At 50.3% G+C, this 55184-nt stretch carries 57 protein-coding genes and 2 pseudogenes (2 of these 59 running past the window's edge); 29 read left to right on the forward strand and 30 right to left on the reverse strand.

All coding sequences use genetic code 11. The annotated features are described in order from the left end of the window. From rpoZ to rmuC, 6 genes are all read right to left on the reverse strand, one after another. A protein-coding gene (gene rpoZ, locus DB847_RS00850) for a DNA-directed RNA polymerase subunit omega (RefSeq protein ID WP_108649013.1) crosses the window boundary here: on the reverse strand, nt 1–114 show its 5' portion. The gene continues 162 nt to the left of window position 1, outside the view; the window shows 114 of its 276 coding nt (coding positions 1–114); its start codon is at nt 112–114; its stop codon lies off the left edge, out of view. A gap of 51 nt (nt 115–165) precedes the next feature. Further along, nucleotides 166–795: a guanylate kinase gene (gmk, locus tag DB847_RS00855; protein ID WP_108649014.1), complete on the reverse strand. Its 630-nt coding sequence runs from the start codon at nt 793–795 to the stop codon at nt 166–168. Between the two features lie 102 nt (nt 796–897). Continuing rightward, nucleotides 898–1515, reverse strand: coding sequence for a trimeric intracellular cation channel family protein (locus DB847_RS00860; protein WP_108649015.1), 618 nt, complete (start codon nt 1513–1515; stop codon nt 898–900). Between the two features lie 276 nt (nt 1516–1791). After that, nucleotides 1792–2556 (reverse strand): substrate-binding periplasmic protein, encoded by a 765-nt coding sequence (locus DB847_RS00865; RefSeq protein WP_159084310.1) that lies wholly within the window; start codon nt 2554–2556, stop codon nt 1792–1794. A 54-nt stretch (nt 2557–2610) separates the two neighbouring features. Then, complete coding sequence (locus DB847_RS00870) at nt 2611–3564, reverse strand: ABC transporter substrate-binding protein (protein WP_108649017.1); 954 nt, start codon at nt 3562–3564, stop codon at nt 2611–2613. A 101-nt stretch (nt 3565–3665) separates the two neighbouring features. Beyond that, nucleotides 3666–5279, reverse strand: a complete 1614-nt coding sequence (rmuC, locus tag DB847_RS00875; protein WP_199911678.1) for a DNA recombination protein RmuC — start codon at nt 5277–5279, stop codon at nt 3666–3668. A 208-nt stretch (nt 5280–5487) separates the two neighbouring features. Between rmuC and DB847_RS00880 the strand changes: the two genes are divergently transcribed. Further along, nucleotides 5488–6204 (forward strand): M48 family metallopeptidase, encoded by a 717-nt coding sequence (locus DB847_RS00880; protein WP_199911679.1) that lies wholly within the window; start codon nt 5488–5490, stop codon nt 6202–6204. A gap of 67 nt (nt 6205–6271) precedes the next feature. On the opposite strand, the gene DB847_RS00885 is transcribed toward DB847_RS00880, so the two are convergent. Both DB847_RS00885 and DB847_RS00890 read right to left on the reverse strand, forming a co-directional pair. Continuing rightward, the gene (locus tag DB847_RS00885) at nt 6272–6661 is read right to left on the reverse strand and encodes a MazG nucleotide pyrophosphohydrolase domain-containing protein (RefSeq protein WP_108649019.1); all 390 of its coding nucleotides are present in this window, start codon (nt 6659–6661) and stop codon (nt 6272–6274) included. A gap of 24 nt (nt 6662–6685) precedes the next feature. Next, nucleotides 6686–7225 (reverse strand): YaeQ family protein, encoded by a 540-nt coding sequence (locus DB847_RS00890; RefSeq protein WP_108649020.1) that lies wholly within the window; start codon nt 7223–7225, stop codon nt 6686–6688. A gap of 118 nt (nt 7226–7343) precedes the next feature. Between DB847_RS00890 and ylqF the strand changes: the two genes are divergently transcribed. Further along, nucleotides 7344–8288 (forward strand): ribosome biogenesis GTPase YlqF, encoded by a 945-nt coding sequence (gene ylqF / locus DB847_RS00895; protein WP_108652876.1) that lies wholly within the window; start codon nt 7344–7346, stop codon nt 8286–8288. 82 nt (nt 8289–8370) lie between these two features. Here the strand turns inward: ylqF and DB847_RS00900 are convergent, their stop codons facing one another. The 4 genes from DB847_RS00900 to DB847_RS00915 all read right to left on the reverse strand — a co-directional run bounded on the left by DB847_RS00900 (nt 8371) and on the right by DB847_RS00915 (nt 13453). After that, nucleotides 8371–9822 carry a hypothetical protein gene (locus DB847_RS00900; protein ID WP_159084311.1) on the reverse strand — a complete coding sequence of 484 codons (1452 nt, stop codon included), beginning with the start codon at nt 9820–9822 and terminating at the stop codon, nt 8371–8373. A gap of 607 nt (nt 9823–10429) precedes the next feature. Next, the gene (locus tag DB847_RS00905; protein WP_108649022.1) at nt 10430–10951 is read right to left on the reverse strand and encodes a hypothetical protein; all 522 of its coding nucleotides are present in this window, start codon (nt 10949–10951) and stop codon (nt 10430–10432) included. Between the two features lie 152 nt (nt 10952–11103). Beyond that, nucleotides 11104–11841, reverse strand: a complete 738-nt coding sequence (locus tag DB847_RS00910; protein WP_108649023.1) for a hypothetical protein — start codon at nt 11839–11841, stop codon at nt 11104–11106. Nucleotides 11842–12160: 319 nt separating this feature from the next. Continuing rightward, on the reverse strand, nt 12161–13453 hold the full coding sequence (locus DB847_RS00915; protein ID WP_108649024.1) for a hypothetical protein: 1293 nt from the start codon (nt 13451–13453) through the stop codon (nt 12161–12163). A 392-nt stretch (nt 13454–13845) separates the two neighbouring features. Between DB847_RS00915 and DB847_RS00920 the strand changes: the two genes are divergently transcribed. Continuing rightward, nucleotides 13846–14145 carry a DUF6482 family protein gene (locus tag DB847_RS00920; RefSeq protein WP_108649025.1) on the forward strand — a complete coding sequence of 100 codons (300 nt, stop codon included), beginning with the start codon at nt 13846–13848 and terminating at the stop codon, nt 14143–14145. Nucleotides 14146–14281: 136 nt separating this feature from the next. Here DB847_RS00920 and DB847_RS00925 read toward each other — a convergent pair whose 3' ends face one another. The 3 genes from DB847_RS00925 to DB847_RS00935 form a co-directional block, all read right to left on the reverse strand. Next, entirely contained in the window at nt 14282–15550 is a 1269-nt protein-coding gene (locus DB847_RS00925) for a 2-hydroxycarboxylate transporter family protein (protein WP_108649026.1), read from the reverse strand. A 269-nt stretch (nt 15551–15819) separates the two neighbouring features. Beyond that, nucleotides 15820–16209 carry a VOC family protein gene (locus tag DB847_RS00930; RefSeq protein WP_108649027.1) on the reverse strand — a complete coding sequence of 130 codons (390 nt, stop codon included), beginning with the start codon at nt 16207–16209 and terminating at the stop codon, nt 15820–15822. A 93-nt stretch (nt 16210–16302) separates the two neighbouring features. Further along, nucleotides 16303–17166: a YicC/YloC family endoribonuclease gene (locus tag DB847_RS00935; protein ID WP_108649028.1), complete on the reverse strand. Its 864-nt coding sequence runs from the start codon at nt 17164–17166 to the stop codon at nt 16303–16305. Between the two features lie 121 nt (nt 17167–17287). Here DB847_RS00935 and rph point away from each other — a divergent pair, with 121 nt between their 5' ends. The 3 genes from rph (at nt 17288) to pyrE (ending at nt 19666) form a co-directional block, all read left to right on the forward strand. Further along, on the forward strand, nt 17288–18001 hold the full coding sequence (gene rph / locus DB847_RS00940) for a ribonuclease PH (RefSeq protein ID WP_108649029.1): 714 nt from the start codon (nt 17288–17290) through the stop codon (nt 17999–18001). A gap of 50 nt (nt 18002–18051) precedes the next feature. Then, nucleotides 18052–18945 carry an NAD(P)-dependent oxidoreductase gene (locus tag DB847_RS00945; protein ID WP_108649030.1) on the forward strand — a complete coding sequence of 298 codons (894 nt, stop codon included), beginning with the start codon at nt 18052–18054 and terminating at the stop codon, nt 18943–18945. 79 nt (nt 18946–19024) lie between these two features. Further along, entirely contained in the window at nt 19025–19666 is a 642-nt protein-coding gene (gene pyrE, locus DB847_RS00950) for an orotate phosphoribosyltransferase (RefSeq protein WP_108649031.1), read from the forward strand. Nucleotides 19667–20027: 361 nt separating this feature from the next. Here the strand turns inward: pyrE and DB847_RS00955 are convergent, their stop codons facing one another. After that, a complete protein-coding gene (locus DB847_RS00955) occupies nt 20028–20276 on the reverse strand; it encodes a hypothetical protein (RefSeq protein WP_108649032.1) in 249 nt (82 codons plus the stop codon). 197 nt (nt 20277–20473) lie between these two features. After that, nucleotides 20474–20929 (reverse strand): bacteriohemerythrin, encoded by a 456-nt coding sequence (locus DB847_RS00960; protein ID WP_108649033.1) that lies wholly within the window; start codon nt 20927–20929, stop codon nt 20474–20476. 164 nt (nt 20930–21093) lie between these two features. Between DB847_RS00960 and DB847_RS00965 the strand changes: the two genes are divergently transcribed. Continuing rightward, the gene (locus DB847_RS00965; RefSeq protein ID WP_159084312.1) at nt 21094–21879 is read left to right on the forward strand and encodes a substrate-binding periplasmic protein; all 786 of its coding nucleotides are present in this window, start codon (nt 21094–21096) and stop codon (nt 21877–21879) included. Nucleotides 21880–21957: 78 nt separating this feature from the next. Here DB847_RS00965 and slmA read toward each other — a convergent pair whose 3' ends face one another. From slmA to DB847_RS00985, 4 genes are read right to left on the reverse strand one after another with little or no spacing between them, the layout of a single operon-like run. After that, the gene (gene slmA / locus DB847_RS00970; protein ID WP_108649035.1) at nt 21958–22569 is read right to left on the reverse strand and encodes a nucleoid occlusion factor SlmA; all 612 of its coding nucleotides are present in this window, start codon (nt 22567–22569) and stop codon (nt 21958–21960) included. Nucleotides 22570–22610: 41 nt separating this feature from the next. After that, entirely contained in the window at nt 22611–23066 is a 456-nt protein-coding gene (gene dut / locus DB847_RS00975; protein WP_108649036.1) for a dUTP diphosphatase, read from the reverse strand. Further along, a complete protein-coding gene (gene coaBC, locus DB847_RS00980; RefSeq protein WP_108652877.1) occupies nt 23047–24255 on the reverse strand; it encodes a bifunctional phosphopantothenoylcysteine decarboxylase/phosphopantothenate--cysteine ligase CoaBC in 1209 nt (402 codons plus the stop codon). Before coaBC ends, dut begins: the two co-directional genes overlap by 20 nt. Nucleotides 24256–24305: 50 nt before the next feature. After that, nucleotides 24306–24692, reverse strand: coding sequence for an acetyl-CoA sensor PanZ family protein (locus DB847_RS00985; RefSeq protein WP_108649037.1), 387 nt, complete (start codon nt 24690–24692; stop codon nt 24306–24308). A gap of 101 nt (nt 24693–24793) precedes the next feature. Here DB847_RS00985 and DB847_RS24135 point away from each other — a divergent pair, with 101 nt between their 5' ends. Continuing rightward, nucleotides 24794–25048, forward strand: coding sequence for a YkgJ family cysteine cluster protein (locus DB847_RS24135; protein ID WP_159084313.1), 255 nt, complete (start codon nt 24794–24796; stop codon nt 25046–25048). A gap of 3 nt (nt 25049–25051) precedes the next feature. On the opposite strand, the gene DB847_RS00990 is transcribed toward DB847_RS24135, so the two are convergent. Together DB847_RS00990 and gpmM are read right to left on the reverse strand one after the other, a co-directional pair. After that, a complete protein-coding gene (locus tag DB847_RS00990) occupies nt 25052–26125 on the reverse strand; it encodes a murein hydrolase activator EnvC family protein (protein WP_159084314.1) in 1074 nt (357 codons plus the stop codon). Between the two features lie 99 nt (nt 26126–26224). Then, nucleotides 26225–27760 carry a 2,3-bisphosphoglycerate-independent phosphoglycerate mutase gene (gpmM, locus tag DB847_RS00995; RefSeq protein WP_108649039.1) on the reverse strand — a complete coding sequence of 512 codons (1536 nt, stop codon included), beginning with the start codon at nt 27758–27760 and terminating at the stop codon, nt 26225–26227. A gap of 226 nt (nt 27761–27986) precedes the next feature. Here gpmM and DB847_RS01000 point away from each other — a divergent pair, with 226 nt between their 5' ends. The 3 genes from DB847_RS01000 to gpsA are packed head-to-tail and all read left to right on the forward strand — an operon-like array spanning nt 27987 to nt 29958. Next, complete coding sequence (locus DB847_RS01000) at nt 27987–28421, forward strand: rhodanese-like domain-containing protein (RefSeq protein WP_108649040.1); 435 nt, start codon at nt 27987–27989, stop codon at nt 28419–28421. A 52-nt stretch (nt 28422–28473) separates the two neighbouring features. After that, nucleotides 28474–28953, forward strand: a complete 480-nt coding sequence (secB, locus tag DB847_RS01005; RefSeq protein WP_108649041.1) for a protein-export chaperone SecB — start codon at nt 28474–28476, stop codon at nt 28951–28953. Between the two features lie 9 nt (nt 28954–28962). Beyond that, complete coding sequence (gene gpsA / locus DB847_RS01010; protein ID WP_108649042.1) at nt 28963–29958, forward strand: NAD(P)H-dependent glycerol-3-phosphate dehydrogenase; 996 nt, start codon at nt 28963–28965, stop codon at nt 29956–29958. Between the two features lie 89 nt (nt 29959–30047). Here the strand turns inward: gpsA and nfuA are convergent, their stop codons facing one another. Continuing rightward, a complete protein-coding gene (gene nfuA / locus DB847_RS01015; RefSeq protein ID WP_108649043.1) occupies nt 30048–30626 on the reverse strand; it encodes a Fe-S biogenesis protein NfuA in 579 nt (192 codons plus the stop codon). Nucleotides 30627–30699: 73 nt separating this feature from the next. Beyond that, complete coding sequence (locus DB847_RS01020) at nt 30700–31419, reverse strand: ComF family protein (protein WP_159084315.1); 720 nt, start codon at nt 31417–31419, stop codon at nt 30700–30702. A gap of 41 nt (nt 31420–31460) precedes the next feature. On the opposite strand from DB847_RS01020, the gene bioH reads away from it, so the two are divergent. From bioH to DB847_RS01035, 3 genes are all read left to right on the forward strand, one after another. Further along, entirely contained in the window at nt 31461–32234 is a 774-nt protein-coding gene (bioH, locus tag DB847_RS01025) for a pimeloyl-ACP methyl ester esterase BioH (RefSeq protein WP_108649045.1), read from the forward strand. A 67-nt stretch (nt 32235–32301) separates the two neighbouring features. After that, on the forward strand, nt 32302–32604 hold the full coding sequence (locus tag DB847_RS01030) for a hypothetical protein (RefSeq protein WP_108649046.1): 303 nt from the start codon (nt 32302–32304) through the stop codon (nt 32602–32604). Next, the gene (locus tag DB847_RS01035) at nt 32601–33590 is read left to right on the forward strand and encodes a putative metalloprotease CJM1_0395 family protein (RefSeq protein ID WP_199911680.1); all 990 of its coding nucleotides are present in this window, start codon (nt 32601–32603) and stop codon (nt 33588–33590) included. Before DB847_RS01030 ends, DB847_RS01035 begins: the two co-directional genes overlap by 4 nt. 82 nt (nt 33591–33672) lie before the next feature. Here the strand turns inward: DB847_RS01035 and DB847_RS01040 are convergent, their stop codons facing one another. The 3 genes from DB847_RS01040 to pckA all read right to left on the reverse strand — a co-directional run bounded on the left by DB847_RS01040 (nt 33673) and on the right by pckA (nt 38197). After that, on the reverse strand, nt 33673–35949 hold the full coding sequence (locus DB847_RS01040; protein WP_108649047.1) for a Tex family protein: 2277 nt from the start codon (nt 35947–35949) through the stop codon (nt 33673–33675). A 9-nt stretch (nt 35950–35958) separates the two neighbouring features. Further along, nucleotides 35959–36432, reverse strand: coding sequence for a transcription elongation factor GreB (gene greB / locus DB847_RS01045; RefSeq protein ID WP_108649048.1), 474 nt, complete (start codon nt 36430–36432; stop codon nt 35959–35961). Nucleotides 36433–36550: 118 nt separating this feature from the next. Further along, the gene (gene pckA, locus DB847_RS01050; protein WP_108649049.1) at nt 36551–38197 is read right to left on the reverse strand and encodes a phosphoenolpyruvate carboxykinase (ATP); all 1647 of its coding nucleotides are present in this window, start codon (nt 38195–38197) and stop codon (nt 36551–36553) included. A gap of 235 nt (nt 38198–38432) precedes the next feature. Between pckA and nanA the strand changes: the two genes are divergently transcribed. The 6 genes from nanA to nanR all read left to right on the forward strand — a co-directional run bounded on the left by nanA (nt 38433) and on the right by nanR (nt 44737). Further along, the gene (gene nanA, locus DB847_RS01055; RefSeq protein WP_108649050.1) at nt 38433–39332 is read left to right on the forward strand and encodes an N-acetylneuraminate lyase; all 900 of its coding nucleotides are present in this window, start codon (nt 38433–38435) and stop codon (nt 39330–39332) included. Nucleotides 39333–39368: 36 nt separating this feature from the next. After that, on the forward strand, nt 39369–40265 hold the full coding sequence (locus DB847_RS01060; RefSeq protein ID WP_108649051.1) for an ROK family protein: 897 nt from the start codon (nt 39369–39371) through the stop codon (nt 40263–40265). A 139-nt stretch (nt 40266–40404) separates the two neighbouring features. Further along, nucleotides 40405–41877, forward strand: a complete 1473-nt coding sequence (locus DB847_RS01065) for a sodium:solute symporter (protein WP_108649052.1) — start codon at nt 40405–40407, stop codon at nt 41875–41877. A 223-nt stretch (nt 41878–42100) separates the two neighbouring features. Further along, the gene (gene nanQ / locus DB847_RS01070) at nt 42101–42574 is read left to right on the forward strand and encodes an N-acetylneuraminate anomerase (RefSeq protein WP_108649053.1); all 474 of its coding nucleotides are present in this window, start codon (nt 42101–42103) and stop codon (nt 42572–42574) included. 191 nt (nt 42575–42765) lie between these two features. After that, a complete protein-coding gene (gene manA / locus DB847_RS01075; protein WP_199911681.1) occupies nt 42766–43977 on the forward strand; it encodes a mannose-6-phosphate isomerase, class I in 1212 nt (403 codons plus the stop codon). A 46-nt stretch (nt 43978–44023) separates the two neighbouring features. Next, nucleotides 44024–44737 carry a transcriptional regulator NanR gene (gene nanR, locus DB847_RS01080; RefSeq protein ID WP_108649054.1) on the forward strand — a complete coding sequence of 238 codons (714 nt, stop codon included), beginning with the start codon at nt 44024–44026 and terminating at the stop codon, nt 44735–44737. 71 nt (nt 44738–44808) lie between these two features. On the opposite strand, the gene hslO is transcribed toward nanR, so the two are convergent. Continuing rightward, complete coding sequence (hslO, locus tag DB847_RS01085; RefSeq protein WP_108649055.1) at nt 44809–45699, reverse strand: Hsp33 family molecular chaperone HslO; 891 nt, start codon at nt 45697–45699, stop codon at nt 44809–44811. Nucleotides 45700–45716: 17 nt separating this feature from the next. Beyond that, nucleotides 45717–46124 carry a ribosome-associated heat shock protein Hsp15 gene (hslR, locus tag DB847_RS01090; protein ID WP_108652879.1) on the reverse strand — a complete coding sequence of 136 codons (408 nt, stop codon included), beginning with the start codon at nt 46122–46124 and terminating at the stop codon, nt 45717–45719. A 489-nt stretch (nt 46125–46613) separates the two neighbouring features. Between hslR and gspC the strand changes: the two genes are divergently transcribed. The 9 genes and pseudogenes from gspC to gspK all read left to right on the forward strand — a co-directional run. Beyond that, entirely contained in the window at nt 46614–47516 is a 903-nt protein-coding gene (gene gspC / locus DB847_RS01100) for a type II secretion system protein GspC (protein WP_108649057.1), read from the forward strand. 1 nt (nt 47517) lies between these two features. Beyond that, a pseudogene (gene gspD / locus DB847_RS01105) lies at nt 47518–49637 on the forward strand (type II secretion system secretin GspD). 47 nt (nt 49638–49684) lie between these two features. After that, a pseudogene (gene gspE, locus DB847_RS01110) lies at nt 49685–51170 on the forward strand (type II secretion system ATPase GspE). A 1-nt stretch (nt 51171) separates the two neighbouring features. Then, nucleotides 51172–52404: a type II secretion system inner membrane protein GspF gene (gspF, locus tag DB847_RS01115; RefSeq protein ID WP_108649058.1), complete on the forward strand. Its 1233-nt coding sequence runs from the start codon at nt 51172–51174 to the stop codon at nt 52402–52404. Nucleotides 52405–52424: 20 nt separating this feature from the next. After that, on the forward strand, nt 52425–52859 hold the full coding sequence (gene gspG, locus DB847_RS01120) for a type II secretion system major pseudopilin GspG (protein WP_108649059.1): 435 nt from the start codon (nt 52425–52427) through the stop codon (nt 52857–52859). Nucleotides 52860–52862: 3 nt separating this feature from the next. After that, nucleotides 52863–53453, forward strand: coding sequence for a type II secretion system minor pseudopilin GspH (gene gspH / locus DB847_RS01125; protein WP_108649060.1), 591 nt, complete (start codon nt 52863–52865; stop codon nt 53451–53453). Next, entirely contained in the window at nt 53440–53817 is a 378-nt protein-coding gene (gspI, locus tag DB847_RS01130; RefSeq protein WP_108649061.1) for a type II secretion system minor pseudopilin GspI, read from the forward strand. The genes gspH and gspI overlap by 14 nt, the downstream gene beginning before the upstream one ends. Continuing rightward, entirely contained in the window at nt 53814–54470 is a 657-nt protein-coding gene (gspJ, locus tag DB847_RS01135; protein ID WP_108649062.1) for a type II secretion system minor pseudopilin GspJ, read from the forward strand. Before gspI ends, gspJ begins: the two co-directional genes overlap by 4 nt. Further along, a protein-coding gene (gene gspK / locus DB847_RS01140) for a type II secretion system minor pseudopilin GspK (RefSeq protein ID WP_108649063.1) crosses the window boundary here: on the forward strand, nt 54467–55184 show its 5' portion. 407 nt of this gene lie beyond the right edge of the window; the window shows 718 of its 1125 coding nt (coding positions 1–718); the start codon lies at nt 54467–54469; the stop codon falls past the right edge of the window. Before gspJ ends, gspK begins: the two co-directional genes overlap by 4 nt.

The raw sequence follows: 55184 nt of genomic DNA on the forward strand, positions 1-55184 counted from the left end.
CAACGGCTCTTTGCCCTGAACTGCGAGCTGGCGAGCGCGGCGCGCTGCCACCAGAACCAAGTCAAAGCGATTACCAACTTCTTTTACAGCATCTTCAACCGTAACGCGTGCCATGCAGAACTCCAGTGATTCTTAAAGTGACCAAAAATTATACTGAATAATAGCTTATTTCTCTAGTAGCTGTTGGATCAGAGGCTGATGCTTGATTTGTTGTGGCTTCGAACGAAGACGCTCGGCCTCAACTATGCTACAAAGCTGTTTAAAGGCTGTCTCAAAGTCATCATTGATGATGAGATAGTCATATTCATCATGGTGACTCATCTCTGAGACAGCTTGTGCCATGCGCCCGGCAATCACTTCATCACTATCCTGACCTCGTTGCTTGAGGCGCTTTTCGAGCTCCTGTTTACCCGGGGGCAGCAGGAAGATGCTTCGACACTCAGGAAAAGCTTCGCGGATCTGGCGGGCACCCTGCCAATCGATATCAAGAAAAACATCGATGCCGTTGGCTAAGGCTTCCTCAATGAGTGCGCGTGAGGTTCCGTAATAGTTACCGAACACCTCGGCCCACTCCAGAAAGGCATTGCGTTCAATTAACTCTTTGAAGGCATCAGATTCAACAAAGTGGTAATGCACACCATGCTGTTCACCCGGACGAATGGTGCGGGTGGTATGGGAAACTGACATCTGAACCGATTTTGGAGATGAGTAGTGGTCCAGCAGTTTAGACAATAAGCTGGACTTCCCGGCACCGCTAGGTGAAGAGATGATATAAAGTGTACCCGTTTGCATCATGATCCAAATAGAGTTAATTCAACAAAAACCCCTTCCATAGGCGGAAGGGGCTAAAGCTTACCAGAACTTGACTGATAAAAAAACCAGCATTATTTGCGGTGTTCAGTGGCCCGGATGCTGGTAGTGGAAGGTGGGCATCGACCACTTAAAGTAGATCGCCATCAGGCGCATCGTGATGCCGACCACCAGGGTCACGATTGCCGCCAGTGACTCTGCAACCCCAAGGTGCAGGAGACCGATGAAGATAAGGGCGACGACAAAGGAGACACTGGCGTAAAGCTCTTTACGAAAGATAAGTGGCACCTGCTGGCACAGCATATCCCGTAACACACCACCAAAGGCTCCGGTGACGACCGCCATGATGGCTGCGATCATCCAGCCATGGCCCATCGCCAGAGCTCTTTCCGCCCCAAAAATGCTGAATACCACCAGGCCGATCGCATCCAGCAGCAGGAACAATCGGGACAGGTAGCGCATCAAGGGAGCAAACAATACCGCGCCCATGGCCGCAGCAACCACGATCAGTGGGTAGCTCAGATGCTCAATCCATAACAGTGGGTAGTGTCCCAGCATGAGATCGCGGATGGTCCCGCCGCCCAGAGCGGTAGCACAGGCGATGATGGCGACACCAAACAGATCCATGCGCTGTCTTCCGGCGGCCAGGGCTCCTGTCATGCCTTCGGCGACTAATCCAACCAGAAAAAGTATATGTAACAGCATAATCAGATACTCTCGGGGCAGTAGTGAAATCAGGGCTGCTCATATTAATAGTTTTGAGTGAAGCAGACGAATGAGAATTCTTTACATTTAGCCATAAGCTTAACTAATCAAAAATATATCTATCACAGAGCGAGTTGAGCCGAATAATTGGTGGCTTATACCCGTATCCATAGGAGATATCGTGGTTTGCTAGCAAATTAATTTTGAAGTGCTCATCAGAGGTTTATGCGTTGTATCTATAGATTAGAATTGCTAATGATTATAGGCGTTCATGAATCAGTGGGAGCTATTTTGGTATTTCCGGATGATTTTGTTAAAAGTATCATTGCTTCTGGCTTGCTGCAGCGCCTGGTTGAACCTCTTAAGAAAAGCTTTATTCCCAGGCTTCTTAGCGAGCCCCAGATAGTTTGGATCCTCTTTGAAGGGCTGAGGGAGGACGGTAAATTTATCCTGATACTGTTCCAGGTAAGAGTCTCTTTGCAGGACCCGGTCCAGAGCCTCTCGTCCCGGACCTCCCATCAGTACCGCATCAATACGTCCCCGAATCAGCATCTTCAGTCGCTGGGAGGGGCTGGAGAGCTCGATGATCTTGAAAAGTCCGGAGTGAGTTGCCTCCTCGAATTCATCTCCATAGGATGCTCCACGAACAATGCCCAGGGTTTTTCCCTTCAGGTCGTTTACGTTGCCAAATGAGAAGGTGCGATCGGAGCGGGTCACCAGCACCAGGGTCTCGTAATACATCACATCCGAGTAATCAAAGACCTCCAGTCGTTCAGTGGTTTTGGACAGGCCGATGATAGCGCCCTCACCATTGGCTGCTTGATGGTAAGCGCGCTTCCATGGGTAGAGCACAATATGGAAGGTGCATCTGAGGGGCTTTTCCAGCTGGTACATCATCTCCACCAGGATCCCTTTTGGATGTCCTGAGTGATCATTGTAGTTTTTGGGTGGTTTACTGTTGTTCCCGAATACCACCATCTCACAGGAGAAGCTGGTTGTGCTGAAGAGGATTACAAAGAGAATAAGAGAGTGAGTCTTCATCCCGCTAACCTTGTACTTCATCTGCTTGAGAACTGAGAGTCTCTGTATTGATGGCTAATCTGTTTGAGTTGGCTTACAGCTTGTATCCAACCAGTCCTGCCAAGTGCTTTGATTTTGCTCGAGCCAGCGTTGTGCCGCTTTTTGTTCACTGAGCCCTTCGCGAACCACCCAATGACTGAGCTGTGAGATCTGGCTGTTGTTAAAGGTAATTTGTTTGATGAGTTCAACCGCGCAGGGGGAGCGTTCAATGAGTTTTTGATTAGCAACTTTTTTGAGCCAGGCATCCTTGGGGTTACCGCAATCGAAGCGCACCAGTTGGTTGACTCCCCACTTGGGATTTACTTCGCATTCACTATTCCACTCGGGAAATTCGACAAATTTTCCCTCGTATTTGTTTTCAACCCAGTTCGGGGTCCAGTTAAACAGAACGATCGGTTTTTTTTGAGAAATGGCAGTTTCCAGCTCACTCCACAACACATCTTCGGTGACCCGCTCAACTCTGAAGTTCATCTGCAGGGCTCGGATCCGGGCAGCATCTGGTTTTTCCCATGGGCCACCCAGATAGCGGCCAAAGGGCGAGGTATCCGGGTGAATAAACAGCTTCCAGCAGCGGGCGAGGGCTTGCCAGTCGGGAAGCCCCGGGCATTGCTCCTCAAGATAGAGGGGGTACCACCAATCTTCACGGGTTTTTGCCGGATGATCTCCGAGATCGACAGCCAGTCCGGCATCCTTTAGGACCTGGAATTTAGCGGCCATGGTGCCTTCCCAGACCTCCATCTGAACATCTGCCCGATCGAACTTGATCTGTCCCCATTGGTGGTTGGTCGAGGAGTGGATAAACAGAACCTGCTGTCCCTGCTTTTCCAGGAGCTCGGCTGTGATATAGCTCATCACCAGCTGACTGGCCCAGTCATTGAGAATGATCCGTACTGGTTGCTGCGCCTTTGCGTGAAGGCAAGTGCTCAGGGTTAGGCTAAAAAGAATCAGCACAGATAGCAGGGGGCGCATAAGTTTATCTCTACTCCGGCTTGTGACTTAGAGTATAGATAATGAAGCGCCAGGGATAGGGTACCGGCTCGATTGGATGGCGAGCCGGTTTGATTAAATGGTTATTTGCTCGCAGTGGCAGCTAAGGTTTCGGGCTCGGCGGCCGGGGACTTGGTTTCGGGAAGCACCATCTCCAGGCGTTGGTGTTCGAAGTCGGTGTGACGAGGCTCCAGCTCAGGCAGGGACTTAGTCACTTTGGCCGAGATCTTACTAAAGCGCTCAACTTTTCCGTGCAGCCCCTGACGACCAACCAGGGCTACAACCGCTTTATTGTAGTGGTTGCTGGCACTCCCCAGGGTGTTACCCAGTTTCTGTAGGTGCTCGGCCAGGGTACAAACCTGGTTGTAGATATCACCGGCCTTATCGCTGATCTCGCGAGCTTCGGTATTACTCTGCTCCAACATCCACAGGTTAGCTATGGTCCGCAAAATAGGCATCAGGGTGGTATGGGAGACCAGAATCACATTCTTTTGATAGCCGTAGTTAAACAGCTCCTTATTGTGCTTCATCGCCTCGATATAGGCAGGCTCGATCGGCATAAACATCAGTACGAAGCTGGGGCTGCGAATGCCGATGAGATTGCTGTAGTCTTTGGCCGACAATGAGTCGATGTGGTTACGCACCGCCTTGACATGAGCCTCCAGTGCCTGGTGTTGCTCCGCTTCATTGGCTGCGGCGATCGCCTTGTCATAATCGATGAGGGAGACCTTGCTATCCAGGATAATCTGTTTGTCATCGGGAAGTTTTACCACAAAGTCCGGGTAGTTTTTCTTGCCCTTACTATCGTTAAACAGCTCCTGTGCCTCATAATGAACGCCGCGCTCAAGCCCTGCCAGCTGCAGGGTCCGCTCAAGCTGGACCTCTCCCCAGTTGCCCGCGGTTTTCTTCTCGCCCTTTAGAGCCCGGGTTAGATTGTTTGCCTCACTGCTCATCTGGTTGCCGATATCCAGCACCCGCTTGAGCTCTGATTCCAGGTTGGCGTGCCCCTTGAGCGACTCAGAGTGAACCTCATTGACCCGGCTCTGGAAGCCTTCGATCTGTTGCTTGAGGGGCTTGAGCAGGGCTTCGATGGAGGTTTGATTGGTCTGGGCAAAGCTCTTGCCTTTTTCTTCGAGGATCTGGTTGGCCAGGGCCTGAAACTCGACCTTGAGCTGTTGCTGAGCATTCGCAAAACTACTTTTTTGCTCCTCCAGGCTTTGCTGCTTCGCATCAAGCTCACTGGTGAGTGAAGAGAGTTTTTTACTGAGCTCCAGATATTGCTGGTTAAGTTCGCTGTATTCGCGCTCTTTCTTGGCGAGCACATCCTGTTGCAGGCGAGCCTCTTTGCCCATCCACTCCTTATGCTCTCCCAGTCGCTGCTCCAGCGCGCGCTCTTTAGCACGGGCCTCTGCAAGCTCCAGTTCGCGGTTTTGATACTCTTTTGTGAGCTCTTCACGAGCCTTGATCTGTTTTGCCAGCTCACTGCTTTGCTCTTGCTGCCTGGTGGCCTGGTGTTCCAACTCGCTTTGCAGCAGGCTGAGCTGCTGGTTATTGTCTCTTAGCTTTCTGGCGTGGCGCCGTGTGCCTGCCCAAAGCAGTATCAGCAGAATCAAACATAGTGCCGATATCAGAATAAATAGCTCTGGGGAGGGGTTATAGTGTGCCAGCAGGTTCATCACAGTTATGCCTCTTTGCAATCGATTATTCCATCTCGTGTCATGGCGTGTGGTGAAGACGCCTTGGCTAATACTACTTCGAAAAAAAGATGTCGCCTAGCTCTGTAGAGTAAGGGGAACGTCATGGCGAATTCATGAAACAGGGGGCTGACTGCTATAAATAAATGTAGGAATATGTTCAGGGTGTGAGCTCTTTTCGTATCATATTTATACCCTGCAAGGGGGAGTGATGAACAGACTCTGGATCTACTATCTGCTGGGAGCGTGGCTGCTACTGGGATGTAGCACAGTCCCAATCACGGGTCGTCAGCAGATGACCCTGCTTCCTGAGTCGACCATGCTGGCGACCAGTTTTCAGCAGTATGATCAGTTTCTGCAGGAGAACCCTGTGAGTCACAATCGATCGCAGGCTCAGCGAGTAAAGCGGGTCGGTACCCGGATCCAGCATGCGGTTGAACGTTACTTCGCCCAGCGGGGGATGAGTCAGCGCCTGGCAAATTATGCCTGGGAGTTTAACCTGGTTCAGAGTAAAGAGATCAATGCCTGGTGTATGCCTGGGGGTAAGGTTGTGGTCTACAGTGGTATTTTGCCTGTGACCAAAGATGAGACCGGGCTGGCTGTGGTGATGGGTCATGAGGTAGCCCACGCGATAGCTCGCCATGGTAATGAGCGTATGAGTCAGGCTCTGCTGGCTCAGCAGGGGAGTATAGCCCTGGCAAGCGCCATGCAGAACTACCCTCAGGATACTCAGCAGCTTTGGATGTCTGTGTATGGGATGGGGGCCCAGTTTGGTTTGCTGTTACCCTACAGCAGGTTACAGGAACATGAGGCGGACAGGCTGGGGCTGATCTTTATGGCGATGGCTGGATACGATCCTCGACAGGCACCGGCTTTCTGGGAGCGGATGGCGGCTCAGAAAAAGGGCACACAACCCCCGAGTTTTTAAGTACCCACCCCTCGGACCGTGCGCGGATCCAAAATATTCGCACGCTTCTTCCTGAGGCGATGCAGTACTACAGCTCGGCCAGCCACTGATGAACCTGCTGGCTGCCGACAAACTCTTCATCAGCGTGAGAGTCACAGGGCTTAATCCACCGGCGGAGCTGATTTTTCTGCTCCTTGTCGCGAAACGCCTGCTCCAGGTCGATATTGCTACGGTTGGCGATAGCGCACAGGTAGATCAGGATATCGGCCAGCTCATCACTGATGCTACCGACCTGGGAGTTGGGATCCATCGCCAGCCCATTGGTCTTGCGAACCGCCTTAAACAGCTCTCCGACCTCTTCGCCCAGCAGCAGACATTTATCCTGAAGCGTTTGTTTGGCAAAATCTCGCTCCTGCTCCATCTTGCAGACATAGCGCTGTAGCTCACTGAGAGTTGGGTGTTCGGTAAGTGTTGGCATCTACTTCTCACAAATAGCGGGGGCTTAATGGCTGAGCCCGGTGGGTTCAATACAGAGGTTGTGATCCGCATCAGAGAGCCAGATCTGTCCATCCTGGATGGTTGCCTGCAGGTCCATGTTGCGCTGGGCCAGGGTTGCCATGGTTTCGGTTGACTCAGAGGGGAGAGAGAACACCTCAAGGTTATTAAGACGGGCAAGTTTGGCTGAATTTTTCTCCCACCAGATATCCTGGGCTCCCCGCCCATAGGTATACAGGCGCACCTTCCTGGCACGGCCACAGGCTTTTTTAAGGCGCTTCTCGTCGGGTAGGCCAAGTTCTATCCACTTTTCTATTTCGCCGCCCGGGCTTTTACTCCATAGCTCAGGTTCATCATCGACGCACAATCCCCGGGTGAATTCCAGATTTTCATCGGCATTCAGGGCGAACGCCAGCAGACGGATCATCAGCCGTTGCTCGGTTTCGGAAGGATGCTGGGCCAGGGTCAGGCTGAAGTTTTGGTAGAGGTGTCGGTCTAGATCACTCACCGAGAGTTGAACCTTGATAATGGTTGCTTTAAGCGCCACGGATACAGCCTTTGTTGAAAATAGGGACAGAATTTCGGGCAAGTATACCTTAATCGGGGTGACGGCGGTTGGGGTTGCCAGTTAAAATAGCCGCGATTATCAATATGAGGAATAGATGATGGCTATCCACTGGTTCCCGGGCCATATGAACAAGGCGCGCAATGAGATCAAAGAGATCATGCCGCAGATGGACGTGATTATCGAAGTGCTGGATGCCCGTATTCCCTACAGCAGTGATAACCCCATGGTCGCGGAGCTGCGTGGTGAAAAGCCGGTGATCAAAATTCTGAATAAGGCCGATCTCGCTGATCCTGCGCTCACCCAGAGCTGGATAGAGTATCTGGAGCAAACCCGTGGAGTGCGGGCGATCGCCTTTGGCTCTGATAAGGCGGGTGAGGTACACAGGATCAATGAGCTGTGTAAAAAGCTTGTTCCAAACCGGGTCGGGCCAGGCAAACAGATCAAGGCGATGATCATGGGGATCCCCAATGTTGGAAAATCGACTCTGATCAACACACTAGCGGGCCGAATTGTTGCTAAGACCGGAAATGAGCCGGCGGTGACCAAGGCACAACAAAAAATTCGCCTCGAGGATGGGATCATGCTCTATGACACCCCTGGGATGCTGTGGCCCAAATTTGACAATGAGCATGCCGGATATCGACTGGCGGCAACCGGAGCTATTGGCCGGGCGGCGCTCGATTATGAGGAAGTGGCCAGCCATACTGCTGAATACCTGCTTCAGGCCTACCCTGAGCTGCTAAAGGCTCGCTACAAGCTTGATGAGTTGCCCGAGTGTGACTGGGAGTTTGTGCAGATGGCGGCTAAGAAACGTGGCTGTATACGCTCCGGCAACCAACCCGACACTCATAAGATGTCTGAGCTTCTGATTAATGAGCTACGCGATGGTAGCCTTGGGGCGATCACTCTAGAGACACCCGAGATGCGCGAGCAAGAGGAGCTGGTGGTCGCTGAAGTAAGAGCGGCAGCCGAGGCCAAAAAAGAGGCTAAGAAACAGGAGAAGCTGGATCGCCGTGCAAGGGCGCGCAAGAATCGGCGGTGATTATATCAATAAAGCAGTGACTTATTTAATAAAGTATCACTGCTTTACTTTACAGGATATTGGTCATTTTATCAGACTATTGTCATTTATTGACCCCTATTCTCCTGAGATAGCTATCTCTGCAATTGCTATTTAGATGACGCATTTGTTGACTTGCGTAGTGATCTCTTTGATTACTATATGTGAAATTAATTATGCCGTCACTTAATTCAAATGGCCTATACTCCAAAGCTAGGTTTTTATGAGAGAAGTAATATTTCTCTTGAGTCGCTTTAGATACCGCACCTGCGGGCATCAGACAGCTCATGCATATATTTATCACCCGTTCACCAGGTATTGCCAGAACTTTGTCATGGCGACTAGATAATGGGAGCCTTTCGGCAAGCTGATGTGACAGATTTCTTAATTGAACAGGGGCGCATTTGTAACAATATACATTGTCACAACTAAAGCAGTAATTATTTCTTAAGCCAGTGATATGCATATCAATATTGCAGCTAGAGCAGCAAGAATGGGAATAGTTAAATTCATCCCTAATCTTTTTTCTTACCATATCTTTACTAAGTTCACCAATAAAAGATAGCCTTGCACTACTGTTTAGATTTCTCATGGTAATAACATGCGATTGCTCAACAAGCAGTTCTATATTCTCTGAGTTTTGTGCTATTGTTTCACAGGACTGAGACAATTTCTCAAAAATAGGGTATAGAGGTGATAAGGGTTGGTTCATATGGAGATTAGCTAGGATGTTAATATCTGTTGATAATAGAGGATCAGTAGAGGCTCTTTGGGCATTATCGAGAAAATTATAGCTTCCTTTTCTAAATGTACAGCTCCCTGGGAAGAAATAGGTTAATCTATCATTTCCATGTGACATGACAGCATCACTTTCTAGTAAAGCAGCATTTATGTTAAATCCATCTTTTACTTGCATGTTCGAATCTAAACGAATAAGTGCTCGGCAAACTATTTTTTGACGATGTTCAGATAAATATGTATCTGCACTCTCTAGTGAATAGAATCCTCCTTTCGGTGCGGATAATAAGGCACTCATACTGGTTATTACTGTATTTCCAGCACCGTTAGAAACTTCTGAGCACTCTTTCAATATAAATATTCTTCCAGCCTTAATCAAAGGGAATAATTTGTTGATTAAAATTTGTCTTGTATTTCTGTTGGCTCCATCATCTGCTCCCCAGTAAAAAATAAAAGTCTGTTCAGGATTTGTTTCCTCTCTTGCAATCAACCTCTGGATATCTTTATTTCTAAAAACAAATTTTAATTTAGAGTTCGGCTCATCATTCAGGTGCATCCTATATGGCTCATGTAAACTTGAGTTGGGAGTTTTATCATTCATATATACATATGGTCCATAAGCAGTGTGTATAGCAATGTTTTCATATCTAAATAGTCGCTGAAATATATGATGGTTATGGACTAAATTAGATTCACCTAAAGATTGATATTCATAGATTACAACTTCTCCAGTACGGTAATCATAGGAGTAATCACATATAATAAAAGTGTCATTCATATAAATAAACTTCCTTAAATGATAATAATAGTTCTATAAGCGAATTCTATGGAGTCATATGCACATTGTACATAGCTCGAAATCCTTAAATGAGAGAGTTATACTTGGCTGTTATTTGAACGGGCAGAGGTGAACCTGCCCATCAATTTAATCTCTATGGGTCTAATTCCCCGCCGATTGCGGCGTAGTAATTAGGTGTTTTAACTAATCAAATACCCCGCTTCGCGAAGCGAAGGTGAGCCTAGGCGAGAGGGCTTGCCCCGGGGATTATTTATTAGAGACTGCCTTCACTACCAGGGGAACTTATTTTCTCTATGCCCACCGGAATTAACATATTGATAGCCATCATAAGTCCTTCTCGGATGATGGGTAATCGATTGCTTCCAGCTTCCGGTGGATGCTTTCAGTAGCCCCATAGGAGATTGTGTAAATAGAAATCGATCTTGGTTTGCAGGTACAAGCTCAGAATTTTCTCGGTTGAAATTGCTAAAGATACCATATTTACATAGACTATAGACAATAATGCTTACATTACTCATGGTTCCTGGATAGGTTCCATAGAATTTTGGAACATCTTGCTCTTGATCTAAATTTGCATTAACCATTCTTATATATTTGTTAAGTTGAGCTTCAGGTATATTCTGAAGTTGATTGCTTTCTGCATACTCAAAGAAACCTGCGGCAACTTTTGTCTAATATATGATTTATAATTATCATATCCATCGTCACCAGTGTCACTTCTGAAGTTCCAATTATGCAACTGGCGTTCGTACTTATGGCGAATTTGGATTCCTTCACTTCTAAAGCTTCTATCTTCCCTATCCATTTTAAAATATACATAAAAAGCACTATGTATATTTTTTATGATAAATTTCAATACAGGATTCCCTTCATAAGGGGAAAGAATTTGATGAGTATCTGGGTTTATATTGATTAAATCAAACATCTCACTTCGATATCTGTATGCTTTAGTCCTGATATCTGTTTTAAATCCTTGGCTGTTCACAATAAGATACTCTAATATATTACTTGATTGTGGTACTATGGTTGTTATTGGTTGATTTCTTGCAAATTTTAGAGAGTTTTCTATTAGGAAAGGATCGAAACTATTTTTATTTTGAATTTGCATTTGCTGTGTTAAGTTTGGTATATATCCACTATCGAAATGAAATCCACCATAGGCATAAACGGCAAGACACCTTAATATATCTGCTGCGATGGCCTCCTCTCTGAAGGATATTTTTGCCTGAATGAGGTTGTGTAGACTGGTATAGAATTTCCTTATAGAGGCTTTAGTTGCTTCTGGGGGGGGGAGATGCCAGCTATACTTGTGTCGATCTCGATTGCTTTTTCGAAAAGCTCGGATATTGGCTTATACTCCAAGGTGATGCCATCACGCATCGGAGCATGAAGATTGGTCATCGGAGGAGTTTTGTCATACCAGATGACTCCACGTATTTTGCAATTAACTGTTGTCTGGTAAAGATAGGTGCAGAGAGTTTTGGCACTTGCTACATGACCTGAATTAAACCCCGCACCTTTCCTTAACTCAGGCCTTAGCTGTTGCTGATTTTCTGGAGGTGCATCAAGGTATTTTTCTTTATCCATCCTGTCACCAACATAGATAGTATGTACATAGATGGTTCTATCCATCACGTTTGCATAATACCCTTCTGTCTTCAGTATTTTTATGCAGTCAACCAGGCACTGGTAAAAATGCCCCATTGTATTACCTGTTTTATTAAATGGTCTCTTTAGTCGATTCGTTATGTCATCGCGGTTATCAAAATTTAATCTTCTTGCAATCTCTAGCCTTTTATTTAGTTCCTCTTCTGTAAAACCATAAAGCTTTACTTGATAGCCAAACATTAACAACATCTCATAACCGCATTTTGCTTGTTGAATGAAACCAACTAAATCACTCGCTCTTTTTCCATGGTTTATTCCAATGCCATATCTATGTTTCCGATAGTTCGTCAGTCTTTGAATAAGATTTTCTTTTATTTCAGTTAAGTTCATGTGATTCCTTTATTTATATCATTATTCCATTAATATCGATGATCCAGCTATACCTCATGAGTCATCAGAGCTTTAAAAATCTCTTTATATTTTTTTCTTTTCTCTCTCTGCAAGGGATCCAGTGATAGTGGCTCACTATTTTTTCGTCTATGGCTTCTGGATTCAATGTCTTCATCTCTTCTAAGCTGAGGGATACTTTGATATCTTTGAGTCGGTTGTAATAATGGCTCTGGGCTCTGACAATTTATTTGTCCCTGGTGAATTCTATCAAGCTCTTGAGTGAACTGGCTTTGATGTGGTGTAAACCTATGAGCAATTGCTACTTGCGATGAGAAATAGATATTCTTATTAGTTTGGCAGCGTAGTGATCCCCGTATAGGGCAATAGCATCTGCGGCATTGGATAGCTCAGGGTTTGTATTTATGAAATGGACCCGATCGACTCCGTATCTTCTAAGGGCTGTGGCTAAATTTTGTTTCGCCGTATGTTGAGGAGCGTCTGGGCAGATAAAGTGGTAACGGCCTGCTCGATCTCTGATGGTAACGCCATTGGCAAAGGCATACTGAACGTTAATTAGTGTTCTTGCATGACAGTATTTTTCAATATCTAAAGGTTCAAAGCCTTCACCTGGTAATTCTGAAAACTCAAATGTTGCAAGATTCATATAATATTTTTCATGGTCAATAGCTTGCTCCGCTTCATGAAAATACTGGGAGTAATCAAGGCCATCATTTTTACCAAGATATGCAGTATTAAATCCTTGGAATCTCTCTATGTTATCTTCCGCCATCGCAAATACTTTCATTGGGATTACATTAAAGCCATGTTTGGATAGTAGATTTCTAATGTTCGAAACAATGCGCTTGTTAAAGTATCCAATATTTTTGTTTCTGGTGTTAGTGTTGAGAGTTCCTGGATTTCTTAGCTCTTCTTCAAATGAGTGTAATAGGATGACGCCAGGTTTAAGGTAGGCCATTTGAAGGTCAATATGATAAGCCCACTGTGGTATAAACAGTATTTTTTCTGGTTCACAATTAAATGTTTGAGTTAGCTCAAGTATTGTTTTTAATTTTGCTTCTCCGACCAATCTGTTAACTGTAACTTGTGGTATGTTTTGGAGATCTCGGACACTCTGAGATATAGCGTCGAACACTAGTGTTAGGCCAACAAGATAGTACTTTATACCATCTCGGTTTAATGCCTGAATAATGTTACCACCCTGAATTCGGTGTGGACTTTCTTTTCTTCTGGTTTGCTCTATGAGCCTGTAAGTAGCTCGGTGATCGTTTTCATTGTGAAAGCCTCTTGCTAGTCCTTCGAACTGGAAGTATGTATGTCCACTATCTTTTGTTTTTGTAAGCACTTTATCATAAGCCGATTTCGCATTTTGGTTAAGGCTTGAAGCATAAAAACCTCTTGGAGTCTCAATGGATGTTGCTATTGTCTCAGAGTCAGATGATAGATAGTAATCGCGTAGCCATATTGGAAGCTTAGAAACCTCTATATAGTTGAATCCAATATCACTAGATAATCTGCGAAGTGCTTGTGTAAATGTGCCTTCAGTGGTTGTAAATAGAACATCACCAGGGTGAATAATGTCATCATGTGGCATTTGCAAACTCCTTTCTATTGTAAATGCTCATCTTTTTAGGATTAATTTTTTTGGTGTTTAATTATCAATCATAAATAGGGTTTCTGTTGAGCAATACAGGCTAAATATGCAGCGGTATAAATATCGAGCATTTATCAGTATTGGTTCAAATTAGAATCATTTTTTCTGACTTGAATTATAGTAATAAAGTCACGAGCGAAAAATGATCGCCGTGGGTACCCGAATGATACGTCTATTTGGTTCTCAAAAGAAGCCCTGCTTTCAACCTACTGATGGGCTTGTCTCGTCTGAGTCCTTTTGTTGTATCTAAGAGTTGTTTTTGCGCTTATATAGTGGCGACGAATACATGTGCTGACTAAGGTAAAGGTGATGCCGTATCGGAGGGTTTAACTATGCGTTTGAAGCAGTTTATCAACTGGGCTGACCACGGAGGACATCCACCCTGTTTTCTGATCCGCTGTGTAGATGGCTCTGGTTATCTGCTGGAAGTTGAAGTTCACCATAAAGTTGAGGCTGTTCTGGATAAAAAAGGCAATCCTTATCAATTTGATTCTCAGGAGCAGGCCGAAACATTTTTGACGAAACATGGGATCCACGAGGCGAAGCTTGTTGTGTGTCAGCCCGAGGATGAAGGGGTAGAAGAGGCCATTTCTCGCGGAGGAGATGGTGGGGGGATTTCAATCGAATTTTAGGGACAGCTATGGGTAGTGGTTGTGTGGTGTGCTCTTAGGACACCTGGCTCATATTTATTTTTGTGCTTAATCCAGCAACAAACAGGAGGGGAGGCCCTCCTGTTTGTCATTCTACTTCAGCAGATAGCTGCTTGGTTCAAACAAAATTGATCAGCATGGTGGCTAAGATCAGCATGAATGCGCCACCCAGCCTTGAGGATATCTGCGAAAATGGGATCAACTCCATCCGCTTGCATGCCGATAGCACGGCAACATCACCTGTGCCGCCCATATTTGCCATGCACAGACCTGCGGTGACAGATGCTTCCAGCGGGTAAAACCCGACGAGATAGCCACCGAGTCCGGTGCCAATGACGGCTCCCAATATGGTCAGAGTGATCAGAGCGACATAGATAAAGCTAATTGATGAAAAGACCGCATTGAGATCCGTATAGGCAACACCGATTCCCACCAGGAGTGCAGGGGTCAGGTTGACCATGACAAACTGAAACCACTCGGCGGTTGCCTTTTCATATTCCTGAGGGATGATATTAAATATTTTAAATGCTGCAACAGAAAGGATCATTAGTGCATAAGGGTGTAAAGGAATAAACTCAGCCAACGTATTCCCTAAGATGAAAAAGGTACAGGCAATTAATAGCCCTATCCCGAGCTCATTAATGTTAAGCGCTTTCTCCTCTTTGGAGGACTCATCATCCTTAGCATGATTATTATCTTTTGTTCGAATTAATTGACCGTTACCATTTAGTTTCGGGAACATCTTTCCGAACTTTGACATCAAACCACCGACAATAATTGCCATGGCATTGCCAATAGCAACTGCTGGCACCATCACCGACATCATCTCTTTGGTGGATGTATTGAAGTGGGCGCCGAAGATTTCAGCCAGGGGGACGGCTCCTGCGCCCATACCACCACCCATAATCGGGATGCAGATATAAAATATTGCCCGCTTGGCACCATAGCCAAGCAGGGCTCCACCAAGACCACACAGAGCTATTGAGGCGATGACTCCAATCAGGATGACTGGGAGATAGCGGGCAACCGCATTCAGCAGAATTCTCCGGTTCATTCCCAAGATACTGCCGGTGATCAGTGATGCAATATAGAAGGAGAGAAACCCCTCGCCCTTCATAAAGCCGATGACCATCTCACCTGTGTCTGCAGGTAGTACGTTATATGAAATGAGTGCAGCCGAACCAAAGATAATAATGATTGGCCCACCACCAAAGTAATCTTTTATTATGGGGAGCTTGTCACCAATTAAATTTAAAATTGCGCCTAACACCATCATAAATGCAAAGCTACCAACCATTCCAAACGGCAAGACATGCAAATAGCTGGCGATGATGACTACGGCGGTAATACAGAAGAAAATCCGAATATCAATTCCAATGACCTTCATTAATAGAGCTCTTTATATTTGTTATGTTTGGTGATACTGCAGAGATTACCTTTAGATATCAACCTGCATCTAATTATTTATCAATAAGATTTTTAATAATATGATCCAGCTCACTGCACCAAGTCTGTTCAGCGAATCGTCAAATGATATTTATTCAAAGCATTTTGAAGTGAATCTATATACTATTCAGGGAATCGGTAGATTTGCCAGAGTCTAATATGGTCTTTATCGATATCGACAGCCTTCAGCCTGCGAGATCATGAGTCTTGTTACAGCAGGGTGGTCTTTTCGATGAGCTCGATGAAGATACCGTTTGGATCTTTGATGAAAAAATAGCGTCGTCCGAGGCGGCCTTCCTGTATCTGAGTCTCGGTCAGCCCATGCCTCAGGAAATATTGGTAGCTTTGCTGCAAATTATCCGTGTTCAATGCAAAGTGAGTGATACCACCTCCCTTGAGGGTGTCAGCAAAAGTTTGTTGATCCCTTTGTGCAACACTCGAGTTAAACTCAAAGATCTCCAGCTTGCAGCCATTTTCCAGGATCAGGATCTGGCACAGTTCATCCTGATAGTATTGCCTTTGGATAAACCCCAGATGCTCCATATAGAAGGCTTTGGTCGCTAAGAGATCTGTTACGGTAATCGAGATGTGGTCAATCATGCTAAGCCTGTCAGCGAAAATAGGGGTAGATAAACAGGGTAAAGCGCAGTTGCTGAGCGGGGGCCGCTCAGCAACTATAGAGAGATCGCTGAGTTATTCGATATTCTGGATCTGCTCGCGCATCTGCTCGATCAGGACCTTGAGCTCAACGGCGCTGGCGGTGATCTCGGCATTAATTGACTTGGAAGCCAGGGTGTTGGACTCACGGTTGAACTCCTGCATCATGAAGTCCAGACGGCGTCCACAGGGCCCACCTTTTTTCAGGACCTTACGGGTTTCACTGATATGAGTATCTAACCGGTCCAGCTCCTCGGCGACATCCAGTTTTTGCGCCAGGATGATCATCTCCTGCTCAATGCGAGCCGGATCCAGTTCAGCTTTCGCCTCCTCCAAGCGCTCGGTCAGGCGCTGGCGCTGCCACTGCATGACGGCTGGCATCTGCTCACGAACCTTGCTGACCTCGACGGCGATCTGCTCCAGGCGTTGTTCAATGAGCTCGCGTAGCTTAGCCCCTTCACTGGCCCGGGCCTCCACAAACTGATCGAGGACGGTGTCGAAATATCCAAGCAGAGCGGTGGCAACGGCGTCCATGTCCTGCTCCTCGGCCTCCATCACACCCGGCCAGCGCATCAGTTCGACCGGGTCGATCGTTCCCTGACCCGCTTCGGCACTGACCCACTTGGCTGCTGCAATGAGCTGTTTAGTCAGTGGCTTGTTGATCTGTAATTGCATGTTGGCACTGCTACCAGCCTCAAAACGCAAATTACACTCAAGTTTTCCACGTTGCAGACGCTTGCGCAGACGCTCTCTGAGTACCGGCTCCAGGCCTCGAAGCTGTTCGGGGAGACGCACATAGGTTTCGAGATAACGCTGATTGACGGAGCGGAGCTCCCAGGTGCAGGTCCCTTGCTCATCTTTGGTTTGCTGCCTGGCGTAGGCGGTCATGCTGTGGATCATTGTCTGTCACTCTGTTGCACTTTGAGAGCCGATTATACTGTGTGCTGTTTGTTTCGTCTGCTGCAATTGCCAGCTGTTTTTCCTATAATGGCGAGCTAGCTATGAACTATAGGAATTTGTGATGCGTCCCAATGGCCGAACTCCAGGACAGGTGCGCCCTGTTAAAATTACTCGCCAATATACCGCTCATGCCGAAGGCTCGGTATTGATCGAGTTTGGTGAGACCAAAGTACTTTGTACCGCAAGCGTTGAAGATGGGGTTCCTCGTTTTCTAAGAGGCCAGGGACAAGGCTGGATCACCGCCGAGTATGGCATGCTCCCGCGCTCGACACATTCCAGGATGCGACGCGAAGCTGCCAGTGGCAAGCAGGGAGGGAGAACTCTTGAGATCCAGCGCCTGATCGCCCGCTCATTGCGTGCCGCCGTTGATCTTAAGGCTTTGGGTGAATACACAATCACGGTTGATTGTGATGTGATCCAGGCCGATGGCGGCACCCGCACCGCAGCGATTAGTGGTGCCTGTGTTGCCCTGGTGGATGCTCTGGAATGGATGATGAAAGAGGGTAAACTCAAAGTCAGCCCACTTAAGCATATGATCGCCGCTGTTTCAGTGGGTGTGGTCAATGGTGAGCCGGTTTGCGATCTTGAGTATGTTGAAGATTCTGCAGCAGATACCGACATGAATGTGGTGATGACCGACTCTTTCCAGATGATCGAGATCCAGGGAACGGCGGAGGCGGAGCCTTTCTCCCATGAGGAGCTGCTGACCATGCTGGAGCTGGCCAAGCAGGGGATTGCCGATATTGTCGAAATACAGAAACAATCATTGAATTAATTGAGGATGCGGCCAATTGGCCGCATTTTTTTTGTCTGAACGAGGTGATGATGAAGATCTTTATTGCCGAGCCTACCGGTATCTCTGTGGAAACATATAGGGAGGCTCTTGGGGACCACGAGATTCATGAGCTGGATACCCGGGGGATGAGTGATGCAGAGCTGATAACAGCGATTGGAGATGCCGAGATCCTGGTACTGACCAATCGTCCGGTCTCAGCTGGGGTGATTGAGGCGCTCCCCGGGCTTAAGATGATCTCTGTGGCATTCGCAGGAATTGACCACCTGGATGCTAAAGCGATCGTGCAGCGGGAGATCAAGGTGAACAATGCCGCTGGTTACGCCAATACGGCGGTTGCTGAGCTGGTGTTTGGCTATATGTTAGCCCTGTCCCGGCGCTTACTTGAAAATGCTCAGCAGATCCATCAGGGGGTGGGCACCAATACCGGCCATGAGCTTAAGGGGAAAACCCTGGGAATTGTTGGATATGGGGCGATCGGCCAGGAGGTCGCTCGCCTGGCCGAGGCCTTTGGTATGGAGCCTCTCATCTACTCCCGTTCAGGAAGTGCTTCTCTTGAAACCCTGTTTCGCAGCAGTGATTTTATCAGTCTGCACCTGCCTCTTAACGAGAGCACCCGTCATCTTATCGGAGCAGAACTCTTCTCTGTGATGAAGCCTAGCGCCTGCCTCATCAATGCGGCACGCGGCCCTATCATCAAAGAGGCCGATCTGATCCATGCCCTGCGTAATAAGCAGCTCAGTGCAGCGGCCATTGATGTGTTTGATATGGAGCCACCTCTGCCTGCGGATTACCCTCTGCTCCAGGAGGCCAATGTGCTGGCAACACCGCACATCGGCTTTAATACAGCGGAGGCTTTAAAGACCAAGGGTGAGCTGGCACTGCGTAATGTTGTGCAGTTTATCCAGGAGTGTTCGTCCAGATAACGGACCCGGTATAGAAGTTCTCTTTTCGTTCTGCGAAGAGATCTCTTGAAGGCGATTTAGATAGATTACAGGAGAAAAAATGAAAGCCTATCAGCGTCAGTTCATTGAATTTGCCCTGGAGCGCGGGGTGTTGTGTTTTGGTGAGTTTACTCTGAAGTCGGGTCGTATCAGCCCCTATTTTTTTAATGCTGGCTTGTTTAATCGCGGTGGCGATCTGGCTCGTCTCGGGCAATTTTATGCCCAGGCACTGATCGATGCTAATGCAGAGTATGATCTCCTGTTTGGTCCGGCATATAAGGGGATCCCGATTGCCACGGCGGCTGCGGTGGCACTCTATGAAAAACATCAGCAAGATGTACCTTACTGCTTTAATCGTAAAGAGAAAAAGGATCATGGAGAGGGGGGCAACCTGGTGGGGAGTCCTCTCGCCGGGAGTGTGATGCTGGTTGATGATGTGATTACCGCCGGAACCGCGATCCGTGAGTCTATGCAGCTCATTGAGGCTCACGGAGCTCAGCTGGGTGGCGTGTTAGTGGCTCTGGATCGCCAGGAGCGTGGTCAGGGTGAGCTATCAGCGATTCAGGAGATCGAACGTGATTATCAGACCTCTGTCTATACCATCATCAAGCTTGGTGATTTGATTGCTTATCTTGAAGAGCAGCCAGAGATGGCGCAAACCCTGGAGCAGATGCGTAGCTACCGTGAGCAGTATGGTATCTAGGCTCTGTTGGCGTTTCCAATTTTGAACCTGTTGCCCCTGAAAATGTTCTGTTCGCGATGCGAATTACGTGGTTTAGTGACTCTAAATAAGTGATGCGCAACAATGAACAGGGCTTTTTCTGGCACAACCCGAAGGGCAGTGGCTATTTTTCCTCCCAGCGGCGTTATCAGATATTCATGTAGGGTAACTACACCACACATCTTCTGCCTTGCTGGATGAAAAAATTGCCAACTGCAGAACCAAATCTGAAACGTCAACAGAGCCTAAGTTCTTTATTCGCTTATAAGGTTGTATGGGCGAGCTCTGGATCTCCTTGCGCTGGGGATGAAAATTCTAGCTACCACTTATCCAGAGTTTGCCCTTATTGGGAGGCACATGCCTTCATACTGCTGCTTAGAGCCATGCTCCAGAGCTTCTGATGATTACGGTAGCGGTAGAGCTTTTTACCGTGCTGAATCACCCGGGAGCTAATATTTTCACTCTGGATGCTTGAAAGCAGGCAACGCACTCCATTTTCTGAGATCCCTGTCATCTCTGATATCTCTTTGGCACACATCCACTCGGGACGGCTTTGTAACGCGGCTAATACCTTGGTTTGTCGTTTATTCATTACAACCTCAAACGAATCTATAACTACTGAAAACTGCCCTTTGGGGCGGGGTGTTAGAGATGAATTGGATAAATCATACTCAAATTGGATAAGTGGTGAAGGAATAACTGGATGAATGATAGGAATAGCGCCGCAGAGTTAAGCGGTTGGGTTTTCTACTTATGGGTTCTGATTAAAACCTTAAAGCGTGCGCCGCTTTAGAGGGTGATCTCCCCCAGTTGTCCCTGCTGCTTGAGGTAGTTGGCAAACCCCCGATCGCAGAAGCAGATGTGGTTGATTAACCAGTTGGTTAGAAAGGCCAGAATATCCAGCTGTAATGGCTGGCGCAGGCGCTCTGTATCTCCACGCTCATTGGCAAAACGAGCTGCCAGCCTTCCTAGCTCGGATGTGAAGTACTTATGTTCTGAAATATGCGCAAAGCTTTGTGGGTACTGGTATTTCTCGAACAGGAGCTCTTCGGTCTGAAAGTGGTAGTAGGCATAATCGACCAGCTGATCGATGATATCATGCAGCGGCTCTTCAGCCGTGGCTGGTTCGGGTTGCTCCACTATCTCATAGAGCTGATTGATGATCCCTACCAGCCTTTGGTGCTGTTCATCCAGAAGCTTTATTCCCAGGCCCATCGAGTTGTGATCCCACACAATTTTTGCCATCTCTGCTATCGCCCATGTCTCGATTGTTATTAAGTTTAGTTGCTTCCTTTCATTGTCTGAACACTTCTTCCCCCATGGGCTTAGCTTCCTCTGAAATCAAATGCACTATCTTTAGGGTAGGTGTATGGGCTTTACCTGCTAACCACAGGGATTGGGGAATCGATATGAGGAGATGGGGCTGCCTGTTGCTGATTCTGCTTCCATTGCTGCTGTTCGTTTCTGCACAGCCTCGGGCAGAGCTTAAGTTTGCAACACAAGAGTTTGCTCCCTTTAGCTATATGGAAAGGGGAAAAGTTTCCGGCCCCGTTGCCGACCTGATACGGGCGATCTGTGAAGAGATGAAGCTTAGTTGCTCATTTCAGCTCTCTAACTGGCTAAGGGCGCAGTGGTTTGTGAAGCAGGGAGATATGAATGGGCTATTTGTCATCGGCTGGAATGAAGAACGTGCCAAAACCCTCTACTTTTCACCCCCGATCATCGACACCGAGTATGGTTTTTTCGTGCGCAAGGACAACTCTTTGGATTATCGTGATGAGGCGGATGTTTTGCATTATCGGGTGGGAGTGTATGGCCCATCAAATACAGAAAAATCACTACTTAAGATCAAAAAGAATATCAAGAAGATGACGGTCAATGTGAATAACGATGATGCGCGCCAGTTTAAAAAGCTATCAGCAGGGGAGTTTGATGCGATCTATTCCAACATGAATGTTGGATTTTTCCTGATTGATAAACTGGAGCTGGAAAATATCCGTTATGCAGGTACTCACAAGAAGTTAAAGTACTATATTGGATTTTCCAAAAAGCACACGCGTGCCGCGGAGGTGAACCTTTTTAACCGAACCCTGTTTCGCTTGTACCTAAGAGGGGATGTTAAGAAGATCTTTAATAAGTACCACATGACCCCCTCCAAGATCGACCCGGACAAGGTTCAAATCTATAGCCCCTGAGCCAAGGATAATGGGAAAAGGGCTGTTGGATTAAACCCAGGACGCCAGGAGCTGAATAAAGGCTCCTGGCGTTGTTAGCTACACCGCGATTGCGGTCTCTATTTCCCTGAGCTGGCTCTGGAGCAGTGGCCACTGGATCTCAAAGTGCTCGGTTGGCTTGAGCTTGAAGTGGGTGCGCACATACTGTCCCATGCGGCCTTCGGCATAGGCGAGCAGCAGATTGGCAAGAACACCCTCATCTTCTGCAAAGCCACAGCCCTCACGGATCCTTTTTTCACGCAGGATCTGTTTGAGCTGAGTCTCCAACTTGGCAAACAGGCCTGAGATCCTCTCCCGTAGCCGTTCATGCTCTCCCAGGAGTGCATCTCCGGTGAGAAGGCGGGTAATTCCCGGATTTCGCTCTGCGAATGTCAGTAATAATCGCAACAGCTGCTGACAGCGGGTCAGGGTATCCTTCTCCTCATCCATGATGAGATTGACCCTGGACAGTAGTGAATCCTCGATAAACTCGATCAACCCCTCAAACATCCGGGCCTTACTGGGGAAGTGGCGATATAGGGCCGCTTCAGAGACCCCGACTTCGCGGGCCAGCTTAGCCGTGGTTATCTTCTGTCCCGGACTGTTTTCCAGCATATGTGCCAGAGTCTGCAGGATCTGCTCTCTTCGGTTGTTTTTCTTGCTACTGGGCATTTTTATTATCCCTAATCTTCTGAAATTCCGTTGCGCTATGCTCAGTTTCGACCGGATGAACCAAAGCCACCTTCACCACGCTCACTATCATCAAAGTCGCTGACGATAGTTAACTCGGGTTGAACGACCGGAACGAAAACCAGCTGTGCGATGCGATCGCCTGGCTCAATGCTGAAACTTGTGTTGCCCCGATTCCATACCGATATCATCAGCTGCCCCTGGTAGTCGGAGTCGATGAGGCCCACCAGGTTGCCCAGGACGATGCCGTGCTTATGACCCAGGCCTGAGCGGGGCAGGATGGTGGCACAGTAAGATGGATCACTGATATGGATCGCAATTCCGGTGGGCAGCAGCTGGGTTTCTCCGGGATTGAGCTCGATAGACTCATCAATACATGCGCGCAGATCCATTCCTGCCGAGCCGGGAGTGGCATAGTGAGGAAGAGGGAACTGGGTTCCGATACGGTCGTCTAGGATTTTAAGTTCGATCTGTTTCATCTTTGTATCTTTTAGCTATGAGTGCAATGAGTTGAGAAGCGAGCTGCTGTTTGCCTGCCTGAGGCAGCTCCGCCTTGCCATCGGCCCAGAACACGGCCAGTGCATTTTGATCGCTGTTAAACCCAAGTTCGGGGTTTGCAACATCGTTTGCAGCGATCATGTCTAAATTCTTGCGTCGCATTTTGTCGACCGCGTATTGTTCCACATCCTGGGTCTCTGCCGCAAATCCTACCGTAAAGGGGTGATTGTCACTGGCAGCAACCAAAGAGATGATATCCGGGTTACGCACCAGGCGGATCACCATCTGTTCGGCATCCTTTTTCATCTTCTGCTCAGCACACTGCTCCGGGCGGTAGTCGGCGACCGCAGCGCAGCCGATGAAGATATCGGCCTGAGCTGAGCGGGATAGAACCTCCTGTTTCATCTGCTCGGCACTTTCGACATTGATTCGGGTGACGCCTGGTGGTGTCGGCAGGTTGACAGGCCCTGCGATAAGCTCGACCTCGGCACCCGCAGCGATGGCGGCCTGAGCCAGGGCGAAGCCCATTTTCCCGGAGCTGTGGTTAGAGAGAAAACGCACTGGATCGATCCCTTCCCGGGTCGGTCCCGCGGTCAGCAGCAGGCGGACTCCGTTGAGTGCCCCGGATGAAAAGTATTGGCAAACCTCACTGACCAGCTCAGGAACATCCAGCATTCGCCCCGGGCCATAGTCACCACAGGCCTGCTCGCCACTGGCTGGTCCCCAGATGGTGACACCACGCTGGCGGAGAATTTCAATATTATGCTGGGTTGCCGGATGGCTGTACATCTGCTGATTCATCGCAGGAGCGACGGCAACTGGGGAGGGAGTTGCCAGGCACAGGGTAGGTAGCAGCTCATCGGCCATCCCCATCGCCATGCGAGCCATCAGGTTGGCACTGGCCGGTGCGATCAATACCAGATCCGCCCAGCGGGCAAGTTCGATATGGTTGATGCCGGCTTCGCTTTCGGGCTCCAGCATGCTGTCTGAGACCATGTGTCCCGAGACGGCTTGCAAAGAGAGTGGGGTGACAAACGCTTTCGCGGACTGAGTCAGGACGACCCGGACATCGGCACCCTGCTCACGCAGTCGGCGCACCAGTTCGGGCCCCTTGTAAGCCGCGATTCCTCCGCTGATCCCAAGCAGAATTTTCTTGTTTTTAAGCTGCATGTTATTTGATGGCATGAGTGAGCTACCTTATTGATGGAGCAATACTTAGGTTACAGGGTGAGCTGATAGCAGGAGCCATCGGCTTCAAACTGCTGATTGACGAGCAGGGCTCTCAGTTCACTGGCTGGCTGTGGTTCAAGGGAGGCCAGATCCATGGTTATCTTCGGGTAACCCTGATCGCGCATCCAAACCTGGAGCTGCTCAAGCAGATAACGACCAACACCACGTCGACGGGTGACATCGCGCACCGTGAGAAAGCGAATCGACTCACGATCGCTCAGGGCGATGGCGACGCCCTTCTCATTGAAGATTGCTAAATGGATGGTGAGTCCCAGGCTCAGCCAGTGGCTCGCCTGCTCCGGGGAGGCAAACATCTTTTCTACATATGTTTGCTGCTCTGTAGGGATCTCATTTAAGTGATGAATTGTCAGACGCATGATGCACTCTTTACCTCACACAAAATTGTTGGGGATTTTATCATGAACTGTGATGCGGATCTGGTTATAATCCGCCTGTTTTTTGTTCTAAGAGAGTATTTATGGAGTGTCGCCCCGGTTGTGCAGCCTGCTGTATTGCACCCAGCATATCCAGTCCCCTGCCCGGACTGCCTGATGGTAAGCCTGCAGGAGAGCCCTGCCTGCACCTGGATCAGAAGCTTGGATGTCGCCTGTTCGGTCAGCCGGAACGTCCCAGGGTTTGCTCAGAATTTACCCCTTCAGCCGAAAATTGTGGCGTGTGCCGTGAGGAGGCGTTGGAGCGTTTAAGTCTATGGGAGAAATTGACGGCTCTGTAGGCTCTACTTCAACCAGCTCAGGGGGTTGACGGCGCGTCCCTTATAACGGATCTCAAAATAGAGGGAGCTGCGGCTCTGGCCACCGCTGCGACCAGCTAAAGCAATGGTCTCACCGGTTTTGACCGTATCTCCGGTTTTTTTGAGCAGAGACTGATTGTAGCCATAGAGGCTCATATAGTCTTTGCCGTGATCGATCACCAGCACCATACCAAAGCCCTGCAGCCAGCCGGCAAACAGCACTTCGCCGGAGTAGATAGCTTTGACCGGTGCGCCCTCTTTGGTGGCGATGACGATCCCCTTCCAGGGAACCTGGTTGGAGTTACTGGTATTGAAGAGGTGAAGAAGCCTGCCACGAATCGGCCACTGTAACCTCTTTTTGTAACGACGCAGGCCATCCATCGGGGCTTTCTTCTTGAGCTGGAGCTGACGTTGTTGCTCCTGTTTGAGCTGCTTTTCCAGGTAACCGGCGGCCTGTCTGAGTTGCCCCAGACTAGATGTTTCTCCTTTGAGCTCTTTGCGTAGCCTGCTGGCAACACGCTCGCGGTTTTCCTTTTGTTGCTCCAGCTGCTGTTGGTCGCTGCGGGTTTGTTGTTGAAGCTGCTCAAGATTCTGATTCGCTATGACTAGCTGCTGACGGCTGTCTGCCAGCTCCTGCATGGTTTTATCCAGCTTTTGCAACTGGGTGACCCTGGCTTTATTGAAGTAGCTGTAATAGCCCAGCATCCTCTCAATACTATCCGGGCGCTGCTGATTGAGCATCAACTGGAGATACTCACCATTTCCTAGTCGATACATGCCATCGAGCTGTTTGGCGAGTTGCTGTTTCTGGTGCTGGCTCTCTTTTTCCAGGGCCAGAGTCTTTTTCTTGAGAGTATCGATCTGCTGCTCCTGAGCCGTCTGTTGTTGCTCAAGCTGGTGGAGCTTTCGGCCGGTTGCATCGATCTGCTGATCCGTTTGTTGGATCTCTTTATTGAGTTGCTTCAGGGATTGGTTGTGCTGCTGAATGCTCTGTTGCTGCTGCTTGATCTGCTGGCGAACATTACTCAGTTCATTTTTGGCAACGGGAGAGGCTGCCATGGTGAGGGGGCTGCCAAACAACAAAAGGGCGCTGACTAACCAGCCAGCGACCCTTTTGCTTTTGTTGTTCTTTTGCCTACTCCCCTGCATGGGGAGAAATTATTTCAGAACAACCAGAGGTTTACCAGTCATTTCCGCCGGAATCTCCATTCCGATCAGGTTCAGAATGGTGGGTGCCAGATCGGAGAGTTTGCCATCTTCAACCATGCTTGCCTTGCGGCCAACATAGATGAGAGGCACCGGCAGGTTGGTGTGTGCGGTAAAGGGCTGACCATTGGTCTCGTCCACCATCTTCTCCGCGTTACCATGGTCCGCCGTGATAAGACACTCACCACCGACTTCCTGAAGGGCATCCACCACACGGCCAATGCTGTGATCGACGGCTTCGGCAGCTTTAACAGCGGCTTCATAAACGCCGGTGTGACCAACCATGTCGCCGTTCGGGTAGTTACAGACGATGACATCGTATTTATCGGACTTAATTGCACCAACCAGATTATCGGTCAGCTCTTCTGAGCTCATCTCTGGTTGCAGATCATAGGTGGCAACCTTAGGGCTTGGGATCAGGATGCGGTCTTCACCCTCGAAGGTATCCTCGATACCACCATTGAGGAAGAAGGTAACATGAGCATACTTCTCGGTTTCGGAGATCCGCAGCTGCTTTTTACCGTGAGAGGCCAGCCACTCACCCAGAGTATTTTTCAACAGCTCAGGCGGGAAGGCCGTTGGAGCCTTAATATCGGCTGCATATTCGGTCAGCATCACGAAATCGGCCAGTGCAGGGGTCTTTTTACGGCTAAAGCCCTGGAAGTCACTCTCGGTGAAGCAACGGGTGATCTCACGAGCACGGTCGGCGCGGAAGTTCATGAAGATCAGGGCGTCGCCATCATTGATGGTGGCAGCTTCAGATCCAACTACGGTTGCCTTGACGAACTCATCGTTCTCATCACGGGCATAGGCGGCTTCCAGAGCCTCGACAGCAGTTGGGTATTTGTAGGAAGTTTCACCCAGGGTCAGCAGGTCATATGCCTCTTCAACACGCTCCCAGCGGTTATCCCGGTCCATCGCATAGTAACGGCCGACCATGGAGGCGATACGGCCTTTGCCCAGGAATTTGAACAGGGCGTCAAAACGCTCCAGAGAACCTTGTGCCGAGCGAGGCGGAACATCACGGCCATCCAGGAAACAGTGCAGATAGATCTCGTTCGCACCACGTTTGGCAGCCAGCTCAATCGCTGCTGCGATATGATCTTCATGGCTATGAACGCCGCCCGGAGAGAGCAGGCCCATCAGGTGAACCGCTTTACCGTTTTTAACGGCTTTGTCGATGCCCTGGCACAGTGTCGGGTTGCTGAAGAAATCCCCATCGGTGATCGATTTGGTGATGCGGGTCAGGTCCTGGTAGACCACACGCCCGGCACCTATATTCACATGGCCAACTTCCGAGTTGCCCATCTGGCCACAGGGAAGGCCCACATCCAAACCGGATCCGGAGATTTCGGTGCTGGCATATTCTTTGGTGAGGCGATCAAGATTTGGAGTGTTGGCGTTCGCAATTGCGTTGTTCGCAGTCTCCTTGCGACAGCCCCAGCCATCCATGATCACCAGTACAAAAGGTTTTACGGCAGTAGACATCTGCATGCCCCCTTTGGGTTTAAGGTTTAGAAAGGAAAGTTGAAATCTTGAACTAGCGTAATCTTACTACATTTCCCTGATTAGTCACCCCATCCTTGATGCGGCTTCGGGTAACCTTTTGTATCAGCTGTGCAGCCCATCATAGATCTGATGCTGATATTCTGCGGCGCTGGCTGTATACTCTCTCCTCTTACTTGGGTGGATTAACAACTAACAGAGTGATGGGATGATGCAGGAATACATCACATTTTTCAGCAACCATGCGTTGCTGTCGATCGTTTGGGTCATATTACTGGGTATGCTTATCTACAGCTTTGGACGGCATTTTCTGTCCTCGGTGAAAGAGGTTTCAAGTCAGCAGCTTTCACTGGTTGTAAATAAGCAGGATGGTGTGGTCGTCGATGTGCGTGGCCAGGAGAAATTTGGCAAGGGTCATATCCCGGGTGCGCTGAATGCTCCGATGTCACAGGTGAAAGAAAAAAACTTTTCACACATTGAAAAATTTAAAGATAACCCCATCATCCTTGTATGCGAGGATGGGCAGGAGTCGCGCAACGCCGGCCGCATCATGCAGCAACAGGGTTTTAGCAAGGTTTCAACCCTCAAGGGTGGCCTTGTTGAGTGGCGGGCAGCCAGCATGCCACTGACCAAGAAACGTTAATTTCAATTGAGGCGCGCGGCGCCTCTTTTTTCATATCGATAAGGATTTTAAAATGGCTGACGTCAACAACCAGGCTGAAGAGCAGCAGGTCGAATTCGCTATCCAGCGTGTCTATGTGAAAGATTCCTCTTTTGAGGCTCCAAATGTTCCTCATATCTTTCAGAAAGAGTGGGAGCCAGAAGTAAAGCTGGATATGGACACTCGCAGCAACAAGCTGGACGAGGGGGTTTACGAGGTGATCCTGACTCTGACCGTGACCTGTACCCTGGGTGAAGAGACGGCATTCCTGTGTGAAGTTCAGCAAGGGGGTATCTTCGGTATTGGCGAGATGCCTGAGCCTCAGCTGGCTCACTGCCTGGCGGCATTCTGCCCGAATATCCTGTTCCCATATGCGCGTGAGCACATTGCGGCCATGGTTAACAAGGGCTCCTTCCCTCAGCTGAACCTGGTACCGGTTAACTTCGATGCTCTGTTTATGGCACAGATGCAGCAGCAGATGGAGCAACAGGGCCAGGAAGAGCCACTGCAATAAGGGTTTGTGATGAGCGCAGATATCACTGTCATTGGTGCAGGTTCTTACGGAACCGCATTGGCCATCGCTGCGGCGCGGGCTGGTAATAATACGGTTTTGTGGGGGCATGAGAGCGACCACATGGCCAGATTGGCCGAGGAGCGCTGCAACCAGGAGTTTCTGCCGGGTGTTCCCTTTCCCGACAATCTGCAGATTGAGAGCGATCTGGCCACGGCAGTTGCAGCATCCCGCGATCTTTTGATCGTGGTTCCGAGCCATGTGTTTGGCGAGGTTTTGCGGCGCATAGAGCCTCTGCTCCGTGAGGATTCGCGAATTGCCTGGGCAACCAAGGGGCTTGATCCCGAGGGACGGCTGCTCCATGAGTTGGCCCTTGAAATCCTTGGGCCGGATCGTCCGATAGCCGTGTTGTCTGGTCCGACCTTTGCTAAGGAGCTTGCGGCAGGATTACCGACCGCGATAGCCCTGGCTGCCAGTGATGAAGCGTTTCGTCAGCACCTGTCTGATCTGATGCATGACGGACGCGCCCTGCGTGTGTATACCAGTAAAGACATGATTGGGTTGCAACTTGGCGGGGCGGTTAAAAACGTCATCGCCATTGCAGCGGGTCTGTCTGATGGTCTTGGGTTTGGTGCCAATGCCAGAACCGCTCTGATCACCCGGGGCCTGGTGGAGATTGCCCGGTTGGGTGAAGCCCTTGGGGCTGAGGCCCGAAGCTTTCATGGCATGTCTGGTCTTGGAGATCTGGTTTTGACCTGTACCGATAACCAGTCGCGAAATCGTCGTTTTGGTCTGGCGCTTGGCCAGGGGAAAACACCAGAGCAGGCGATGGAGGAGATTGGTCAGGTGGTTGAGGGGTATCTCAACACCAAGGAGGTGCATCTGTCTGCCGAGCGCGCTGGGATCGATATGCCTATTTGTGAGCAGCTCTATCAGGTTCTGTACCAGGGGAAATCCCCTCAGCAGGCGGCACTGGATCTACTCTCCCGAGACAAGAAGGGCGAGTAAGCCTCATCAGGCTGTGCTAAAAAAACCGCTCAGTGAGCGGTTTTTTATTACCTGCTGAAAGCTAAGGCTATGGAGAGGCGATAGCTTACTTAGTAGAAGGAGTGTTGGCCTCTTTGATGAGTGGTGGCGTCTTCAACACCCTTGATCTCATCCGGGAACTCCTCAACCAGCAGTTTTTCAACCCGCTCCTTGACCGTGTAGTCGATCATCGAGCAGCCATTACAGCCACCACCAAATTGTAGGATGGCAACGCCATCTTCGGTGATCTCGGTGAGTGAAACCTGTCCACCATGGCCGGCAAGCATGGGAGCAACCTGGGCTTGCAGCATATACTCCACTCTATCGAACAAAGGAGCATCATCTGCCACTTTTTTCATTCGGGCATTGGGTGCCTTGAGGGTAAGCTGTGCGCCCATCTCTTCGGTGACATAATCGATCTCGGCTTCTTCGAGAAATGGTGCGCTGCTTTCATCAATGATCGCTTCGAAGCCATCAAATGGCAGATGGATATCACTCTCCTCCAGGGTGTCGGGAGGACAGTAGGAGACGCCGCACTCAGCATTTGCAGTGCCCGGGTTGACTACAAACACCCGGATGTTGGTGTCTTCAGGCTGGTTTTCCAGCAGTTTTTGAAAATGCGCCTGAGCGGCTTCTGAGATAGAGATCATCGCTCCCTCGTCACTAATCTTGAGTCGAATGGTCGGAATTATACGCCTGTGGGAGGGTTAAAGATAGGGGCGCTCATCGAAGCTTTTTTGGGGGGGTATAGCAGGGCACCCAGAGTTGGATAGTTTTTATCTTGTGCCCGCCAAGCAGGCGGCAGATCTCTCGCAGGGTACTTCCGGTGGTGATCACATCATCGACCAGGGCGATATGCTGTGCTTCCACCTGGGTAAAGTGAAAGGCTCCCTTCAGATTTTTACGGCGCTGCTGGCGATCCAGATCGGATTGGGGCCTGGTGGAGCGATGACGTACCAGGCTTTTTGTATCCAGGGGAATATCCAGAGCCCTCCCCAGGTGACGGGCGATCAGCTCTGCCTGATTGTAGCCTCGCTTTAGGCGCCTTCGCCAATGTAGGGGAACCGGGAGCAGTAACTCAGGAAGTGGCTCAGCTCCTCTCAGGGAGTTAAGAAGCAGATCGGCCAGCACAGGGGCATAGAGAGACTGATGCTTAAATTTAAGTCGCTGCACCATCTCGATGATGGATCCCCTGTAGTGGGCCGCAACCACCAGCCGCTGCCAGGGGGGAGGCTTGAGCTGGCAATGACCACAGATTGTTTGCTCCCCGGCGAGTGGAGTGGCACAGAGCTGACAGCGATTCTCCCTGGAGCAAAGATATTTTTGACAGTCGTAGCATAGCCTTGGTGCTTGCGTTGGCTGTCGGCATAGCAGGCAGTATCCATTGGCTTGATTGCGCAGGGTTTCCCTGAGTTGTCGATAGCTTTTTACCAGGAGTCTCATTACCATGCTCTGAAGAATGCTGATTCTTTGTTGGAGTGTAGATGAAACTCAAGATTGAAAGCTCAGGGCAGGGACCAAACCTATTGTTGCTGCATGGATGGGGAATGAACAGTGCGATCTGGTCTGAGTTACTTGGAACTCTTGAGTTGAGCTTTCGGGTGCATCGAGTCGACCTGCCTGGCTATGGATACAATCAGCAGCAGATCCCGGATCAGTATGGCCTTGAGGAGGTTGCTGAGCAGATTCATCGGGTGATGCCTGATGAAGAGTACAGTGTTGCAGGCTGGTCTCTGGGTGGACTGATAGCAATCACCCTGGCACGGCTCTTTCCGACCAAGGTGAGACGGCTGGTGCTGGTGGCCAGCAATCCCTGTTTTGTCCAGGGCGAAGAGTGGCCAGGTATGGGAGCCGACGTTCTGGCTAACTTTGGACTTCAGCTAGAGAAGAATCACCAAAGAACCCTGGAGCAATTTTTAGCCCTGCAGGCGATGGGGAGCCGGGATCTCAAGGGGGATATCCGGCTGATCAAAGAGAAACTTAGTCAGCGGGACACTCCAAATCCACAGGCACTCAAAGCAGGACTCGAACTTTTGAAAATGAGCGATCTTCGCCAGCCACTGGCTGAGCTTACATCGCCGTTATTAGTGATCCTCGGGCGACAGGATGCCCTGGTACCTCGCTCTGTGAGCCAGGCGATCTCTTCTTTGCGTACAGATGCTGAGGTCATGACAATAGCAGGGGCTTCACATGCTCCCTTTATCTCTCATCGATCAGAGTTTTTAAGCGGGTTAATCAACTGGCTGATTAAAAAATAGCCAGGTTTCTGTTCATGGGGTCTGGGATCGCACAAAATTACAGTAGGTAGGTGTGCCAGGAGGACTCATGGATATTCAATCGGCTTTTAACAGTGGAGTTGAGGGCTTAAAAAATGCTCAGCTGCAGGCATCTGAAGCTGCTCAGGCTATTGCAGATCAGACTTCGCCACGTCAGCAGGAGATCCAGGTTCAGCCAACTCAGGAGACACAGACTCAATCTGATGAGCAGCCACAAGTCAGTGATGGAAACACCAATATAACGCAGGAGCTGGTGGAGCTCAGGGTCGCTGAGAACCAGGCAAAGGCATCTGCAAATGTCGTTAAGACCGCAGATGAGGTAGCCGGGACACTGATAGACGTTCGGGTATGAGCTTAAATGTAACATTGCCCAATATAGCTCCGGCATCTCTGCAGACTTCGGTGGAGATGGCGCGCCATGATGCGGAGCGTCTGGAGCTGGTGAGTGCAACTCGCGCCGTTCAGGCTTATGCGGGAGGCTCAGGTGTTGGCTCATTTCAGCAAAAAAACCAGTCGGCCCAACCGCCGCTGGCCCCTACTTTCCAGACCATTGACCCCCCTGTCATCGACTCACCCTCTGTCCAGGAGGTGGTGAGTGAGCAGGGGAAACTTGATCCTATTCCTGCCTATCAGCAGGGGGCATCTCAAAACAGCGGCCAACCACTTCCTCAGCAAAATAACCCAGAAGATCAGGGTGAGCAGCAAAATGCCCGGGAGCAACCTGCTGCAGCGACTTCTTCCGAAACAACCTCAGCCAGTACCGCTCCTGCGGGGCCCGGAGAACTGACTCCAGCCGAGCAGCAGCAGGTCCGGGAGCTACAGAAGAGAGATCGTGAGGTTCGTGCCCATGAGCTGGCCCATGCCAGCATAGGGGGAGTTCATACGGGAGCTGCCCAGCTAACCTATCAAACCGGGCCTGATGGTCGTCGCTATGCGGTGGGAGGGGAGGTTTCTGCAGATGTATCCCCGGTTCCCGGTGATCCCGATGCAACCATACGTAAGATGCAGAAGATTCGTAATGCTGCGCTGGCCCCGGTCGATCCGTCCCGTGCCGATCTGATGGTAGCCAGCGAAGCCTCTAAAATTGAGCGTGAAGCAAGGGCTGAGATCTCTAAGGATAAGCTTGAGAAGATCCGCTCTGAACTGGATAAGGCCGAGTTGTTTGGATCGGATGATACACAAGAGCTGATATCCGCCGAACAAAAACAGCAAAGAGATGAGGGCTTCCTCCCCGATCATGCATTTTTGAGCCTGCAGCTTAGGAGCGAGGTGATCAACTATCGTTACCTGTCCTCTTCTGTGCCTGCACGTGAGCATCATCTGCTTACTCAGATTTAACATATTCACACGCTACGGGTGCCCCTCCAGATTAGCCAGCCTCTGGGCGTGCGGGCCGTTGGCCCGCACTGAAAATCAAGAGTTAGCGCTTTTTAGCCTTGGCAAAGGCGTCAGCAAAGGCACCCCCTCTCGGGGCTTGTTGCTGAGCGGTCTGTTTATTTGGCTTACTCTTTGAGGCCTTTGTTTGGGGTGGGGCATCATCGGATCGCATCGATAGAGCAATTCGTTTTCGCGCATGATCGATCTCAACCACCCGTACCTGCACCAGATCGCCGGTTTTGACTATCTCCCGCGGATCGGAAACAAAACGATCGGCCAGGGCTGAGATGTGAACCAGTCCATCCTGATGAACACCTATATCAACAAAGGCCCCAAAGTTGGTGACATTGGTGATGACACCCTCAAGGCGCATTCCGGGTTCGAGATCACTGATGCTGTTTACCCCCTCTTTAAATTGGGCAGTTTTAAACTCAGGGCGGGGATCCCGGCCGGGCTTTTCAAGCTCTCGGATGATATCTCTGAGGGTTGGAAGTCCGAAGTTCTCATCGGTGAAATCACTTGGATTTAGCTTTTGCAGCACTGAGCTGTTACCAATCAGATCGGTGATATTCAGCCCCTGACTATGGGCTATCTGCTTCACAACTCCATATGCTTCCGGATGTACCCCTGAGCTATCCAATGGGTTGCTCCCATCGCGGATCCGCAAGAAGCCTGCGCTGAGCTCAAAGGCCTTGGGGCCTAAACGAGCCACTTTTTTGAGTTGAGTTCGATTACTGAATGCCCCGTTTTGATCTCTGAACTCTACAATATTTTTCGCCAGAGTCTTGTTGAGGCCAGAGACGTGGGTGAGCAGAGCGCTCGAGGCGCTATTGAGATCGACGCCGACATGGTTTACCCCATCCTCAACCACGGCATCCAGGGTTTGCGCCAGTTGTACCTGGTTTACATCATGCTGGTATTGACCCACACCGATCGATTTCGGATCGATTTTAACCAGTTCAGCCAATGGGTCCTGTAGCCTGCGGGCGATGGAGACGGCGCCGCGAATCGACACATCCAGATCCGGAAACTCCTGACTTGCTAACTCGGATGCGGAATAGACGGAGGCTCCGGCTTCGCTGACAATTAGCTTGCTGATCCCCTCAAGTCTTGGATTATCCAGGAGATCAGCGACCAATTGTTCGGTTTCCCGGGAGGCGGTGCCGTTACCTATACTGATCAGCTCGACCTGGTGTTTTTTGCACAGGCTGCCCAGGGTCGTGAGCGCCTGGTCATAGCGTTTTTGTGGCTCGAATGGATAGATGGTCGCATGTTCAAGGAGCTTACCCGTGGCGCCGATGATGGCAACCTTGATCCCGGTTCTGAATCCGGGATCAAGACCCATGATGACCCTGGGACCTGCCGGAGCTGCCATCAACAGATCATTGAGGTTATTGGCAAAGACAGTGATTGCCTGTTGCTCTGATTGTTCTTTAAGTCGTGTCAGTAGCTCTGCCTGCATCTGGGTTGAAAGTTTACTCTTCCAACATCCCTCAACCACAGAGTTGAGCCAGTGATCTGCAGCCTTATGGCCCAGCTTGAGGTTATGGGAATGAGCTATGATGCTACAGGCATACTGCTCAAAAGTTTCGCCTTCGGCAGACTTGAGTAATTTGAGACTGAGGACTCCTTCATTTCGGCCACGTAGCAGAGCGAGAGCCCTGTGGGATGGAGTTCGGCTCAGCTTTTCACTGTGCTCGAAATAATCGCGAAACTTGCTCCCCTGTTGCTCTTTTCCCTTGACCAGAGTTGAGCACAGATAGCCCTCTTTCCAGATCCTATCCCTGAGCTGGCTAAGCAGGGGAGCACTCTCCACAAAACGTTCGATCAGAATCGACTTGGCGCCCTCCAGGGCTGACTTGCAATCTTTGATCTCCGAGCTTGGATCGACATAGTGTCTTGCTTCCTGCTCAGGGTTCAGCTGGCGGTTGTTTAGCAGGGCTTCGGCCAGTGGCAATAATCCGGCTTTGCGCGCGATTTCACCCTTGGTTCGTCGCTTGGGGCGGTAGGGAAGGTAGAGATCCTCAAGCTCGGTTTTGCTGCTGGTGCTGATGATCTCCTGCTTCAGGGCTGGAGTCAGCTTTCCCTGGCCGCTGATCGAGTCCAGCACTACCTGACGGCGCTCTTCGAGGGCTCTGAGGTAACTTAATCGACTCTCCAGAGTGCGCAACTGCTGGTCGTCGAGCCCCTGAGTTGCCTCTTTACGATAGCGTGCGATAAAAGGAACCGTATTGCCCTGATCCAGCAGCTCTATGGTGGTTTTGATCTGCTGAGGACGAACCCCCAGCTCATTGGCGATCAGATCATTAATGTTTGGCATTGTTAAGCTTTACTTTTTATATTCTATCTTATTGATATACCAGAGCTTTTCCCCTGATGGCGTTTGGACCTGAACTTCATCGTCAGACTCTTTTTTGAGCAGGGCCCGGGCCATGGGGGAGTCGATGGAGATGTGGTCATTTTTGTCATAGATCTCGTCAACCCCTACGATACGGAACTGTTTGACTTCACCCTCCTCATTTTCGATCTCAACCCAGGCCCCGAAAAACACTCTGCCATCTTGCTGGGGGGAGTAGTCGACGATGCGAACCGCTTCGAGGCGCTTTCTCAGGTAGCGAATTCGCCGGTCAGTCTCCCGGAGCAGTTTTTTATTGTACTGGTAGTCCGCGTTCTCTGAGCGATCTCCCAGGCTGGCTGCCCAGGATACCTTTTTGGTGATCTCCGGGCGTTTCTCTTTCCACAGGTAGTCCAGCTCGGTTCTCAGAGCTTCATATCCCTCACGGGTAATCAGGTTGGTTTTCATAATGTGATTGATCCAATCAATGACAGATGACTGTGTCAGTTAGTTGAATTTTGCAGGGGAGGAGCAGAGGATTTCAAGAGGAAAAGAATAGAGCGGGCTTAAGCCCGCTCCAAAAATGTTATTCACAGCAGATACTGTCTTCCTGCAGTTGTGGTCCTGCTGCAATCAGTTGCTTGCCCTCTTCATTATCTGTGTATTGCACAAAGTTCTTAATGAAGCGGCTTGCAAGATCTTCAGCTTTGGCTTGCCATTCGCTTGGATCGCTGTAGGTATCACGAGGATCCAAAACGTTAGGATCCACATTTGGCAGTGAGGTTGGTATCTCCAGATTAAAGATAGGCAACTGTTTGGTCTGAGACTTCTCAATGGAGCCATCGAGGATCGCATCGATGATAGCCCGGGTATCCTGAATCGAGATCCGCTTGCCGGTGCCGTTCCAGCCGGTATTTACCAGATATGCTTCGGCGCCAACGGCTTCCATTCGCTTAACCAGCTCCTCACCATACTTAGTGGGATGCAGGGTCAGGAATGCCTTACCAAAACAGGCGGAGAAGGTTGGCTTGGGCTCGGTGATCCCACGCTCGGTACCTGCCAGCTTAGCGGTAAATCCGGAAAGGAAGTGATACTTGGTCTGATCCGGAGTTAGTTTGGCAACCGGAGGCAGAACGCCGAACGCATCTGCGGTCAGGAAGATCACCTTCTTGGCATGGCCACCCTTGGAGATCGGCTTGACGATGTTGTCGATATGATCGATCGGGTAGGAGACTCGGGTATTTTCAGTGGTTGAGCCATCGTCATAATCAATTTTACCGTTGGCATCGACGGTTACATTCTCCAGGAGGGCGTCACGGCGGATCGCGTTGTAGATATCCGGCTCAGCCTCTTTGGAGAGATTGATCGTTTTGGCGTAGCAGCCACCCTCAAAGTTGAAGATCCCGTCATCGTCCCAGCCATGCTCATCATCACCGATCAGTCGGCGCTTTGGATCCGTAGACAGGGTTGTCTTACCGGTGCCAGAGAGGCCAAAGAAGATGGCGACGTCATCCTGCTCACCCATGTTGGCGGAGCAGTGCATCGAGGAGATCCCCTTCAGAGGCAGGAAGTAGTTCATCATGGCGAACATACCTTTCTTCATTTCGCCACCATACCAGGTGCCACCTATGACCTGCATCTGCTCGGTCAGGTTGAAGACGGTGAAGTTCTCGGAGTTAAGGCCCTGCTCCTGCCATTTAGAGTTGGTACATTTGGCGCCGTTCATCACCACGAAATCGGGCTCAAAATCTTCCAGCTCGGCCTCGGTGGGGCGAATGAACATGTTTTTCACAAAGTGAGTTTGCCAGGCGACCTCGGTGATAAAACGGATCTTCAAGCGGGTGTCCGGGTTGGCTCCGCAGAAGCAGTCCAACACGAACAGACGTTTGTCGGAAAGTTGCTCTGTAACCAGGCCTTTCAGGTGATTCCAAACTTCGGTTGTGATCGGTTTGTTATCATTAGGAGCTTCAGGAGTGGTCCACCACAGAGTGTCTGCAGTCACAGAGTCTTTGACTATGTACTTATCTTTTGGGGAACGGCCGGTGAAGATCCCTGTGTCTACTTTCACTGCTCCGGACTCGGTCAGGACACCTCGCTCATAGCCTTCCAGGGCCGGGCTTAGCTCCTCATTGTACAGGTCATCATAAGAGGGGTTACGGACGATCTCTTTGACACCTGTAATACCATATTTGGCCAGTGCATCAATAATTCCTTTATTCGTAGCTTGGGTCATTCCTTTCTCCTGCATCTGTTATCGCGCGTGATTAGATCTTGTCTCAGGTGACTCTGAGTCTACCCATTTTACAAAAATTTAAAACGATGGATCTCAAATTCCTGACATTTTGTGGACAACAGTTTTGACTCAAGCCTTGAGGTGTAGATCACAAAACAGGCAGCTATGTTGTGCCCATGTAAATAAATGCTGGTATAACAGGTTGACGGTATACCACTTAATGATTGGAGAGATGATGAATCAACACACTTTATCCGGGATCTACAGCGCACTTTTGACCCCTCTTGACTCGCAGCGAAATGTCGATGAAGCCAGTCTGCGAAGACTGATCCGCTTTAACTTGCAGCATGGGGTTGATGGTCTTTATGTCGGAGGTTCCAGCGGCGAGGCATTTCTCCTGAATCTTGAGGAGAGGCAGCAGATCATGGAGGTGGCGGCACAGGAATTAAAAGAGCAGGGTCGATTGATCGCCCATGTCGGTTGCATCAGTACCAGAGATAGTGTTGAGCTTGCCCGGCATGCCGCTGAACTCGGGGCTGATGCTATATCTGCGGTATCTCCCTTCTACTATGGTTTTCGTTTTTCAGAGATAGTTGATCACTATCGAGCGATCATTGATGCAGCCGGGGGAACGCCTATGGTGGTCTATAACTTCCCGGCGATGAGTGGTGTCAACTTATCTCTGGATCAGATCTCAACTCTGCTTGAATTACCTCAGGTGATTGGTCTTAAGCAGACCTCGGCAGACCTGTATCAGATGGAGCAGATCCGAGCCCGTCACCCGGATAAAGTTCTATTTAATGGGTTTGATGAGATTTTCACCTCAGGTCAGTTGGCGGGCGCCAATGGTGGAATCGGTAGCACCTATAACCTGATGGGGTGGCGATATCTGGATATTCAAAAATCCCTGTTGGCTAACAATATTGAGAGGGCAAAGAAATTACAATCCTCCTGCAACCGGGTCATTGATCGCTTGATTACGGCAGGAGTCTTTTCCGGATTAAAAGAGATGCTTTGCCACCTAGGTGTGATTGATACCCCGTTCTGCCGCCAGCCTTTCCATGGTGTAGATTCTGCCTTGAAAGAGGAGCTACATACCCTGGCTTTCGAGCTGAATGCCCAAAGAGGCATCTGATTCCCCTAATAACTGTAAACAGCTAAGGATAGAGATATGCAAAGAGTTGGTATCGATCTCGGGGGAACCAAGATTGAAGCTTTAGTGCTCAATGATGAGGGTAGGGAGTTAGTTCGGGTGCGAGTCCCGACTCCCCGCAGTAGTTATGATGAATTATTGGATACCCTGCAACAGCTGGTGGAGCAATGTCAGCGGGAGTCTGGTGTCATTGAGCGCATAGGTATTGGGCTACCCGGGGCTATTTCGCCTGATAGTGGCAGAGTCAAGAACGCGAACTTACAGATCCTCAATGGCCAGGATCTCGTGAGAGACCTGGGAGCTCGTTTTACTCAACCCGTGAGCCTTGCAAACGATGCGGATTGTCTGGCTCTTTCTGAGTTTCATGATGGTTCTGCGGCTTCGGCACAAAATAGCTGTTTTGCTGCAATCCTGGGAACAGGATGTGGTGGAGGGGTTATTGCCAATGGTCGTCTTGTTTGCGGACCAAACCGGATCGCTGGTGAGTGGGGCCATAATCCCCTCCCTGGGTATCGGACTGAAGTTGATGGGAGGGTCATTCCCTGCTATTGCGGCAGACCTGCTTGCCAGGAGAGTTTTATTTCCGGGAGCGGATTCAGTGGGACCTTTAACCGAAAATATGCCACAGATCTAAAATCTGAAACCATTATCTCCCTGATGCGTGATGGTGATGAGCGAGCGGTGGAGCATTTTGAGCTCTACTGCGATCAATTAGCACGTGCCTTTGCTGCCATTATTAACATACTTGATCCTGAGGTGATCGTGGTTGGTGGCGGGTTCTCGAACGTCGATGAGATCTATCAACGCGTTCCTGAGCTCTGGACTCAATATGTGTTCTCTGATTCGGTTCATACCAAGCTTAAAAAAGCGCTGCATGGTGACTCTAGTGGTGTTCGCGGCGCCGCCTGGCTATAAGGATTCACCATCTCTGTGATGCGGGTAATTTCAGTGCTATAAACAGGGATTAAAAATATAAAGATATTCATGTGAAACATCGCTTGCTTACCTATTAGCGAATAAATTAATTTGTTTCTATATAAGATGGATAATAAATATGGAACATCTCAATTTGATTGTTATTTCAATATATTTACTAGGCGTTCTGGGGATTGGTGTTTTTTTTGCTAAACGAAGTGGTAAAAACACTGATAGCTTTTTTAAGGCAGGAGGTCGAATCCCAGGGTGGGCCGCAGGCTTTAGTATTTGGGCAACAACATTAAGTTCAATTACTTTTATGGCGATTCCTGCTATGGCATATAAAGGTGATTGGATCTTCGCAGTTGGTAATTTGTCGATCTGCTTGCTGGCTCCATTTGTTTTTTACTATATAGTTCCATTTTTCAGGAAGCTTAATGTAACCTCTGCATACGAGTATCTTGAGTATAGATTTGATGTTCGGATGCGTTTACTTGGCAGCCTGTCATTTATGTTGTTTCACATCGCAAGAATTGCGATTGTGATCTACCTTCCTACCTTAGCTATAGTCGCTGTGACAGGTTATAACCCCTATATGATCGCTGTTGGTATAGGGATCCTTTGTGTGATCTATACATTCCTGGGAGGAATCGAGGGAGTAATCTGGAGTGATGTCATCCAGGGGATGGTGCTGCTCGGAGGAATCATTATCTCTTTAGTCATTGGCTTGTATCATATTCCGGGAGGAATCGGTGAAACAGTCAAGATTGCTGTCGAGCATAATAAGCTATTAAATAGCAGTGAGATCCCATGGAGCTTTGTAAAGCTAACTATTCCGGTTATGTTAATTGGGTCTCTTTTTCAAAACCTATACCAATATATTGGAAGCCAGGATGTAGTTCAACGTTATGGTACGACAAGCTCGATGAGTGATACTAAGCGATCTCTATATATCAATGCATGGCTGGCATTTTTTTCGACCCTGCTTTTTTTCAGTATGGGGACGGTGCTTTATGTTTATTACTTTGTCCACCCGCAACTTCATTCGACGCACCTCAATAGTGACTCAATCTTTCCATACTTTATCGTTAACTCATTACCCAATGGCGTATCGGGGATTATTATTGCTGCTATCTTTGCTGCTTCTCAGTCTACAATTTCAAGCAGTTTAAATAGTATTTCCGCTTGTTTTACCACGGATCTGATGAAGCGTTTTCATCCTGAGGGTTCGGAGAGACACTATGTCCTCCTGGCTCGGGTTGTGATTATCCTGGTCGGTTTACTTGGGATCGGGATCAGTCTGTATATGATTGCCACAGATCAATCTGGGATCCTGATGGTATTTCAGAGTGTCCTGGGCTTGTTTGGAGGGCCGATTGCGGGAGCATTCTTGCTGGGAATCTTCAGTAAAAGAGGCAATGCGAAGGGGTGTCTCACCGGGACCCTGCTGAGTGTGATTATTCTCTATTTTGTGAAGATGAGCTCGCTAACTTTTCTCTATTATGGGATGGTTGGGGTTTGCTCCAGTCTGATTCTTGGATACCTGTTTAGTCTGGTATTCGGGTCAACGAAGGAGCTTGAGCCAGAGCTGACTATCTATAACAACAGCTAATGCTGCTTTGGAGAGAGTAACAGGGCTTTGACGGAGTGTGTTCTGTAGACTGTGGTGAGACCCAGATCACGTTTTTGCCCTGTGAGCAATCCAAGATTGGGAGACCCTTGGTATATAGTGGGGCAGTTTGCGTTTTGTGACAGGTTTCTTGCCGGAGCAACGGCTGGCTCCTGTTCGAATTGCAATCTCCTGTGTGTGGTGAAGGATAACCTTTGGAGGAAATATGTTTTTTGCATCTTTGAGTGATCATCAGGCAGACGCACGCTTACCTAAGGTTCTGCAATCTGTGTTGGAATACCTTCGGCAAACCGACTTTTCCAAGCTGGAGCCGGGCCGTCATGCCGTAGAGGGGGATAAGATTTACGCTAACCTGATGAGCATTGAGACTCAGCCTAAGCAGGAGAAGCGTCCGGAAGTGCATCGCAACTACCTGGATGTGCAGTTCCTGATTGAGGGGGAGGAGCGGATCGGTGTGACTCTGGCAGACAGCGGGCAAAAGGTTGCCACTGAGTATGATGCCGAGCGCGATCTGATGTTCTATCAGACCCCTTCGAATGAGAGTGAGCTTCTGCTATCGGCAGGGATGTACGCCGTATTTTACCCTGGTGAGTTGCATACACCGGCCTGTTGCATTGATGAGCCTAAGGCGATCCGCAAGGTGGTGATGAAGGTCCACCGGAGCTTGTTGGATAATTAATTGGAAGTGTTTGATATCTGTTGCTGATGTTTGGGTTTATTGATCGCTGGCATGCAGTCAATCCTTCCTCGGAAGCCCTTCTAGCGCATTCATGCGCTAGAAGGTCGGTGATGTTGAAACTTGCAGGTCATCATAGGAGCAACTGATTTGAGGCATTCCCAACTAATTTTATTAATTGAAGAGAGAGAGTTATGTCTGTTTTTGCTATGCGCAACCCGATCCAGCCTTATGCCTGGGGAAGCACCGATTCGATAGAGAAGTTGTTCGGGATTGCCAATCCTCAGCAACAGCCTCAGGCAGAGGTCTGGATGGGGGCCCACCCTGCTGCCCCCTCCCTGCTTGCGGATGGTGAGGGCAGTGAGCTCCCTCTTGACCAGCTGATTGAACAACAGGCTGAGCTCTATATTGGCGAGGATGCGCAGCAACGCTATGGGAAGCGTTTGCCATTTCTGTTCAAAATCCTGGCCGCAGCTAAGCCCTTGTCTATTCAGCTACATCCAACCAAGGCTGCGGCCGAGGCCGGATTTTCCGCCGAGAATGCCCGGGGAGTCGAGCTAAGCGACTCCTGTCGCAACTATAAGGATGATAACCACAAACCAGAGCTGATCTATGCTCTGACCCCGTTTAAGGCGATGCATAGTTTTCGTCCTCTTTCCGAGATGTTGGAATATCTCGCAAGGCTGGATGCCGCAAAACTGCCTGCTTCCTATGCAAGACTACGCGAACTGGGTGACAGTGAGAGTCTTAAACAGTTTTTTGCCGATCTGATGAGCCTTGAGGGAGAGGCGAAGCAGCGGGCGCTGCGTAACCTGATGGCGGTTGCCCGCGGGCGCGATGAGCTCGCCTTTCGCACCGTGATGGAGCTTTATCAATACTATCCCGGAGACATTGGCCTGTTCTCCCCTTTGCTGCTGAACGTGGTCGAGATGCAACCGGGGCAGGCTTTGTTCGTCGATGCAGGGGTGCCCCACGCCTATCTTCAGGGAACCGGTCTTGAGATCATGGCCAACTCAGATAATGTGCTCCGCGCCGGGCTTACCCCTAAGCATATGGATGTTCCAGAGCTTCTGGCAAATACCCGATTTGAGCCAGTACAACCGGAAAGTTTGTGGGTTGAGCCCAGAGTCTCTGGGGATGAGAGTGTGTTTGAGGTGCCGGTGAATGACTTTAGTTTTTCTCTGCATCGGCTTAATGGCTCCCTTGAGCGCCAACCTTCTCAGGCAGAAATCTTGCTGTGTGTTGAGGGGGAGCTTGAGGTTGAAGCTGATGATCAGAGTCAGATCACCCTCAGGCAAGGCGAGTCCTGCTTTATCGGTCAACCGACTCAGTGGTATCAGATCAAGGGCAGGGAATTATCGCCCGCGCATCTCACCAGTTATAAGGGACAGGCTTTTATTTATTAAGGTGTCAGCCTATCATACCGTCAGTTGTTCAGATGGAGAGTTGAAAATGAGTGGTAAGCTTCGCACCCGCCCGGTATCCCGCAAGAAGCTGTCAGATATGGTTGAGGAGCAGCTTGAGTCGATGATCCGCAGCGGTGAGTTTGCGGAGGGAGAGAAGCTTCCTTCGGAGCGAGAGTTGATGACTCTGTTTGAGGTGGGCCGTCCTTCGGTGCGTGAAGCTATGGCCAGTCTTGCTCGTAAAGGCCTGCTCAAAATCACCAGCGGGGAGCGAGCCAGGGTGACCTCACCCTCACCGGATGCGATCTTAGGTGAGCTCTCAGGGCTGGCTCGCGATTTTATGGCTAAGCCCGAGGGGATTGGCTATTTCGAGCAGCTAAGAGAGTTTTTTGAATCAAGTTTGGCACGCTATGCGGCTGAGCATGCCGGTGACCGGCACTGCAATGAGTTACGTGACGCCGTTGAAAACTGCCGGTTAGCGATCGGTAAGGAGCCCTTGTTTAGCGATTGTGACATCGAGTTCCACCGGATTTTGGCTACAATTCCTGAAAACCCGATCTTCCTAGCGATTCATCAGGCTCTGGTGAACTGGCTGATTACCCGGCGCGGTGAAACAGACGATCTGGAATCCTGGCATCAGAGAGTCTACCGGGAGCACCGGGCCTTGTGTGAGGCGATTTGTCAGCATGACATTGATGCGGCTGAAAAGGCGCTGCGACAGCACCTGCAAAACCTCTATCATGAGCCACAGGGCATGGAGTGATCTCCTGCCTCCCTTATAAAAAAAGCCAGCATACTTGATGCTGGCTTTTTTATTGCTTCGTTAGCTGGATATTACTGCTTGGTATCTGAGCTACCCTGTTGCTTGGCGATAATATCCATCACCTGCTCGGCCCCAAACTTATACTGCTCACCACAGTAATCGCAGTTAACTGAGATCAGCCCCTGCTCTTCAAGGAGCTGGTGGAGCTCTTTTGCATCAACCAGTGACAGAGCCTGGGCGCTTCGCTCTTCGGAGCATGGGCAGTAAAAGTTGACCGCTTGAGGGTCAAACAGGCGAACCTGCTCCTGATGATAGAGGCGGTAGAGTAGCTCCTCGGCTTCTAATCCGAATAACTCCTCATCTTTGACTGTTTCCGTCAGTTTGGAGAGATGATCCATATCCAGCAACTGTTGCTCTTTTTGTTCCTGCTCGACAGGCAGAGCCTGGAGCAGCATGCCGGCAGCGTGGGCCTTGCCATCATGCTCTCCGGTTCTCAGCCAGATCCGGGTTGGCAGCTGCTCTGACTGCTCGAAGTAGTGCTCCAGAGTTTGGGCCAGGGTTTCTCCCTGTAATGGAATGATTCCCTGGTAGCGCTCACCCTGCTCCGGGGTGATGGTGATCACCAGCTGCCCCTCTCCGGTGAGGCTGGTAAAGTCATACTCATTACCCAGAGGCTCTTTCCAGCGAGCGACACCTCGCAGCTGTTGGTTGTTGTTACCATCGATTACCGCCAGGTGGACAGGCCCTTTACCCTGAAGCTGTAGCGTGATCTTGCCGGAAAATTTCAGGGTTGCAGTCAGTAGGCTAGTCGCTGCCAGCAGCTCTCCCAGTAGGATCTGTACCGGCTGAGGGTATTGCTGAGCCTGGATGATCTGCTGATAGCTGTCACACAGTTGGACCAGCTCACCACGGATATGCTCCTGCTCAAACAGGTAGCGATAGAGGTTGTCTTGCTTGCTCATAAATCGTGATTAAACCTTTACTGATTTTTAAAACGGATCAATTGGCGGCGCTGTTTTTTGTCCGGGCGACGCTCGGGACTGGGTGAGCGGCGAATATCCAGCTCACGCTCTTTGGCACTTTGTTGTGCCAGGGCAATACTCTGCTCAGTTTCCTGGTAAAGTTGCTGTGCCAGCGGGGCAGACTGGCGCTTATCATAAAGCTGCAACACCTTTACCTCGCGCTCTTCCTGACCTTGCCTGAGTTGTATCAGAGCTCCAAGCTCTACAATCTTGCTGGGTTTGGTTCGCTTGCCGTTGTAATGAACCTTACCGCCCTGGATCATGTCACGTGCCAGGGCGCGAGTCTTATAAAAGCGAGCAGCCCACAACCACTTGTCGAGGCGAACCTTGAGTTCCTCTGCTGATTTTGCCGATCCGTTTGCCATAATACTGGTGATTGCCAAAAAAACTGTCATTATAGCAGAGATAGCTGCCATAAGTTTAGGCTCTGCTGACGTTGCAATTTTGAACCTGCTTCCCCTGAAAATGGTCTGTTCGCGACGCGAATCACGCGGTTTAGTTGCTCTAAATAAGTGATGAGCAACAATGAACAGGGCTTTTTCAGGCGCAACCCGGAGGGCAGTGGCTATTTTTTCCCTCCATCGGCGTTATCAGATGTTCATGTAGAGCGACTACACCACACATCTTCGGCCTTGCTGGATGAAAAAATTGCCAACTGCAGAACCAAACCTGTATCGTCAACAGAGCCTAAGATTGGGGTCACCTGAGAGGATTACAACCCGGGCAAGTCATTCTTAGGCTACATTGATAGGATATAACACAAACAGGCGCATGCTTTGTGAGGGATAATAAAGCGTGTATAGTGCGGCGCTAATAACGCGTTCAAGACAATCAATTTCTATTATTTTCTATTTATGGGAACAAGCCAATTTACTGCGCAGCTTGAACAGCTGCTACGTTATTCAGGGAAGATTCCGGCTAAATATTATAGCCAGACCTTACTCTTTATATTTATGCTCCTGATCTGTCAGCAGTTGGCTGTAACCACCTGGCGCCTTCTCCCGGTCGGTGTGCCTGTGACCAGCTGGCACCCCCATGCTGTGACCTCCGACAATAGCCAGAACAGACTGGATATCGACAGTCTGATGGGGCTCAATTTGTTTGGTAAGGTAGCGGAGAAAGATCCCAAAGAGTTTGATGTGAAGAGTGCACCTATAACTCAATTGAATCTTCGCTTAACCGGAGTGCTCGCCAGCAGTGTTCCCAAGCTCTCTATCGCCATTATCGCTGGCAGCAGTGGTTCTCAGGCCAGCTATTTTATTGGTGACTATGTTAGTGGTACCCAGGCAAGAGTGCGGCGGATCTTAGGGGATCGAGTTATTCTTTCGCTGAATGGTGTCAACCAGACTCTGATGCTGGATGGTGCCGACTACAATGAGTCAGTCCCTCATCCCGGGCTTTCAACAAAGCCAAAGAGTCATCAGCTCTCTGCCAGCATGCGTGAGACCCTGATGAAAGATCCGGCCAAGATTGAGCGCTTTATCAAGATCCAGCCCTGGTACCACAATCGCAAGGTGATCGGCTATCGGGTCGGTCCCGGCCTTGAAGGTGGGCTACTCGAGCAATTGGGGCTCAAAAAGAACGACATCATCGAATCGATCAATGGCTATCAGTTGAATGATAAGCAACAGTTATCCCAGATTATGAGTGAGCTTCCCGAGTTGGGAGAGGTCACGGTTACCGTAAATCGCAATGGTCAGAGTCAACAGCTTCAAGTCAAATTGAAGGATCAACAAGATAAAGAGTCCGAGAGTTAACATGATTGTGAGTGGCATTAAGCGAGTATTCCTGGTTTCGCTGCTGAGTATCTTCCTGCTGCAAACTGCTGTGGCTGCTGAGTTTTCTGCAAGTTTTAAGGGAACCGATATCCAGCAGTTCATTAACACTGTAGCTAAGAATCTTAATAAGACGGTGATTATCGATCCCCAGGTTCGTGGTCAGGTGAATGTACGTAGCTATGATCTGCTCAATCAGCAGCAGTACTATCAGTTTTTCCTGAATGTGCTACAGGCTTATGGCTTTGCAGTGGTCCCGATGAAAAATGGTGTGCTCAAGGTGGTTCCTTCGCGGGTGGCGCGGATGTCGGCGATTCCGGTCGCTAGTGCCAAACACCCGGGAATGGGGGATGAGATGGTCACCCGGGTTGTCCCCCTGAGCAATGTGACGGCCCGTGAGCTGGCCCCGCTGCTGCGCCAGCTGGTGGATAACTCTCAGGGTGGCAGCGTGGTGAGCTATGACCCCTCCAACGTGTTGATGTTGACCGGAACCGCGGCGGTGGTCAATCGCTTGGTGGATATCATCCATCGGGTGGATACCGCCAAAGATCAAAAGATGGATATCGTGCGTCTTAAGTATGCATCGGCTTCCGAGGTGGTACGGATCATCACAGGTCTGAACAATCAGCCGGGCCAGGCGCTGAGTCCCGCAAGCCTGTTGCTGCGTCCGACCGTGGTGGCTGATACCCGTACCAACTCTGTGGTGGTCAGCGGTGATATTAAGGCACGTCAGCGCACCGTAGCACTTATCCGTAAGTTGGATCAGGACCAGACCTATAAGGGGAATACCCGGGTCTTTTATCTTAAATACGCTAAGGCCGAGGAGCTGGCCAAGGTGCTGCAGGGGATGACCAAGACCCTGGTTGCCGAGAAAAAAGGCGCCCAGAGTGCGGCGCCCGGCGCTGGTGATAAGGGCGTTAGTATCGAGTCCGATAAGACGATGAATTCCCTGGTGGTGACTGCGCCGCCGGATATCATGAAGTCAATTTCAGGGGTGGTGGATAAACTGGATATCCGCCGGGCCCAGGTGCTGATAGAGGCGGTGATCGTCGAAACCCAGATGGGTGATGGGGCAGATCTCGGGGTGCAGTTTGGTAAGGTGACCGATGGCATGGTGGGTGGAGTGCAGTGGACCAATGGCACCACGCCTTCTCTGAGCCAGATTGGGATTGCTTACAAGGACTCACAGCCCGGGACATCTTCAACAACTACAACAACGGATCCAACCACAGGGGCTGTCACGACAACATCCAATTCGACTGAGGGGGATTATACAGCCCTTGGGAAAGTTGCCAATGCTCTCAATGGTATGGCGATGGGCTTCTACAATGGTGATTGGGCAGGTCTGGTGACTGCCATTGTCACCAACAGCCATAATAATATCCTGTCGCGCCCTAGTCTTGTGGTGATGGATAACACCAAGGCGAAATTTATGGTGGGCCAGGAGGTTCCTGTAAAGACTGGCTCTGCGGCGAGCTCTGACAATACAACCCCTTTACCACATACGATCGTAAGCAGGTTGGGACCTCACTGGAGGTAACACCACAGATCAATGAAGGGGACTCGGTTCTGCTGAAGATCAAGCAGGAGGTCTCTAGTGTGGCCCCTTCCAAGGGCAGTGCGGTGGATGTGGTGTTTGACAAGCGGACACTCGATACCAGTGTGCTGGTGAAAAGCGGTGAAACGGTAGTCCTGGGTGGTTTGATTCAATCCCAAACCCAAGAGACCCATTCCAAGGTGCCGCTTCTGGGTGATATCCCGATTCTGGGCTACCTGTTCCGATCCACTTCTTCATCGGTTAACAAGAGAAACCTGATGGTCTTCGTCCATCCGGTGATCCTCAGAAGCGATGCCCTCTATAGCCAGCTTTCAGATCAGAAATACAGCTGGTTCCGCGCGATGCAGCTGGAGAGCGCCAAGAAGGGGCTGGATCTTCTGCCGGATGCCAAGCTGCCGGTGATGCCTGAGTCGCTGGGGACTACGGTGATCTCGCCCGAGATGAAGAAGACTCTTGAGGAAAACTCCGCCAAAGCCTCAGACAAGACGGCCAGTAGCTCGGGTGATAAAACCTCTGGCAAAACCGATGATAAGGCTCACTCATGAGTCAGCAGGGCCTTGACCAGCTGACGGGTGAGCTGACCCCTGAGCTGATGGAGGAGGAACTCACCCCGGTTGCCGGGGGATTTCCCTTTGCTTATGCGCGCAATCAGGGGGTGATCCTGGAGCATGAGGAGGAGCAAACCATTTTGTTCCACCGCGCCGATACGCCGGCTGCTGCAATTTTGGAGGCGCGACGTATCTCGCGGGCGCCCTTCGTGCTGAGCTGTCTTGAGGATGAGCAGTTTGAACTCAAGTTGATGGAGAGCTACCAGCGAGACTCTTCAGAGGCGCGCCAGCTAATGGAAGATCTCGGAAACGAGATGGACTTCTTTGCCCTGGCGGAAGAGCTTCCGGAAAACGAAGATCTGCTGGAGTCCGATGATGATGCACCTATCATCCGTCTCATCAACGCCATGCTCAGTGAGGCGATCAAGGAAGAAGCCTCGGATATCCATATCGAGACCTTCGAGCGTAACCTGGTGATCCGTTTTCGCATCGACGGAGTGCTGCGGGAAATTTTGAAGCCGCACCGCAAACTGGCACCCCTACTGGTGTCGCGGATCAAGGTCATGGCGCGGCTGGATATTGCCGAGAAGCGGGTCCCCCAGGATGGGCGGATCACCCTGAGAATCGGTGGCCGGGCGGTGGATGTGCGGGTTTCGACCATGCCGTCGAGCCATGGTGAGCGGGTGGTGCTGCGTCTTTTGGATAAGAACAGCGTGCGTCTTGAGCTGGAGCAGCTCGGGATGACCCAGCGTAACCGCGATAGCATCGCCGATCTCATTCGCAAACCCCATGGGATCATCCTGGTGACGGGGCCCACCGGTTCGGGTAAGAGTACCACCCTGTATGCGGCGCTCTCAGAGATCAACAGTAAAGATCGCAACATCCTGACGGTTGAGGACCCGATTGAATTTGATCTTGAGGGATCGGTCAGACCCAGATCAACTCCAAGGTCGATATGACCTTCGCTCGTGGACTCAGGGCCATCTTGCGACAGGATCCGGATGTGGTGATGGTTGGGGAGATCCGAGATCTGGAAACAGCCCGCATCGCGGTGCAGGCCTCGCTGACCGGACACCTGGTGATGTCGACCCTGCACACCAATACTGCCATAGGTGCCATCACCCGTCTGCGGGATATGGGGATTGAGCCCTTCCTGCTTTCCTCCTCGCTGCTTGGCGTTCTGGCCCAGCGACTGGTTCGGACCCTGTGCCACGAGTGCCGGGACCCCTATAGTGCCAGTCCGGCAGAGCGGGAATTGCTGGGGGTACCCTCAGATCAGCAGGTGACCCTCTACCACGCCCGGGGTTGTGAACACTGTAACCAGTTAGGTTACCGGGGGCGTACTGGGATCCATGAGCTGGTATTGGTTGATGACAAGGTTCGTGAGGCGATCCATCAGTGTGAGGGGGAGCAGGCGATCGAGAAGATGATCCGCGGCGATGTTCCTTCGATTCGTCAGGATGGTATCGATAAGGTGCTGGCAGGGTTACCACTCTGGAAGAGGTCCTGCGGGTAACCCGAGAGGATTAGCATGGCAGCATTTGAATATAAAGCACTCGATCCCAAGGGACGCAGCAAAAAGGGTCTCATCGAGGCGGATACTCAGCGCCAGGTTCGCCAGAAGCTTCGTGAGCTTGGGTTGGTTCCGGTTGAGATCACCGAGGCGGCCGCCCAGAGTAGCCGCAGCAGTACCAATGGCTCGGTGCGCAAGCCTTTGTTTCAAAGACGCATTGGCGCCGCAGAGTTGGCACTGATCACCCGCCAGCTGTCGACCCTGGTGGCGGCGGCACTGCCGATCGAGGAGGCGCTCAAGGCGGTTGCCCAGCAAAGCGAAAAGCCCAAGCACAAGGCGATGCTGACGGCGGTTCGGGCCAAGGTTCTGGAGGGGCATAATCTGGCAGATAGCATGGCGCAGTTCCCCTATGCCTTCGATCAGCTGTTTTGCGCCATGGTGGCAGCCGGTGAAAAGTCTGGTCATCTGGATAAGGTTCTCAACCGCCTGGCAGACTACACCGAGCAGCGTCAGCATATGGGGGGCAAGGTTTTGCAGGCCCTGGTGTATCCGATCGTGCTCACTATCGTTGCGATCGGCGTGGTAGCTATTTTGCTGACCGCAGTAGTTCCTAAGGTGGTGGAGCAGTTTACTTACATGGGCCATGCTCTGCCCTGGACCACCCGCTCTCTCATCGGTATCAGCTCATTTTTGAGTGAATTCGGCCTGCTGATTTTGGCGATCATAGTTCTGGGGATGATCGGTTTTCGACTCTGGCTCAGAAAGCCGCAAAACAGTGAAAAGTACCATCGCCTGATCTTGCGATTACCCATTATCGGCAGGGTGAGTCGGGGATTGAATACCGCGCGGTTCGCCAGGACCTTAAGTATTCTGAACACCAGTGCCGTGCCTTTGCTGGAGGGAATGAAGATCGCCAGTGGTGTATTAACCAATCGCCACGCCTGCCGCCAGCTTGCAGAGGCGACCGAGCGGGTACGTGAGGGGGGCAGCCTGTGGGTTGCTCTGGATCAGACTCATCTTTTCCCCCCGATGATGCTACACATGATCGCCTCGGGTGAGCGTAGTGGTGAGCTGGGGTCGATGCTGGAGCGTGCCGCAGATAACCAGGATCGGGAGTTTGAGTCACAGGTTACCATCGCCCTGGGGGTATTTGAGCCCGCATTGGTGGTCAGCATGGCCTGTATCGTTTTGTTTATTGTTCTTGCAATCATGCAACCTATGTTGGCATTGAACAACATGGTGAGCATGTAACTTTGTTGTCGGAGGATTGAATGCAAAGGCGTCGTCAGTCGGGCTTTACCTTGCTCGAAGTCATGGTAGTTATCGTAATTTTGGGGATTTTGGCCAGCATCGTGGTTCCAAACCTGATGGGTAACAAGGAGAAAGCGGATCATCAGAAAGCGGTCACCGATGTGGTTGCTCTGGAGAACGCTTTGGATATGTATAAGCTGGATAATGGCGTGTATCCAACCACAGAGCAGGGCTTAGAAGCCCTGGTGACTAAACCAACTTCAGATCCGATTCCTCAGGATTATCGTCAGGGAGGCTATATCCGTCGCCTGCCAAACGATCCCTGGAATCACCCTTATCAGCTGCTGAGCCCGGGTGAGCATGGTGCGATTGATGTGTTCAGCATGGGGCCGGATGGTCAGGCGGGAACCGATGATGACATCGGAAACTGGAACCTGGGCAAGAAAAAGTCTTAATTGATGCGCCAGCGCGGCTTCACCCTGCTTGAAGTATTGCTGATCGCCCTGCTGATCGGGATGGCGGCAACCGTGGTCCTGATGAATATTGGGCCGGGCGAACAGCATAAGCAGCTGGAGCTGCAGGCTCGTCGCTTTGCCGGGGTACTGCGCCTGTGTGAGCAACAGGCGGTGCTGGGAGATCAACAGCTCGGGGTGAGGCTGGATAGCGATCAATATCAGATCATGAAGTACCACCCCAGGGATCAGTACTGGGGGTATTGGAAAAAGCAACGTTTTACCACGCAGCAGAAGATGCCGGATGGGATGGTGCTGGATTGGAAACTGCAGGATCAGCCCTGGAGCAAGCTCAAGGAGCAAAAGGATGATGAGCTGTTTTCTGATGATTCTCTTTTCAGTGATGAACCTCTGTTTGGCGAAAACAAGAAGCCCAAGCTACCACCTCCGCAGATCGTCATTGATAGCAGTGGTGATGTGAGCCCTTTCACCCTGACATTCTCCCTGGAGCGAGAGCCGGATTCTGCCTGGCAGGTCAGGGTGGACGATTTTGGTGATGTGACGGTTCAACGCGAGGCACAAGATGATGCGTCGTAACCAGGGGATGACTCTGCTGGAGGTGATGATCGCGCTGGTGGTGTTTGCCATCGCCGGGCTGGCGCTGATGGAGATGACCTCGGGGGATCTCAATAACATGCAGCGGCTTGAGCAAAAAACCGTTGCCAGTTGGATTGCTCATAATCAATTGGCGACCATCCGCCTGAATAAAGATTGGCCTGATGGTGGCTGGCAGGGAGAGAAGGTGAAGATGGCTGGGCGTGACTGGTATGTTCAATGGGAAGGAAAAGCCGCCGGCTCCGAGGATATTCAGAGTAAATTTCGCCAGGTGACGGTGCAGGTCAAACCCTCGGAAGACTCATCTCAGACCCTGATCACCATGAAAAGCTTTATCTCCAAATGAGACGCAATCACGGATTTACCCTACTGGAGGTTTTGATCGCGATTGCGATCTTTGCGGTGTTTAGTATCAGTGCTTACCAGGTGATGCACGGGGTACTCAACAGTGATCAAACCGCCAAACAGCATGGGGAGCAGCTTCAGCGTCTGCAGAGGGTGTGGTTGATGATGAGTCGCGATTTCGAGCAGGCGGTTCCCCGTACCTATCGGATCTCGGGAGCTCCTCCTAAGACGCGGTTTGCTGCGGCGCAATACCTGGGAGAGAGTCAGGATTGGGGGGTGATGTTTGTTCGAAGCGGTTGGTCTAATCCACAGCAACTGCTGCCCCGTTCAGATCTGCTAAGGGTTGGCTATGTGGTTAAAGATGGCGTCCTGGAGCGCCAGAGTTATCTCTACCCGGATCCCATCGATTCGGCGATACCCAGAGTCCAGAAACTGCTCAAGGAGGTGAGCGACTTTGAGCTTAAGTTTTATAGCGATGGTCAGTGGCTGGATAGCTGGCAGGACTCAGAGAAGCTGCCAGGCGGTGTTAAGGTCATCTTGACCCTGAAAAAGTTTGGCAAGATTGAGTGGGTATTTGAGATGCCGAACAGCGCCTGGAAAAAACAGAGCAGTTCGGACAGTAATAACAACTCAAGCCAGGATAGTGACTCATGAGGTATCAACAGCGATCGCCTCAAAAGCAAAAGGGAGTTGCGCTGTTGGTGGTGATGCTGCTGCTTGCGGTGATGGTGGTGGTGGCGACCGGCCTTAACGAGCGCTTTCGAATGGATCTGCAGCGTACCAGTAATCTGGTGTTTTATGAGCAGGCGAAACAGTATGCCCTGGGTGGTGAGGCGTATGTTCCCTTACTGCTGAAAAAAAGCCTCAAAGATAAGAAGACGGTTAACCTAGGGCAGGACTGGGCTCAGGAGCTGGATATGCCGGATAACCCGGGGGCTGAGGTTGGACTGCCTCCGGCTCACCCGGATCAGGACAAGGACGAGTTTGATGGTAAGCCCTATAAGCGCAAGAAGATTATGCGTGGTGCCCGGACACAGATCATCGATCTGAGCAACTGCCTGAACCTCAATGCTCTGACCGCAGCCCCCGGAGCGACTTATCAAAAATCAGATGATAAGGATGGTGGCAAGGATAAAGAGAGTAAAGACTCTCAAAATAGTGGTGTAGTGGCGCGCAAGGTGTTTATTCAGCTGCTGGAAAATCAGGGAGTGGGTTCAACCCGTGCCAAGGTGATTGCCGCTTCAACGGAGGACTGGATCGATAGCGATCAGATCCCGCGAACCAATGGGGCTGAGGATGAGTACTATTCGGCACTGGCAGTGCCCTATCTGGCCGGAAATACCCAGATGGCCGATAAGTATGAGCTCA

This window comes from Dongshaea marina (genome assembly GCF_003072645.1).
GTDB lineage: Bacteria > Pseudomonadota > Gammaproteobacteria > Enterobacterales > Aeromonadaceae > Dongshaea > Dongshaea marina.

What these genes read in the sequence shown, in the direction of transcription:
- gmk (WP_108649014.1), bottom strand. Translation starts at nt 795, where the DNA reads ATGATGCAAACGGGTACACTTTATATCATCTCTTCACCTAGCGGTGCC.
- DB847_RS00860 (WP_108649015.1), bottom strand. Translation starts at nt 1,515, where the DNA reads ATGCTGTTACATATACTTTTTCTGGTTGGATTAGTCGCCGAAGGCATG.
- DB847_RS00865 (WP_159084310.1), bottom strand. Translation starts at nt 2,556, where the DNA reads ATGAAGACTCACTCTCTTATTCTCTTTGTAATCCTCTTCAGCACAACC.
- DB847_RS00870 (WP_108649017.1), bottom strand. Translation starts at nt 3,564, where the DNA reads ATGCGCCCCCTGCTATCTGTGCTGATTCTTTTTAGCCTAACCCTGAGC.
- DB847_RS00880 (WP_199911679.1), top strand. Translation starts at nt 5,488, where the DNA reads ATGAACAGACTCTGGATCTACTATCTGCTGGGAGCGTGGCTGCTACTG.
- DB847_RS00885 (WP_108649019.1), bottom strand. Translation starts at nt 6,661, where the DNA reads ATGCCAACACTTACCGAACACCCAACTCTCAGTGAGCTACAGCGCTAT.
- ylqF (WP_108652876.1), top strand. Translation starts at nt 7,344, where the DNA reads ATGGCTATCCACTGGTTCCCGGGCCATATGAACAAGGCGCGCAATGAG.
- DB847_RS00900 (WP_159084311.1), bottom strand. Translation starts at nt 9,822, where the DNA reads ATGAATGACACTTTTATTATATGTGATTACTCCTATGATTACCGTACT.
- DB847_RS00905 (WP_108649022.1), bottom strand. Translation starts at nt 10,951, where the DNA reads ATGCAAATTCAAAATAAAAATAGTTTCGATCCTTTCCTAATAGAAAAC.
- DB847_RS00910 (WP_108649023.1), bottom strand. Translation starts at nt 11,841, where the DNA reads ATGAACTTAACTGAAATAAAAGAAAATCTTATTCAAAGACTGACGAAC.
- DB847_RS00915 (WP_108649024.1), bottom strand. Translation starts at nt 13,453, where the DNA reads ATGCCACATGATGACATTATTCACCCTGGTGATGTTCTATTTACAACC.
- DB847_RS00920 (WP_108649025.1), top strand. Translation starts at nt 13,846, where the DNA reads ATGCGTTTGAAGCAGTTTATCAACTGGGCTGACCACGGAGGACATCCA.
- DB847_RS00925 (WP_108649026.1), bottom strand. Translation starts at nt 15,550, where the DNA reads ATGAAGGTCATTGGAATTGATATTCGGATTTTCTTCTGTATTACCGCC.
- DB847_RS00930 (WP_108649027.1), bottom strand. Translation starts at nt 16,209, where the DNA reads ATGATTGACCACATCTCGATTACCGTAACAGATCTCTTAGCGACCAAA.
- DB847_RS00935 (WP_108649028.1), bottom strand. Translation starts at nt 17,166, where the DNA reads ATGATCCACAGCATGACCGCCTACGCCAGGCAGCAAACCAAAGATGAG.
- rph (WP_108649029.1), top strand. Translation starts at nt 17,288, where the DNA reads ATGCGTCCCAATGGCCGAACTCCAGGACAGGTGCGCCCTGTTAAAATT.
- DB847_RS00945 (WP_108649030.1), top strand. Translation starts at nt 18,052, where the DNA reads ATGAAGATCTTTATTGCCGAGCCTACCGGTATCTCTGTGGAAACATAT.
- pyrE (WP_108649031.1), top strand. Translation starts at nt 19,025, where the DNA reads ATGAAAGCCTATCAGCGTCAGTTCATTGAATTTGCCCTGGAGCGCGGG.
- DB847_RS00955 (WP_108649032.1), bottom strand. Translation starts at nt 20,276, where the DNA reads ATGAATAAACGACAAACCAAGGTATTAGCCGCGTTACAAAGCCGTCCC.
- DB847_RS00960 (WP_108649033.1), bottom strand. Translation starts at nt 20,929, where the DNA reads ATGGCAAAAATTGTGTGGGATCACAACTCGATGGGCCTGGGAATAAAG.
- DB847_RS00965 (WP_159084312.1), top strand. Translation starts at nt 21,094, where the DNA reads ATGAGGAGATGGGGCTGCCTGTTGCTGATTCTGCTTCCATTGCTGCTG.
- slmA (WP_108649035.1), bottom strand. Translation starts at nt 22,569, where the DNA reads ATGCCCAGTAGCAAGAAAAACAACCGAAGAGAGCAGATCCTGCAGACT.
- dut (WP_108649036.1), bottom strand. Translation starts at nt 23,066, where the DNA reads ATGAAACAGATCGAACTTAAAATCCTAGACGACCGTATCGGAACCCAG.
- coaBC (WP_108652877.1), bottom strand. Translation starts at nt 24,255, where the DNA reads ATGCAGCTTAAAAACAAGAAAATTCTGCTTGGGATCAGCGGAGGAATC.
- DB847_RS00985 (WP_108649037.1), bottom strand. Translation starts at nt 24,692, where the DNA reads ATGCGTCTGACAATTCATCACTTAAATGAGATCCCTACAGAGCAGCAA.
- DB847_RS24135 (WP_159084313.1), top strand. Translation starts at nt 24,794, where the DNA reads ATGGAGTGTCGCCCCGGTTGTGCAGCCTGCTGTATTGCACCCAGCATA.
- DB847_RS00990 (WP_159084314.1), bottom strand. Translation starts at nt 26,125, where the DNA reads ATGGCAGCCTCTCCCGTTGCCAAAAATGAACTGAGTAATGTTCGCCAG.
- gpmM (WP_108649039.1), bottom strand. Translation starts at nt 27,760, where the DNA reads ATGTCTACTGCCGTAAAACCTTTTGTACTGGTGATCATGGATGGCTGG.
- DB847_RS01000 (WP_108649040.1), top strand. Translation starts at nt 27,987, where the DNA reads ATGATGCAGGAATACATCACATTTTTCAGCAACCATGCGTTGCTGTCG.
- secB (WP_108649041.1), top strand. Translation starts at nt 28,474, where the DNA reads ATGGCTGACGTCAACAACCAGGCTGAAGAGCAGCAGGTCGAATTCGCT.
- gpsA (WP_108649042.1), top strand. Translation starts at nt 28,963, where the DNA reads ATGAGCGCAGATATCACTGTCATTGGTGCAGGTTCTTACGGAACCGCA.
- nfuA (WP_108649043.1), bottom strand. Translation starts at nt 30,626, where the DNA reads ATGATCTCTATCTCAGAAGCCGCTCAGGCGCATTTTCAAAAACTGCTG.
- DB847_RS01020 (WP_159084315.1), bottom strand. Translation starts at nt 31,419, where the DNA reads ATGAGACTCCTGGTAAAAAGCTATCGACAACTCAGGGAAACCCTGCGC.
- bioH (WP_108649045.1), top strand. Translation starts at nt 31,461, where the DNA reads ATGAAACTCAAGATTGAAAGCTCAGGGCAGGGACCAAACCTATTGTTG.
- DB847_RS01030 (WP_108649046.1), top strand. Translation starts at nt 32,302, where the DNA reads ATGGATATTCAATCGGCTTTTAACAGTGGAGTTGAGGGCTTAAAAAAT.
- DB847_RS01035 (WP_199911680.1), top strand. Translation starts at nt 32,601, where the DNA reads ATGAGCTTAAATGTAACATTGCCCAATATAGCTCCGGCATCTCTGCAG.
- DB847_RS01040 (WP_108649047.1), bottom strand. Translation starts at nt 35,949, where the DNA reads ATGCCAAACATTAATGATCTGATCGCCAATGAGCTGGGGGTTCGTCCT.
- greB (WP_108649048.1), bottom strand. Translation starts at nt 36,432, where the DNA reads ATGAAAACCAACCTGATTACCCGTGAGGGATATGAAGCTCTGAGAACC.
- pckA (WP_108649049.1), bottom strand. Translation starts at nt 38,197, where the DNA reads ATGACCCAAGCTACGAATAAAGGAATTATTGATGCACTGGCCAAATAT.
- nanA (WP_108649050.1), top strand. Translation starts at nt 38,433, where the DNA reads ATGAATCAACACACTTTATCCGGGATCTACAGCGCACTTTTGACCCCT.
- DB847_RS01060 (WP_108649051.1), top strand. Translation starts at nt 39,369, where the DNA reads ATGCAAAGAGTTGGTATCGATCTCGGGGGAACCAAGATTGAAGCTTTA.
- DB847_RS01065 (WP_108649052.1), top strand. Translation starts at nt 40,405, where the DNA reads ATGGAACATCTCAATTTGATTGTTATTTCAATATATTTACTAGGCGTT.
- nanQ (WP_108649053.1), top strand. Translation starts at nt 42,101, where the DNA reads ATGTTTTTTGCATCTTTGAGTGATCATCAGGCAGACGCACGCTTACCT.
- manA (WP_199911681.1), top strand. Translation starts at nt 42,766, where the DNA reads ATGTCTGTTTTTGCTATGCGCAACCCGATCCAGCCTTATGCCTGGGGA.
- nanR (WP_108649054.1), top strand. Translation starts at nt 44,024, where the DNA reads ATGAGTGGTAAGCTTCGCACCCGCCCGGTATCCCGCAAGAAGCTGTCA.
- hslO (WP_108649055.1), bottom strand. Translation starts at nt 45,699, where the DNA reads ATGAGCAAGCAAGACAACCTCTATCGCTACCTGTTTGAGCAGGAGCAT.
- hslR (WP_108652879.1), bottom strand. Translation starts at nt 46,124, where the DNA reads ATGGCAAACGGATCGGCAAAATCAGCAGAGGAACTCAAGGTTCGCCTC.
- gspC (WP_108649057.1), top strand. Translation starts at nt 46,614, where the DNA reads ATGGGAACAAGCCAATTTACTGCGCAGCTTGAACAGCTGCTACGTTAT.
- gspF (WP_108649058.1), top strand. Translation starts at nt 51,172, where the DNA reads ATGGCAGCATTTGAATATAAAGCACTCGATCCCAAGGGACGCAGCAAA.
- gspG (WP_108649059.1), top strand. Translation starts at nt 52,425, where the DNA reads ATGCAAAGGCGTCGTCAGTCGGGCTTTACCTTGCTCGAAGTCATGGTA.
- gspH (WP_108649060.1), top strand. Translation starts at nt 52,863, where the DNA reads ATGCGCCAGCGCGGCTTCACCCTGCTTGAAGTATTGCTGATCGCCCTG.
- gspI (WP_108649061.1), top strand. Translation starts at nt 53,440, where the DNA reads ATGATGCGTCGTAACCAGGGGATGACTCTGCTGGAGGTGATGATCGCG.
- gspJ (WP_108649062.1), top strand. Translation starts at nt 53,814, where the DNA reads ATGAGACGCAATCACGGATTTACCCTACTGGAGGTTTTGATCGCGATT.